This window comes from Paenibacillus sp. JT31N11 (assembly GCF_056269285.1).
In genome coordinates this window covers 1-57,671 of record NZ_JBWDNQ010000009.1, presented here as the reverse complement: position 1 = coordinate 57,671, position 57,671 = coordinate 1, and the positions used below count along the sequence as shown (strand labels likewise).

Annotated in this window: 48 protein-coding genes and 3 pseudogenes (1 of these 51 running past the window's edge); 43 read left to right on the top strand and 8 right to left on the bottom strand. The window is 46.2% G+C overall.

The window, feature by feature from the left end:
• The 9 genes from AC0YNV_RS26430 to AC0YNV_RS26390 all read left to right on the top strand — a co-directional run.
• Positions 1-1,486: the 3' portion of a DUF6259 domain-containing protein gene (locus AC0YNV_RS26430; RefSeq protein ID WP_475770702.1), read on the top strand. The gene continues 746 nt to the left of window position 1, outside the view; 1,486 of the gene's 2,232 nt are visible here — the last part of the coding sequence; the start codon falls outside the window, past its left edge; its stop codon occupies positions 1,484-1,486.
• A gap of 88 nt (positions 1,487-1,574) precedes the next feature.
• Entirely contained in the window at positions 1,575-2,570 is a 996-nt protein-coding gene (locus AC0YNV_RS26425; RefSeq protein ID WP_475770701.1) for a zinc-dependent alcohol dehydrogenase family protein, read from the top strand.
• Between the two features lie 171 nt (positions 2,571-2,741).
• Positions 2,742-4,763: a hypothetical protein gene (locus tag AC0YNV_RS26420; RefSeq protein WP_475770700.1), complete on the top strand. Its 2,022-nt coding sequence runs from the start codon at positions 2,742-2,744 to the stop codon at positions 4,761-4,763.
• Positions 4,764-4,857: 94 nt separating this feature from the next.
• The gene (locus AC0YNV_RS26415; RefSeq protein ID WP_475770699.1) at positions 4,858-5,874 is read left to right on the top strand and encodes a LacI family DNA-binding transcriptional regulator; all 1,017 of its coding nucleotides are present in this window, start codon (positions 4,858-4,860) and stop codon (positions 5,872-5,874) included.
• 618 nt (positions 5,875-6,492) lie between these two features.
• Positions 6,493-7,215, top strand: a complete 723-nt coding sequence (locus AC0YNV_RS26410) for a response regulator transcription factor (protein ID WP_475770885.1) — start codon at positions 6,493-6,495, stop codon at positions 7,213-7,215.
• On the top strand, positions 7,212-8,273 hold the full coding sequence (locus AC0YNV_RS26405; RefSeq protein WP_475770698.1) for a sensor histidine kinase: 1,062 nt from the start codon (positions 7,212-7,214) through the stop codon (positions 8,271-8,273). Before AC0YNV_RS26410 ends, AC0YNV_RS26405 begins: the two co-directional genes overlap by 4 nt.
• A gap of 125 nt (positions 8,274-8,398) precedes the next feature.
• Positions 8,399-9,463 (top strand): hypothetical protein, encoded by a 1,065-nt coding sequence (locus AC0YNV_RS26400; RefSeq protein ID WP_475770697.1) that lies wholly within the window; start codon positions 8,399-8,401, stop codon positions 9,461-9,463.
• A gap of 659 nt (positions 9,464-10,122) precedes the next feature.
• Positions 10,123-10,386 (top strand): hypothetical protein, encoded by a 264-nt coding sequence (locus tag AC0YNV_RS26395; RefSeq protein ID WP_475770696.1) that lies wholly within the window; start codon positions 10,123-10,125, stop codon positions 10,384-10,386.
• 269 nt (positions 10,387-10,655) lie between these two features.
• Complete coding sequence (locus AC0YNV_RS26390; RefSeq protein ID WP_475770695.1) at positions 10,656-11,279, top strand: hypothetical protein; 624 nt, start codon at positions 10,656-10,658, stop codon at positions 11,277-11,279.
• 411 nt (positions 11,280-11,690) lie between these two features.
• On the opposite strand, the pseudogene AC0YNV_RS26385 reads toward AC0YNV_RS26390, so the two are convergent.
• Both AC0YNV_RS26385 and AC0YNV_RS26380 read right to left on the bottom strand, forming a co-directional pair.
• A pseudogene (locus AC0YNV_RS26385) lies at positions 11,691-11,951 on the bottom strand (DUF1054 family protein); the annotation flags it as partial.
• Between the two features lie 94 nt (positions 11,952-12,045).
• Positions 12,046-12,168 (bottom strand): annotated as a pseudogene (locus AC0YNV_RS26380) (LuxR C-terminal-related transcriptional regulator); the annotation flags it as partial.
• 140 nt (positions 12,169-12,308) lie between these two features.
• Here AC0YNV_RS26380 and AC0YNV_RS26375 point away from each other — a divergent pair.
• The 4 genes from AC0YNV_RS26375 (at position 12,309) to AC0YNV_RS26360 (ending at position 14,385) form a co-directional block, all read left to right on the top strand.
• Complete coding sequence (locus tag AC0YNV_RS26375) at positions 12,309-12,731, top strand: ATP-binding cassette domain-containing protein (protein ID WP_475770694.1); 423 nt, start codon at positions 12,309-12,311, stop codon at positions 12,729-12,731.
• A 75-nt stretch (positions 12,732-12,806) separates the two neighbouring features.
• Entirely contained in the window at positions 12,807-12,917 is a 111-nt protein-coding gene (locus AC0YNV_RS26370) for a carotenoid oxygenase family protein (protein WP_475770693.1), read from the top strand.
• A 5-nt stretch (positions 12,918-12,922) separates the two neighbouring features.
• The gene (locus AC0YNV_RS26365; RefSeq protein WP_475770692.1) at positions 12,923-13,528 is read left to right on the top strand and encodes a VC0807 family protein; all 606 of its coding nucleotides are present in this window, start codon (positions 12,923-12,925) and stop codon (positions 13,526-13,528) included.
• Between the two features lie 242 nt (positions 13,529-13,770).
• Positions 13,771-14,385 carry a DJ-1/PfpI family protein gene (locus tag AC0YNV_RS26360; protein ID WP_475770691.1) on the top strand — a complete coding sequence of 205 codons (615 nt, stop codon included), beginning with the start codon at positions 13,771-13,773 and terminating at the stop codon, positions 14,383-14,385.
• A 328-nt stretch (positions 14,386-14,713) separates the two neighbouring features.
• Here AC0YNV_RS26360 and AC0YNV_RS26355 read toward each other — a convergent pair whose 3' ends face one another.
• Positions 14,714-15,544 carry a hypothetical protein gene (locus AC0YNV_RS26355; RefSeq protein WP_475770690.1) on the bottom strand — a complete coding sequence of 277 codons (831 nt, stop codon included), beginning with the start codon at positions 15,542-15,544 and terminating at the stop codon, positions 14,714-14,716.
• Between the two features lie 403 nt (positions 15,545-15,947).
• Here AC0YNV_RS26355 and AC0YNV_RS26350 point away from each other — a divergent pair, with 403 nt between their 5' ends.
• The 3 genes from AC0YNV_RS26350 to AC0YNV_RS26340 all read left to right on the top strand — a co-directional run bounded on the left by AC0YNV_RS26350 (position 15,948) and on the right by AC0YNV_RS26340 (position 19,054).
• On the top strand, positions 15,948-16,784 hold the full coding sequence (locus tag AC0YNV_RS26350) for an alpha/beta fold hydrolase (protein WP_475770689.1): 837 nt from the start codon (positions 15,948-15,950) through the stop codon (positions 16,782-16,784).
• A gap of 479 nt (positions 16,785-17,263) precedes the next feature.
• Positions 17,264-18,040 (top strand): MerR family transcriptional regulator, encoded by a 777-nt coding sequence (locus tag AC0YNV_RS26345; protein WP_475770688.1) that lies wholly within the window; start codon positions 17,264-17,266, stop codon positions 18,038-18,040.
• A 96-nt stretch (positions 18,041-18,136) separates the two neighbouring features.
• Complete coding sequence (locus AC0YNV_RS26340; protein WP_475770687.1) at positions 18,137-19,054, top strand: lysostaphin resistance A-like protein; 918 nt, start codon at positions 18,137-18,139, stop codon at positions 19,052-19,054.
• A 53-nt stretch (positions 19,055-19,107) separates the two neighbouring features.
• Here the strand turns inward: AC0YNV_RS26340 and AC0YNV_RS26335 are convergent, their stop codons facing one another.
• The 3 genes from AC0YNV_RS26335 to AC0YNV_RS26325 form a co-directional block, all read right to left on the bottom strand.
• Positions 19,108-19,209, bottom strand: a complete 102-nt coding sequence (locus tag AC0YNV_RS26335) for a hypothetical protein (RefSeq protein ID WP_475770686.1) — start codon at positions 19,207-19,209, stop codon at positions 19,108-19,110.
• 179 nt (positions 19,210-19,388) lie between these two features.
• Positions 19,389-20,990, bottom strand: coding sequence for a hypothetical protein (locus AC0YNV_RS26330; RefSeq protein ID WP_475770685.1), 1,602 nt, complete (start codon positions 20,988-20,990; stop codon positions 19,389-19,391).
• Positions 20,977-21,693, bottom strand: a complete 717-nt coding sequence (locus AC0YNV_RS26325) for an ABC transporter ATP-binding protein (RefSeq protein ID WP_475770684.1) — start codon at positions 21,691-21,693, stop codon at positions 20,977-20,979. Before AC0YNV_RS26325 ends, AC0YNV_RS26330 begins: the two co-directional genes overlap by 14 nt.
• 318 nt (positions 21,694-22,011) lie before the next feature.
• Here AC0YNV_RS26325 and AC0YNV_RS26320 point away from each other — a divergent pair, with 318 nt between their 5' ends.
• Positions 22,012-22,467: a DinB family protein gene (locus tag AC0YNV_RS26320; RefSeq protein ID WP_475770683.1), complete on the top strand. Its 456-nt coding sequence runs from the start codon at positions 22,012-22,014 to the stop codon at positions 22,465-22,467.
• A 316-nt stretch (positions 22,468-22,783) separates the two neighbouring features.
• Here AC0YNV_RS26320 and AC0YNV_RS26315 read toward each other — a convergent pair whose 3' ends face one another.
• On the bottom strand, positions 22,784-24,049 hold the full coding sequence (locus AC0YNV_RS26315; protein ID WP_475770682.1) for an FAD-dependent oxidoreductase: 1,266 nt from the start codon (positions 24,047-24,049) through the stop codon (positions 22,784-22,786).
• Between the two features lie 113 nt (positions 24,050-24,162).
• Between AC0YNV_RS26315 and AC0YNV_RS26310 the strand changes: the two genes are divergently transcribed.
• The 26 genes and pseudogenes from AC0YNV_RS26310 (at position 24,163) to AC0YNV_RS26185 (ending at position 56,514) form a co-directional block, all read left to right on the top strand.
• Positions 24,163-24,618 carry a MarR family transcriptional regulator gene (locus AC0YNV_RS26310; protein ID WP_475770681.1) on the top strand — a complete coding sequence of 152 codons (456 nt, stop codon included), beginning with the start codon at positions 24,163-24,165 and terminating at the stop codon, positions 24,616-24,618.
• Between the two features lie 38 nt (positions 24,619-24,656).
• Positions 24,657-24,974, top strand: a complete 318-nt coding sequence (locus AC0YNV_RS26305) for a YhjD family protein (RefSeq protein WP_475770680.1) — start codon at positions 24,657-24,659, stop codon at positions 24,972-24,974.
• Between the two features lie 24 nt (positions 24,975-24,998).
• A complete protein-coding gene (locus tag AC0YNV_RS26300) occupies positions 24,999-25,172 on the top strand; it encodes a hypothetical protein (protein WP_475770679.1) in 174 nt (57 codons plus the stop codon).
• Between the two features lie 227 nt (positions 25,173-25,399).
• Entirely contained in the window at positions 25,400-27,658 is a 2,259-nt protein-coding gene (locus tag AC0YNV_RS26295) for a helix-turn-helix domain-containing protein (protein WP_475770678.1), read from the top strand.
• Positions 27,659-27,886: 228 nt separating this feature from the next.
• Positions 27,887-28,819, top strand: a complete 933-nt coding sequence (locus AC0YNV_RS26290; protein WP_475770677.1) for an ABC transporter permease — start codon at positions 27,887-27,889, stop codon at positions 28,817-28,819.
• Positions 28,820-28,841: 22 nt separating this feature from the next.
• The gene (locus AC0YNV_RS26285; RefSeq protein ID WP_475770676.1) at positions 28,842-29,717 is read left to right on the top strand and encodes a carbohydrate ABC transporter permease; all 876 of its coding nucleotides are present in this window, start codon (positions 28,842-28,844) and stop codon (positions 29,715-29,717) included.
• Between the two features lie 104 nt (positions 29,718-29,821).
• Positions 29,822-31,465: an extracellular solute-binding protein gene (locus AC0YNV_RS26280; protein ID WP_475770675.1), complete on the top strand. Its 1,644-nt coding sequence runs from the start codon at positions 29,822-29,824 to the stop codon at positions 31,463-31,465.
• Positions 31,466-31,492: 27 nt separating this feature from the next.
• Positions 31,493-32,782, top strand: a complete 1,290-nt coding sequence (locus tag AC0YNV_RS26275; RefSeq protein WP_475770674.1) for a hypothetical protein — start codon at positions 31,493-31,495, stop codon at positions 32,780-32,782.
• A gap of 11 nt (positions 32,783-32,793) precedes the next feature.
• Positions 32,794-33,813 (top strand): Ldh family oxidoreductase, encoded by a 1,020-nt coding sequence (locus tag AC0YNV_RS26270; protein ID WP_475770673.1) that lies wholly within the window; start codon positions 32,794-32,796, stop codon positions 33,811-33,813.
• Between the two features lie 435 nt (positions 33,814-34,248).
• On the top strand, positions 34,249-35,460 hold the full coding sequence (locus tag AC0YNV_RS26265; RefSeq protein ID WP_475770672.1) for an ROK family transcriptional regulator: 1,212 nt from the start codon (positions 34,249-34,251) through the stop codon (positions 35,458-35,460).
• Positions 35,441-36,577 carry an extracellular solute-binding protein gene (locus AC0YNV_RS26260; RefSeq protein ID WP_475770884.1) on the top strand — a complete coding sequence of 379 codons (1,137 nt, stop codon included), beginning with the start codon at positions 35,441-35,443 and terminating at the stop codon, positions 36,575-36,577. Before AC0YNV_RS26265 ends, AC0YNV_RS26260 begins: the two co-directional genes overlap by 20 nt.
• Before the next feature lie 61 nt (positions 36,578-36,638).
• On the top strand, positions 36,639-37,721 hold the full coding sequence (locus AC0YNV_RS26255) for an ABC transporter ATP-binding protein (RefSeq protein ID WP_475770671.1): 1,083 nt from the start codon (positions 36,639-36,641) through the stop codon (positions 37,719-37,721).
• A 15-nt stretch (positions 37,722-37,736) separates the two neighbouring features.
• Entirely contained in the window at positions 37,737-39,467 is a 1,731-nt protein-coding gene (locus AC0YNV_RS26250; RefSeq protein ID WP_475770670.1) for an ABC transporter permease, read from the top strand.
• A 113-nt stretch (positions 39,468-39,580) separates the two neighbouring features.
• On the top strand, positions 39,581-42,106 hold the full coding sequence (locus AC0YNV_RS26245) for an NEW3 domain-containing protein (RefSeq protein ID WP_475770669.1): 2,526 nt from the start codon (positions 39,581-39,583) through the stop codon (positions 42,104-42,106).
• Positions 42,107-42,168: 62 nt separating this feature from the next.
• Positions 42,169-42,936, top strand: a pseudogene (locus AC0YNV_RS26240) (creatininase family protein).
• Positions 42,937-42,940: 4 nt separating this feature from the next.
• Entirely contained in the window at positions 42,941-44,449 is a 1,509-nt protein-coding gene (gene argH / locus AC0YNV_RS26235) for an argininosuccinate lyase (RefSeq protein ID WP_475770668.1), read from the top strand.
• Positions 44,449-45,441: an N-acetylglucosamine kinase gene (locus AC0YNV_RS26230; RefSeq protein ID WP_475770667.1), complete on the top strand. Its 993-nt coding sequence runs from the start codon at positions 44,449-44,451 to the stop codon at positions 45,439-45,441. The genes argH and AC0YNV_RS26230 overlap by 1 nt, the downstream gene beginning before the upstream one ends.
• Positions 45,442-45,477: 36 nt before the next feature.
• Positions 45,478-46,224 carry a PIG-L deacetylase family protein gene (locus tag AC0YNV_RS26225; protein WP_475770666.1) on the top strand — a complete coding sequence of 249 codons (747 nt, stop codon included), beginning with the start codon at positions 45,478-45,480 and terminating at the stop codon, positions 46,222-46,224.
• Positions 46,225-46,528: 304 nt separating this feature from the next.
• Complete coding sequence (locus AC0YNV_RS26220) at positions 46,529-48,391, top strand: sensor histidine kinase (protein ID WP_475770665.1); 1,863 nt, start codon at positions 46,529-46,531, stop codon at positions 48,389-48,391.
• Entirely contained in the window at positions 48,366-49,994 is a 1,629-nt protein-coding gene (locus AC0YNV_RS26215) for a response regulator transcription factor (RefSeq protein ID WP_475770664.1), read from the top strand. The genes AC0YNV_RS26220 and AC0YNV_RS26215 overlap by 26 nt, the downstream gene beginning before the upstream one ends.
• Positions 49,995-50,139: 145 nt before the next feature.
• The gene (locus AC0YNV_RS26210; RefSeq protein WP_475770663.1) at positions 50,140-51,456 is read left to right on the top strand and encodes an ABC transporter substrate-binding protein; all 1,317 of its coding nucleotides are present in this window, start codon (positions 50,140-50,142) and stop codon (positions 51,454-51,456) included.
• A gap of 89 nt (positions 51,457-51,545) precedes the next feature.
• A complete protein-coding gene (locus AC0YNV_RS26205; RefSeq protein WP_475770883.1) occupies positions 51,546-52,481 on the top strand; it encodes a carbohydrate ABC transporter permease in 936 nt (311 codons plus the stop codon).
• 29 nt (positions 52,482-52,510) lie between these two features.
• Positions 52,511-53,329 carry a carbohydrate ABC transporter permease gene (locus AC0YNV_RS26200; RefSeq protein ID WP_475770662.1) on the top strand — a complete coding sequence of 273 codons (819 nt, stop codon included), beginning with the start codon at positions 52,511-52,513 and terminating at the stop codon, positions 53,327-53,329.
• 54 nt (positions 53,330-53,383) lie between these two features.
• Positions 53,384-54,913, top strand: a complete 1,530-nt coding sequence (locus AC0YNV_RS26195; protein ID WP_475770661.1) for an alpha-N-arabinofuranosidase — start codon at positions 53,384-53,386, stop codon at positions 54,911-54,913.
• Between the two features lie 14 nt (positions 54,914-54,927).
• Positions 54,928-55,191 carry a DUF6171 family protein gene (locus AC0YNV_RS26190; RefSeq protein ID WP_475770660.1) on the top strand — a complete coding sequence of 88 codons (264 nt, stop codon included), beginning with the start codon at positions 54,928-54,930 and terminating at the stop codon, positions 55,189-55,191.
• A 351-nt stretch (positions 55,192-55,542) separates the two neighbouring features.
• Positions 55,543-56,514: an aldo/keto reductase gene (locus AC0YNV_RS26185; protein ID WP_475770659.1), complete on the top strand. Its 972-nt coding sequence runs from the start codon at positions 55,543-55,545 to the stop codon at positions 56,512-56,514.
• A gap of 259 nt (positions 56,515-56,773) precedes the next feature.
• Here AC0YNV_RS26185 and AC0YNV_RS26180 read toward each other — a convergent pair whose 3' ends face one another.
• Positions 56,774-57,652, bottom strand: coding sequence for a carbohydrate ABC transporter permease (locus tag AC0YNV_RS26180; RefSeq protein WP_475770882.1), 879 nt, complete (start codon positions 57,650-57,652; stop codon positions 56,774-56,776).
• Between the last annotated feature and the right edge of the window lie 19 nt (positions 57,653-57,671).

Here is a 57,671-nt window from a genome sequence, read left to right as displayed (position 1 = left end):
AGGCTGGGCCCAAGCCCAGCGATGGTGCGCCAATGGCAAGCTGGCCGATCGCACTGAAGAAGAAGCCGGCAGCTGGCTGTATAAGAAAATGGGTGTCTCAACATTCGGCATTAACGCTGGCTTCGACAGGACGCCCTGGTTCCATGCCTACCACGAGCATATTCGTACACCGATGTTTCATGTGCTCGGTCCAGACTGGACGAATGCTCCGCAAACCTTCTACAAAGGTGTCCCAGGCGGCTTCGACGACTGGTTTCCGACACGGTTCAATCAAGAAAATCTGGACTGCATGAAAGAATACGGAGACAAGTACGCGCCTTTCGAATTCGACTACCTCTATCATTTCGAGGGAGCGGACGGCGAACTGGGCAAAGCGGCAGCCCAGAAGTTCCCCGAGAATAAGAAAAGTATCGATGCTTACAAGTTTCCATTTATTTGTCCCGCTCATCCCTATACGCATGATTTTCATGTTCGGCGAGACGTGGAGCTTCAGCGGTCGAACGATGTGGATGCGATCTACTACGATATATCGGCCAATAATATTCTTAAAATCTGCATGGATGACTCGCACGGCCATCCGGTCGGCGCCGGCCGTTTGATCGAAGAGGCATACCGCCGCAACTATGCCGACACCAAAGAAGCAATGGCGGCCGCAGCCGGCCGGTACGTGCCGATGGGCACTGAAATGATGAACGAGACAATGATTGGCCTGATCGATTTCTATCAAGCGAGGGCGGGAGGGCAGCCGGCGTCTCCGCTGGAAATCTGGCCCCTTCGCGCGCTGCTCAAATCAGGAGAAGCGGAACTTATTCCGCTGTTTACTTATGTTTATCATGAATACGGCGTTGTCCGGATGGATGGCTGGGGTAAGCTGGTTCAGGAGATCGGCAAACTGTACTTTTACACGGTGGCCCGCACGTATTTGTGGGGAGGCTTGTATGAGCTGAATTATGAATACAGCCCAATGGAGGCATTGCAAGGAGCGGAGAATGCGGCAGAAGAGCATTATTATCCGTTCGAGCCGCGGGGATATGCGTTCTCTGACGAACGCGCGGATTATCTCGGAGCATACGCGGAGCTGCGGGTAGGTGCTGCCAACAAGTATTGGGCTTACGGCCGGATGTTGCGGCCCCTCGAATTCGAAAGCTCGCAAATCCGGATGGAATGGTTCCACTATAATCACGGCAAGGATTCGCCGGAGTACAATGATACCGGCGAACTAACGGTTGATGCGGTAATCCATTCCGCATGGGCATTCAAAGAGGAAAGCATCGGGTTGTTCTTCGCAAATGTCAGCGACGGCAAACGGGAAGTCACAATGAAGCTCAACGGCTCATCATTGCCGGTCCGGGTGTGGGGCAGCATCACGATCCAGTTTTTCGGGGCGGGAGAACATTCCGAAAAGCTCAACCTCTCCGTCAATGATTCTGGAGAGGCCAAGATTCAGCTTTCGGCCAGATGCGTCGCGATGGTCGAGCTCGCTTAGGATCGCCAAACGGCGATAAAGAGGGGACCGTTTCAAACGGGGTCTCCACAAGCATCTTAAAGAATACCAAGGGAAAGAGGTATCCGATATGAAAGCATTGGTCATGGAGAAGCCGCACCAGGCGGTAATACAGGAGGTTCCGTATCCGGCTCCGCAGCACGGCGAGGTCGTTATCGAGGTCGTCCAGGTCGGCATTTGCGGTACGGACTTTCACATCTTCGAAGGCGAGTTTCTTTCCCCGTATCCGATCATTCCGGGGCATGAATTTTCAGGGGTCATTCACGAGATCGGTGATGGTGTAGACGGTTTTCGCCCGGGGGACCGGGTTACTGCCGATCCGTCCCTTTTCTGTGGCTGCTGCAGGTACTGTCTGACCAACCGGGGTAATCAATGCGAGAATTGGGGAGCGCTAGGTAACACGGTGAACGGGAGCATGGCGGAATATGTGTCGGTACCGGCACGGAATGTGGTGAAGATCCCCGAATCGATGTCATTCGAAACAGCCGCCTTCATTGAACCGATGGCTTGCGTCGTCCATGCGATGAACCGCCTCCAGCTGCAGGCAGGCCAATCGGTACTGCTGTTCGGAGCCGGCGCGATGGGCTTACAGCTGATACAATCGCTCTCACGGCTCGGAGCATCCGGCTTAACGGTAGTCGACGTTTCTGACCGCAAGCTGGAACTCGCCCTCAGCCTGGGAGCGACCGAAGCCGTTCATGCAAAGGATAAATCCCGGCTGGCAGGACGGACCTTCGATACGGTCGTGGATGCCACCGGCATTCCCGCCGTTATCGAGGGCGCATTCGCTTATATGGGGAAAACCGGAAAATATCTTCAGTTTGGCGTTACCCCTAAAGAAGCGGCAATAAAGGTCAATCCGTTTGATCTCTATCATAAGGATTGGACTATACTGGGTTCAATGGCCATAAACTATACTTTCCTGACCGCCTTCGACTGGGTCAAGGAGGGTCGGATCGCGCTTGAGCCGTTGATATCCGATGTGATCACGCTGGAAGAAACGCCCGAATTTCTGGCCCGCCCTAAACATCCGGAGCTGCTCAAGGTGCAAATCAAAATCCGCTGAACGCGGATGGAGCAAGAGGCGCCTTCATAACCACAATCAAGTACAGTATCGAATCGGTATTTCAGGCGATCTGATCAAGGGCAGACGGGAAATTGTACTTGCGGTATGCAGCCTGATCTAGCTAAAGAACTGAGTAAGAAGGATAGAAAAAGGATGTCGGGAGGAATCGTATTGACAGATTTTCCGGAGCATTTCGTGCGCGCGGCGGAATTCGACCGAATCGGAACTTGTGATCCGAAGGTGGACATCCGGCGACGAAACGCGGACACACTGCACTATTCACTTACCTTTGATTTGGAAGCAGAAGTTCGGCAGAACGACTGGCAGCTCCGCCTAACGCCTGCCTTTGAGCCTGATTTTCATTGGGCGCCGCATCTTTCGCCAACGGACCGGCACATTATGGATCAGCATTGTTTCAGATCCCCTGCCCTGATCGTTCAAGACTCGCGGAGAACGCTGATTCTTATTCCAGACTTGGAGCTATTGTCTGAAGGATCACCAGTGAGATGGTATATGGATCTGGATGCTGGCCGCAACCGGATGACGCTGGGCATGAGCCGATACCAGGTGAAGGATCATGTGCTGTTTGAAAGAGCGCCGGGGGCGATATATCCTAAGGGAACGGTTAAGATCGGCTTTTATCTGATGACATTTGAGCATCAGGATATATCTTTCAATCCTTGGCGTCCCGTCCTGGATTTTCTATGGACAAACTGGGGATCGGAAGCGTTCCGAAACGGAGCTCCTCATACAGCTCCGCTGGAGCGGTATGTCCGGCATACGTACAACTGGGCCTTTCACTATTGGAAAGACTCGGTATGGCAGCAGTTCATTCTGGAAGGCCGCGAGGTGGGAGCTCCCGTATTTATCGTTGATGTAAGCCAGAGCCCCAACTATCCCGGCATCCCGAGCGAGCGGGAGAGTCGGTCCATATGGAATCAGGCATGGTTCAGTTCCCTGCGTTCTGCCCAAGGGCTGTACCGCTACGGCAGCTCAATTGGAGACGGAGAATTGATCCGCAGGGCGCTGCTGTCGAAGGAATTGGCCCTTGCAGCTCCTCAGCGGAGCGGTTTTTTTCCGTCGGTTATCGCGACGAAGATGGAACGCGTCGTGATGGAGGGGCAGACGGTTAACCGTTCCAGGAGCTGGGATGAGTGCTTCTGGGGCAATTCAAACCGCAATCCCCTCTATCCCTGGACGTCGGGAGGAACGTTCGAGCCTGCACCGTACCATGTGCTGGATATGAGCTGGACAGCACTTCTGATGCTCAGGTGGTATGAGGAGCTGGAGCAGGACGAACGATTGAAGGCGTATGCCGTCTCCTATGCCGAAGCGTTGCTGGCGCTTCAGGACGACAAAGGCTATTTCCCTGCCTGGTTGGAAAAGGAAACGTTGAAACCGATCGCCGAGCTGGCCGAATCGCCGGAAACCTCATTGTCTGTTACATTCCTGCTGAAGCTGTATGAAAGCCAGCCGGATCCGAATTACTTGAAAGCCGCGTTAAAAGCAATGAACATCGTACTGCAAGAGATCGTGCCGGCCGGCCGCTGGGAGGATTTCGAAACCTACTGGTCCTGCTGCCCTTATGGTCTTGACGAATTTCAGGGCGTCAAAATTCCGCGAAATAATATGTACAAGCAATGCAACTTCTCCATTTTTTGGACGGCGGAGGCTTTATTTCAATGCTATAAGGCTACACAGGACAAAAGCTACTTGTCCGCGGGCGAGAGATGCCTGGATGAATTGCTGATGACGCAGGCTTCCTGGCAGCCTCCTTATATTTATATAGAAGCACTCGGTGGATTCGGCGTCATGAACTGTGATGGGGAGTGGAACGATGCCCGCCAAAGCCTGTTCGCGGAGTTGATTCTCCAATACGGGATGGAGCTCGACAGGGCGGAGTATATTGAAAGGGGGATCGCGGCTCTGCGTGCGTCTTTCGTCATGATGTATTGTCCCGAGAACGGGAAAACCAGAGCGCAGTGGGAGAAGGTTTATCCGTTCTTCGGCGAGCAGGACTATGGCTTTATGATGGAAAACTACGGACACGGCGGCGAGACGAGCCCGGAAGGCGGCGGGATCGGCACGTTTACCATCTATGATTGGGGCAACGGTGCAGCTGCAGAGGCATATCTCCGAATAAGGGAGCATCTGGGCGAGCGGCTAGGAAGCCGCTATGGAATTGAATTGTAAGAATTCGGAATTATTTATTGATAGCTGGACAATGAGGTGATACATTGGTTCAATAGAATCAATTGGACCATGTTTTATGATGGAGGGCAAAAAAGTGGACAACAATACCATATACCACATCGCAGAGCGGGTCGGCGTTTCCCCCTCGACCGTATCAAGGGCGCTGTCCGGGAGAGGCTATTGTGGTCAGAAGACGAAGAATAAAATTCTCGCTGTAGCCAAGGAAATGAATTACGCACCCGACAGCGCGGCGCAAATGCTTAAGATGCGGCTAACAAAGAAAATTATTTTTGCCGTCCCCGATATTTGCAACCCTTTCTATTTCGATATGATCAACGGAATCAACGAGGTCCTGGAAGTGCACGGCTATTTGCTGATCCTGATTTATACGAAGCACAGCCTGAAGGAAGAGCTGAGAGCGATCCAAAACCTGAAGGAGAAGGTAGCCGATGGGATGATTATGGTGTCCTTCAACTTCACCGAAGAGAATATCGGCGCCATTAATGCCGTGCAGGCACCGGTCGTTCTAACCAATAAATATGTGTCGCCACAGGGCAGAGACAGGTTTGATTATGTTTATGTCGATACCTATACCGGGATTAAATTGGGAGTGGAGCATTTGCTCGCACAAGGAATCGCCCGCATCGGCTATATCGGAGGGAGCACCGGCGAACAGACTGGCTACCAACGTTTTTGCGGATACCGTGACGCGTTGGAGAAGGCGGGTCTTCCGCTGTTAGATGACTACATCGCCGAATCCGACTATACAGAAAATGGGGGATATGTCACCGCAAAGTCATGGCTGAAGCGGATCGAACTTCCTGAAGCGATTGTGGCTTCAAACGATTTGATGGCGATCGGCGTGATGAAGGCCTGTGAGGAAGCAGGTCTGAGGATTCCCGAGGATATCGCTATCGTAGGTATGGACAACCTGGATCTTGCCTCAAGAGTTTACCCTAAGCTGACTTCCGTATCGCTCGCACAGGAGGAAATCGGGAGAAGATCGGCGCAGGTGCTGATGGACCGTTTGCAGGGAATTCCGCGGCAAGATGGCGAGATCAAGCTGCTTCCCAGACTGGTTGTCAGAAATTCCAGCTTAAAACAGCCTTAAGTCCGCATTTCAGTAATGACTTGTTTTCCCGGGCTGCTCTCATGAAACAGGCGAGCAACAATTACTCATCGATACAGTCTGTCTGTGAAGCTCGAAACAGGTACAACCGAGAGAAGACGAAGCTAATTATATATTTGTCATTAAGGATCCAACTAAGCTAATGGAAATAATTCAACAAATTAAAACAATCAGTGAAACAAGTGAATTATAATATTTTACATTAGCTGATTTAAATTAGTTTCGGGGCATTCGGCTCTGGTAGTTCAAATTTTCATTACGCTAACGGGTACGATAGTGGAGGAGCTTGCAAAATGGGAGCTCCTATTTCCATTAAAGTAACGGGCAGATTGCTCAACAAACCGGCACGTGTGGTACCCCGAGAGGGGCATGGGTGGTTAACTGGGCACGATAGTGCAATACCGATGGGCAGCCGCGCGGCTGCCCTTCACCAGACTAACAGGCAGGTTAGCGCAACAATTACTCTCCATTTACGTAAAAAATTAGGAAAACAGCTAACAGTCTGCGATCTCGTGCACGAGGCGATGGTACTACTACTGACGGCTAGGCACGTCGTAATGCGGCACACGTTTCTATTTCTATGCAAAGGAGATTTGCATGTTGAGAGAAGAGAGGATATTGCTGATCGATGACGAGGAAGGCCTTCTGGTTATGCTGGAGAGTTTGCTTCGCAAAGAGGGTTTTGCGTTTATCACCAAAGCAGTTACGGCGGCTGAAGCGCTACAGGCTGTTCGCCGTGCTCAATATAAACTAATCGTGCTGGATGTTATGCTCCCGGATATGGATGGTTTTGCCCTATGCACAGAGTTGCGCAAAATTACGCATGCTTCAATCCTATTTCTTACTGCCCGTTCAAGTGACCTGGATAAGCTGCAGGGCCTGTTCCTTGGCGGCGATGATTATTTAACGAAGCCATTCAACCCGATGGAGCTTGCAGCCCGTATACATGCTCAACTTCGAAGGATATCCGTTTATTCGCCAGCGGAGCCAAATAACGCTGTGGAGGTATACGTATACGATACCTTTACGATAAATCGAACAACCGGTGAGCTTATTGTGGATGGGATAGATGTGCCGTGTCCCGCCAAGGAATTCGAACTGCTGCAGTATTTCTGCAAGCATCCTAACCAAGTATTTACCGCGCAGCAGCTTTACGAGCATGTATGGGGCTCGATGGTGCAGGGGGATGAGAAGACGGTCGTTATCCACATCTCCAGATTGCGGAAGAAGATTGAAAAAGACCCATCGGAACCTCAAATCCTCGTGACGATTAGAGGGATCGGGTACAAGCTCGTTACCTCTGTTGATAGGAAAAAGCTATGAGTTTCATGATTCGAATTGCGCTGCTACTATTATTGGGATTTGTTATTTTTTCTCTAAGTGTACAGCTGGTCTTGATGGTGACGTTAGAATTTTTTTGGCCTAACGCTAAAAATTCTGTTGGTTTGGAATTGTATGGGCTAGTGGTAGCGGGCTTTTTCTTCCTGTTCACGTTACTACTTATCGGGTGGTACTTGGGAAAACCAATTTACGGTATGGTCGTTTGGATCAGGCAATTGGCTAACGGGAATTTTGAAGTATCCGAAAGCTGGAATGCAATCCAATCCAGGAAAAAGGACTCCCTTAAACGGCCATATGCGCTCTATAGAGAACTGTATGATCACCTGCTGTTACTTACAAATACACTTAAAGAAAACCATCAGGACAAACTCAAATCGGAGCAAGTGAAGCAAGAATGGATTCGGGGCATATCCCATGACTTGAAAACGCCGTTAACTTACATTTCCGGGTATTCCGCAATGCTGCTTAATCCGAGGTACCAGTGGAGTGAAGCGGAGCAGAAGGAGTTTCAGACTATTATCGGGCAGAAGGCCGCGCACCTTCAGGAGCTGGTCCAAGATCTGAATGAAAATGTCCATACGCAAATTCCTGTTAAGTTAACCGAGGTCGATCTGATTGAGCTTATGCGCAGAACATTGGCTGATGTCAGCAGTGCACCATGGGCGTCCGGCTATTCTGTTATGCTGGATTCGTCGGAGACATTAGGGCTTATGGTATCTTGTGACTCGAAGTTGATAATGAGAGCATTACGAAATCTGATTGTCAATGCGATTGTCCATAATCCGCAGGGAACCGAAATAGTGGTTCACATCAAGCGTGGTAGCGATCGGATCGCGGAAATTGAAGTGGTGGACAACGGTATTGGTATTCATGATACGCTGGCAGAAGGGGAAATCGCCTCATCGTCTCAAGGACGCTCGGGACTGGGATTATCCATCGCCGGACAGCTTATCGAAGCGCATGGTGGAAAATTGAGCGTGATGAGTCAGATCAACAAAGGAACCTCGATTTCGATTCAGCTGCCCTTGATGGAGAATTAAGTTAGAGTTGTGTTTCCGTTTACCTCCTGTTTACTTGCGATCCCTATAATGAAAGACATGAGGCCGATCTTTATCGGCTCATTCTTACAAGGGATCTGCAATGCTAAACAAGGGGGTTTTTTGTTTTGAATTCTACAACTCAACACCGGATTTCGATCAGATCCAACAGGGTGTCGCATTGGCCGCAGTGGATCGTATATGCAGCGGCTGTTTGGTCTCTACTTTATGGCCTGCTAGGTCTTTATTGGACTTTGGGAGGGGAAGGATTTCCGTTTGGCCACGGTCATGACCCAAATCCTGAGTACTCGGCACTCGGGTTTGTACACGTGGAGACAGCAGCTCCTGTTATCTCAATTATGGGACTATTGGGTGCAGTGGTTTGCTTAATGATGACTCTAACGCGCCGGAGACATGCAGGCAGTCTTCGACTGGCTCTTTCAGCTTATGCTTGGCTCTTAGCGATATTGCTTCTTCTGGTCGTCCCTGATTATCGTCCACTAGGCAGCGTTGCCTACGTCTTCCTTCTTAAATTCAGTATTATAAACGGCAGCATACTCCATCAGGTTCTTTGCATCATCGGGGGATTTCTATGGGTATTAACCGCCATTGCATACCAGAGGCGAGTCAATTTCGCTTGTGAAAATTGTGGAAGAACGGAAAAAGGCGTTGCCGGATGGACAGAGCCGGCAGCTGCAGCCAGGTGGGGCAGATGGTTCACACTGACTGCTGTCTACGTTCCCATGGTATATACAATGACAAGGATCGCTTGGGCATTTGATATTCCACTGCTGGTCAGCAGTGAATTTCTTCACAGTATGAATGAGGAATTCCCGGGAATTTGGTGGTTTGGAGCTAGTCTGGGTTTTATTGAAATAGGAGGCTCAGTTCTCACATACGGACTTATTCGGCGTTGGGGGGAAGTCTTTCCACGCTGGACGCTGGGCCTATCCGGCAAAAAAGTTCCACCTGCACTTGCCATCATTCCAGCTTTCATTATGTCTGTACTTACTATAGAGGCTGGTTTTATGATGTGGCGAGGATTTCTCTCGGGTGCTTTTGCTCCAGGAAACATCGGCACCTTTGCGCCATCCCTTCTTTGGCCATTGTGGGGGCTGGCATTGGGAGCAGCGACGCTCGCCTACTACTACCGTAGGCGCGGCCGCTGTAAGCATTGTGGTCAAGGTGGGTGATGAAGAGATGAATACTATAAGAGGACAACTTTCGCACAGTCCGCAAGGTTATAGTGCTGACACTGCAGACAAAAGCCAACGCTGGTGGGGGAGGTGGCCAGCTTGGGTTGCGTATGCCGCCGCCGCCTGGTCCTTGATGTATGGGGCGCTCGGATTGTTCTGGACGTTTGGGGGAGCTGGTTTTCCTTTGGGTGTTAATGATGCTAGGGCCATGGCCGGGGAAACGATGTCGATGCTAGCCGGAATAACACGAGAGAAAACCGCGCCAATTATTGCTTTTCTTGGATTGACAGGCGCGGCAGTTGCGCTGGCAATGGTGCAGTCATGGGGGAAGCGGATTTCCCGTTTCATACCTGTCACATTCGGTGCCCTAATGTGCATCATTCTACTATTTGTAATCCCCGACATTCGTTTGTTGCAAAATTTCGCTTATGCTTTCATGGTTTACTTTGGTTTAGTCGATTGGCAAGTATGGAACCAAGTCATCTGTCGGATCCTTCGATATCCAGCATCTTCTCGCAAACTGGGGAGCCTCGGGACCGGGATTTCTCTTTATTTTTTGGGGGGTTGGTTTAGCAGGTGCATCAATTGCTTACTACTACCGAAGACGCGACCGGTGCTTGCACTGCGGAGAACTCTAAATTGGAGGATCAAAGATTATGGACCAAATTGTGAGCAATAAGACTTCAATCGAACAAAGATTGAATGCCTTTGAACGCTTTACAAAGACATCAGTATGGCCGGGTTACGCTGGTTGCGTCTGGGCTGTCCTGTATGCGGTTTTCGTTCGGTTCTATCAAGCAGCAGGTGGATCGATAGGGATTCCAGGTCAGCCAATAAATCCTGAAACGCTTGCCATGGTAAGTTATATCGCTGGGCTTATCATCTTGGTCTGCGGATTTGTCTTGATCGCACTCGTCTAGCCTTGGGGAAGGGTCGTTCCCAATTGGATCCCGTTCGTTGGAGGGAGAAAGATCCACTGGTTCATTATTTTAATCATGGGTATTTTGGCGGGCTTAACGGCTGCTCATTATGCCCAGGCTTCCGGTGTTCCACTTTCTACTTTGAGAAGAAACACAGTCTTTTATTTGATTTTAGTTTTTCTTCTAACTACGCTTTTTGTGTCTTCTATCGTTTTTGATTTCGTTGATAAAATAAGTTTTTAATTACACAAAAAGGGAAGTGCATTCATATGGATAATGCTAAAAGCGTTACAGTGAACCCGTGGACGAAATGGATTGGATATGCGGCTTGTGCCTGGGGTTTGTTATTTGCTGATATCCATGTCTTCTTGTTCTTTGGAGGTGGCTCTTTCATTGTTCAACCTCAATTTGCCAACAATTACGGGATTTACTTGCTCAGTTGCACTATCTCGGTGCTCTTGTTCATTTCCGTTGCATTGTTGCCGCTAACGTTGGTCTGGCCGTTTTGTTGGATCAGTCAACGCCGCTTGCAAATCCTGACCCTTCTGTTGGCATACCTTGCGTTGAGCAGTTTTGCTATCTATGAGTGGGTCGTCGCTGCAGAACAAAGAACGGCTCTGCTCACCGCTCTAGTGTGTGCCATTAGCGTAGTGGTAGCCTTCGTGCGACCAAAGAGTCAGAGCGTTGCACGGTGGTTGGTGTTTATTGCCACCTGGGTATTTGGTGCGGGGATGGCCCTTTATGGCGGAGCCTATTTGATTCTTGCTTTCTTCCAGCCCACGTTTGATAAATTCCTTGGCTACCTCTTCCTCGGAGGAATAACCTTTTTTGTCGAGGGTTTCCTCTTTGTTGCAACAGGTTGGTTGGTGAGTCGCAAGCTAGTCTTCGCATGACACTTGTCGCAGCAAGTTTGATGAGTTTAAAAACGTACAGGTAGTTAGAGATCGAATAAAAAGCCTCATCAGAAAAAGGAGCTGTATAAATTTATGAAAATTGATAATCCAGCCTTCAGCTGCGAGAAGCATGGGCAGAATTACTTAGGATATAGACTGCTGATCCAAGAATAGTGGAATATGCTTACTCCACACAGGGGCCAGCCATTCATCAGGGTGAGCGAGAAGCTGATTGGGAATTCATTATGGATATTGCGGTTGAACTAGGTAAGTACGTACGGACAAACTTGGGTGTTTAATCTAGAATTGCAAAAAGCACCGATCCATTGGAGAGGTGCTTTTTGGCATATATGGAGAACAAGTACGATTTACGAAAAAATTTGGCCGCGGATTCCTCCATCTGGATTTTGTATGGTGATGGGCCTTGTAGCTGCGCTTGTTCGCTGCAAATGCGACCCATGTATCAATGGGCGGATTAATGGTTCGTCTGGCATGCTTGGCCACATGAGGGTAGATCGTCTCGCCGCACAGCCCGCTTAATACGGGGGAGAGGCGTTCGCCGAGCTGATGGAGCTTGGGCCTGACATGCTCGATTAGCGCCTCCATGCGGGCTTCCAGTCCCGGAATTTCGAATACGTCAAAATCTTCGGCTGTAAAGCCGTCAAAGGTCATAATCTGCTGCTCGGTCACGATTCATCGTCCCTTTCCTTATGCTTCAAGTGCAACCGTAAGACGAACCACGGCTTAACCTGCTGCCCCTACCACGTTACATCTTCAAGTAAAATATTGCAATCTGCGTGCGATCGCGCAGCTCCAGCTTGCCGAGAATAACGGAAATATAATTTTTGACAGTACCCTCGTTAAAAAACAATACGGCCGCTAAGACCTTGCGTCTAGTAGGCACAATCAGGCAGGGCGAACGGAAGAAAATGACTTTCGTCATCATGGTTTCATGACTTTATTGACCTGCTTCTTGAGCCAGCAGCCTTTACAATAAAGCCAAGAGGAATAATGGAGAGGGGATACACGATGAGCTTAGTCCATTTTAAGGAAGTCGTTAAGAAATATGATACGACGCTTTCTGTCAACCATTTGTCGCTTGCCATTCATGAAGGTGAAATCTTAGGGATGATTGGCCCCAACGGCGCCGGCAAAAGCACGTCGATCCATATGCTGTCGGGACTTCTGTCTGTTAATGGCGGAGATAGTACGGTTGAAGGCTACTTTGTCCGGAAGGCCCCGCTGGAAGTCAAACGGCAGATCGGTCTTGTACCGCAGGATCTGGCGATCTACGATTCTCTGACAGCTGCCGAGAATCTAGTTGTGCTGCCTCTGCGGACAGCTTCTGCTCTATGGCCGGATTCCCGGGCTGGACCTCTTTGCGCAGCAGACTCACCTAAGGCCGTCCGCCGCACAAGCTCAGAGAAATGGGCCGGAATCTCGATCCCGTAATCGGCCCAGCCACTTGCTTCTTATGTCTATGTTCATCTTGTGGTTTAGCGAAAGTTTTATCTTCTAATAATCTCATTGAATGCCGAGACGTTCGAAGAAATTGGAAGAGCGGAAGTTCCTCATCACATTCCTTATGGATTTCACGGTTTATATACGAAAAAATTATTTTTAGGGGAAGGAAAGTGAAACCTATGCAAAAGACGAAAACCGGAATTATTATCACGTTGTTGATCAATATTGTGTTGCCTTATGTGGCCTATCGCCTGCTGGTTCCACACACCGGCAGCCTGACAGCTCTCACCGTCGCCGCCGCGATTCCGTTATGCGACACATTGTTCAGCCTGGTTACATCGAAGAAAGTGGATACTTTCTCCAGCTTTATATTTATCGGCCTGATTATGGGCGTGATTGCCGTCCTCATCGGCGGAGACGAGAGGTTTATTTTACTGAGAGAGTCTTACGTTACCGGTATTTTGGGATGTCTGTTTTTAGGTTCCCTTTTCTTTTCCAAACCGTTAGTTTATCACTTCTCCATGCGGTTTACCGGGAACAATCCCCACATTGCCGACAAGTGGGAACGATTGCCCGAATTTTGTCATGCATTCCGCTTGATGACGCTTGTTTGGGGAATCATTTTAGTGCTGGAATGCGTCGTGAAAGTGCTGCTCGTTTATTCGTTTTCGGTATCGATGTTTCTGGCCGTCTCCCCGATCCTCAGTTACGGCATGATGGGATTGACTATTTTTTGGAACGTGAAATATAGCAAACAGACGAAGGAACGATTCTATAACCTGTAAAAAAACATCAGAGGTTACCATATGCAAGCAAAGACCATTCATCCGAGTCTTCAACTGATTTTGGACATTGCCAATAAGATGATTTTGGAAAAAGGGTGCCGCAACACCACTTTGCAAGAAATCGCCGATTAGAGCGGTTTAACTAAAAGCGCTATATACCATTACGTTAAGAGTAAAGACGAATTGTTCGCGATGATCCTGGAACTCGGGATGGAAGAAGCAAATGGGGAGAGATGAATTGTATGAATGAGACAAAGCAAGAAAGAAATGTAGCCATCTTGATTTTCGATCACGTCGAAGTATTGGATTTTGCAGGACCGTTCGAAGTCTTTATTGCCGGAAGCGACAGAGGAAAAGACTTCAAAGTGTACACAGTGGCAGAACGTGATCGCCCGATTCACGCGACAGGCTATCTTAGCGTCAATCCAACTTTTACTATTCATAACTGTCCCAAGCCGGACATTGTAATTATCCCCGGAGGGTGGGGAACAAGAAAAGAAATGCACAACGAAGCCATCACAAACTGGATTCGCGATGTATCGCACCATGCTGAACTCGTCTTGTCCGTTTGTACAGGAGCCTTGTTGTTAGCCAAAGCGAATTTGCTGGATGGATTGAGACTTACAACCAATCGCCTGGCTATCAACGAATTGAAAAAAGTTGCCCCGGCATCCGCTGAAATCATAGAGGATGCAAGGTACATTGACAACGGTAAATTCATCCTTTCCGCTGGCGTATCTGCGGGCATTGATATGTCTTTGTATGTAGTCGGCAAGCTGCTAGGGCATGAGAGAGCATGGAATACAGCCAAACTTATGGAGTATGATTGGAAAGTAGTAGATGACATGAGCAATTGATAAGAAATTGAAGCATTCACCGTTTTACCTCAAATTCCCCTGATGACAAGACGCAAATAAAAAAATTTAAAAGAATATGGTAAACATTCAAGCGGTACTTGCTCGTCACTATACTATGAAACGAGATTTTTCACAGCGGATGTACTCATTTGATAGTTCAATGCTAAAGGACTGCCAAGCGGCAGCCTTTTGCTATAAAAATGGAGCTTAAGGGTACAAGAGCTAGTGAGGCTGCCGCGGGATCGAGCGGCGGTCTCACCCCGCTAGCGGAGGAGTACGCAACAAATGTGAATGGAGTTAAGCGAGATGAGTGAGAGGCTAAACACCGTTATTCGATCCCCTGTTCAATACCAACAACACGTTCTTTTCGCCCGTTTAAAAACACTTTGATTTGAGTCGGATCCAAACCGTCATCACGGAAACTGACCAACACATTTTCTTTTTGTGAAGAAGAGCTTTCTATATAATTCACCTCTACATGGTTACCTTTATACCCGAGAGTAATCGTTGAAGGAAGCCTCCAGCCACGGATTTGAATGGTATGCACCTTTCCATTCATATGTGTTTCGATAGAGTTAATTGCTGTACCTTTTTCAAAAGCGATTCCACCGTAACGCCCCCCGCCAACTAGTATTGTGTAGGGAACTTCTTTGTCGCCCGACGAGGCGCCTCTGAACTCTGTAATAATACGAAGGCTGTTCATGGCATTTGTAAATTTCTCCTCCAGCTTTTCAGGCTTATTTATGTCACCTGAGCCCCAATATATAATCAGAACATTGCGTTTTTCATAAATTCGTGGGTGAAGCATGTCATATTTTTCAATCTGTTTGTGGAAGTCCGCTATTCCTTCTTCCCGGTGCAGCTCGGAATCAAAAATATAAATCGAAGCCTCCTCCTCAGGATCGGTTTGTTCACGCGTGCTGACAACAGCATATCCATGGGGCTTCACGCCTGCCAGGACCCAATCTTGCTGGGAAGGTTGGGATAAGAATTTTATTCCCTTGACTTCCATGGCATCCTCTACACTTGCTACATCGTAATTCAGCTTTACTCTTGTGTTTAAGCCATTTGCGGCAACAGGAGCGTTATTCGAATTAGTTGCACATGCAAATGTGACAGAAAACATTATTATAGCAAGGAGTGCTTTTACGATCTTCATGCCGAGGCCCCCTTAATTTTTTTAAGATACATTCTAAACGCAATAAATAAATCGAGGGTTGCATTTTATTATGAGATAATCCAAGTATAAAAAAACAATTTTAAATACGCCTATTTCGCTATCCCGGTGAAATAAATTGTGCGTGTGGCAACGCTTGTAGGAGAATTAATAGATATGCGACGGATGAACAGATGGGACTATTTGACGCTTACAAATGATCCGGTAACGTGTTATAGTAAACTGGAATTTTGGAGTTGAAGGGGGGAGACTGGTCGAATCGAGCCGCAATTTGCAGGACGACATTGACAAAATACGTCGCAATTGGGTTTCAACAGCTTGTGGAATATGCCTAATGTGACTTGCTACAGCCTAACCAAAACCAATTCGAAAGGAAGTATGAAACATGGCTAAATTAACAGTCGGAACAGAAAACGGTCAACCCATTGAATTGTATTTTGAGGATCTTGGCGCAGGCAAACCTGTAGTTTTGATCCATGGCTGGCCGCTGAGCGGGCGCTCGTGGGAGAGTCAAGTTCCAGTGCTCATTGATGCAGGTTACCGCGTGATTACATATGACCGCCGCGGATTCGGACAATCCTCCCAACCGTGGAACGGTTACGACTATGATACGTTTGCGACGGATCTCCATAAGCTGATCGAACATCTGGACCTTAAGGACGTGACACTGATCGGATTTTCGATGGGTGGCGGAGAGGTTGCCCGTTACATTGGCACATACGGTACAAGCCGTGTCAAAAAAGCCGTGTTGGCTGCTGCGGTTCCGCCGTTCTTCTACAAATCCGCCGAGCATCCGGAAGGCGGTCTGGATGAAGCTACCATTCAGGGCTTCCAAGACGGTTTGAAAAAAGACCGCATCGCCTTCCTTGACGGCTTCACTCAGAATTTCTTTAAAGCAGGGGATAGAACCGACCTTGTCAGCGAGTCCTTCCGTGTTTACAACCTTGATATTGCTTCTTACGCTTCGCCAAAGGGGACGCTGGATTGCGTTGATGCCTTCGGCCGGACGGATTTTCGTGGCGATTTGGCGAAATTTGATATCCCATTGCTGGTTATCCATGGCGATTCCGATGCGATTGTGCCGCTTGAGGTAAGCGGTCAACTTTCCCACGAAGCTGTTGCAGACAGTCAACTCGTCGTAATTGAAGGTGGACCGCATGGTTTGAACGCGACTCACCCTGAACAATTCAATACCGCTTTAATTAACTTCCTTAAAAACTAAATTATCATCAGAAACTTGAATAATCTAAGTCACGAGTTGAATCGCGCAGGAAGAATAGCTACTGCAGAACTGACCGACAAGATTGACAAAGATGAACGAGGAATCTTGATACTGCAGCACAACCGCCAGTCCCTTCTGGCGGTTTTTATTTTGCCATCGTATTTAGGGCAAAGAAGAGTAACTAGGACCTTCCGACCGGGATAAGCAAACCAGCACAACCGAAAAACGATTTCTTACGGACGTGACAAGCTGCCGAGACGCTGCGAAAACGCTCCAAAATTACCACTTGACTTAAACGTTAACGTGAATGATTTAATGTTGGTAAATCTTATGAATGAGTGGAGGAGTGATGTGGGTTGTCATAATCGGATTAATATGGCTTGATAGTGTAAGTATTGCGTCGCTTATACAGCCCGGACTTTATGACCGCCGAAGCGGTGAATGTATTTTTGGCACATAGGAGATGAGGCTCTATCTACTTGATTGGGGATATTCTTAACAAAGTAAAAGTCAGTCGAAGAACGCTGCATTATTATGACCAAATCGATTTACTGAAGCCGACCGTCTCCAAAGAGAATGGCTACCGTTATTACGATGATAAAGCATTATTAAAACTGCAAACGATTCTTTCCCTAAAGTCCATGGATTATTCTCTAGAGCAAATAAAAGATTTCTTTGACACGAAAGTACCGTCGAATATAGCACAGGAAGATCCATGGATCCCGCTGTTACAGGAGCAAATCAACTATGCCGCATTGAAAATCGAGAACTTAAGAAGAAAACAATTTATTTTGAGGAGTGTGCTTCATACGATCGGGCTGTCGGGCAAGCGAAATGAAGAGCATGTACTTCAATTGATCGAAAGAATGGAAAGCCAGGATTTTCAGGACGGAGAGATACCGGCGTCGTTTCCATCTGAATACTTCAATGAGGGGGAAATGGAAGTTCTTAAGCAGCTGCCTTTGCTCGGAAGTGAAGACTCCCGGATTGAGCAGGCTCTTATGCTCCTAAAGAAAACCCGAGCCATTATGAGTTCTGCTTTCGATGAGTCTGCTGAGCGGGAGATCGTTGAAAGGTGGAGAGACTGCATAGCCGGCTGGTTCAAGGGGGATATCGAACTTCAGGAAAAATATTTTGCGTTTATCGATTCGACGAACATGCAGAAACCGGCAATTTGGGGATTGGATGAAAAGCTAATTCGGTATATCGACTCCTTAATAGAGAAGTATTTAAAAGAGGGGGGCGGCAATGAATGAACTTTAAAAAAATAGGCGCGAGATAGGATAAGACCTGACATTTTGAGGAACGCTTAGCTCGTCTTTGTATTTTTTCAACCACAGGAGCGTGAATGAATGGATTCCCATCAATTTGCACCTCATCCGAAATGGAGCCGGATCATAGGAATCACTAGTTTCATTATCATCATTACTGCTGCATCTTGGCTGCTGTGGAGTGGACACTCCGATATTCGATATACAGCCGATCACAGTGGTACAATCCCGATTTGGAACAAATGGGCGCCTGCTCTGGTTAGTATATTACTCATTCGTCTCATTCCTTTTCGTCTGGTTGGCTTTAATCCACTTTTTGGTCTGTCTCAGCGACTCATTATTATCCAATCATGGGTCTTTATTCTGGGAGCAGTCTTCTTCACAACTACTCTTCTTCTTGTTATGAATAAAGGACTTGAATTTCAACTGTGGTTTATTGGACTCAAACTTGGTTTTTTACTATTCATTCCCTGGATGCTATTGCGTATCATTCCATCTCACCAAACAAAACGTTCTACACCTGCGCCATCTCATTTATTTACACGAAGGAATTGGCTTGGTCCACTCATTATCATGAGTGTTTGGGTCTATCTGAACTATTTTTCTGTATTTGCTTCAACGCATTTTCCAAGTAATATCACAGATCCAGCTACAATGATTGTTACTTTACTATTCGGTTTTCTCATCAATAGTTTACTGGAAGAAATTTTTTACAGAGTTTGGTTACAAACCCGTTTGGAAATGTTGCTTGGCACATGGCCAGCTATTCTTCTTACTTCCATCCTTTGGGCTAGCTGGCATATTGCGATACAGAGCACTGGACGATTGAATGTTGATATCGCGACAGTGATAGCTAACCAAGGTGTAACCGGTTTATTCCTCGGCTATCTTTGGGCTCGATATCGTAACGTTTGGAGTCTAATAATTATACATGGCTTAATAAATGCTTCTCCCTACCTGCTTTATGAATTGTTGAATATCAAATACTCCACTCCTTGAGATCAGATGCGGGCAACTAACCTGGAGCTAGGACCTAAACATACGACAAGAGATCAGTAGCGAATCCGACCACGGCATAAACGGCTCCAGCGGAGCGGATCATGGACATCCGGGATCTGCTCGAACAAGTAGCACAGATAGCTTAACAGGTCCAACCCATTTTCCTCGGCCGTCTCAATGATACTATAGATCGTCGCACTCGGCTGTGCACCTTACGGTGTATTGCGAACAGTCAATTCCTGAGGAAACTATTCAGCTAACGGGTACGATAATTATTATAGTTCAATACCGAAAGGGCTGCCACGCGGCAGCCCTTTGTTCCGGCTGTATCAACTCATTTTACTCTAAATGTGCGTTGGCCAAATTTGTGAACAAGAATCAGCGCAGCAGCCAAGTAAACAAGGGTTAGAATCAATAGGTTTAACGTGAAAATAAAGCCTGGCGCTTTTACGATAATACAGAGTCCGCAGGCGGATGACACCGCGATGTTTACAAAATAGAAGAACGGGTTTTTCACATTCAATTCGGTAGAATAAGGCTGGAAAATATAGTACATTAACAGGTGATGAACTGAGAAAAAGACAGATAGTGTCAGCACGCATACCCACATCAGAAGCAGCTCACGGACAGGAGCCCCGCCTGCAGCCAGGACGATTATCGTGAACGCTGTTCCGAATGCAGCGGCGATCGTCAGATTAAGTCCTGTGATTCGGTATAGCCGGATGCGAAAGTGGCTGCTCGCTGCGTTTCGATAAAAGCTGTAGCGCAGTAGGCTGAGATCGCAGTTGTAGAAGATGGCGCGGCACGTTGTTTCTCCTATAGACAGAAAGCTCAGAGTCAATGCCAAAAAGGGTAGGGTTCCCTCCGGATTTGAAGTCACAAAAGAGATCCATTGGCTCTCCGTAATGGCAAGAACCAAGCCAACAGCGCCTACAACACCGATGATCGTGAGTCTTTTGTACACTGGTTGTATGATCAGACTGCGATGTCTTGCGAAAAAAAGTGCATTCAAATAAGAATAGCCTTCCTTGTTTTTAAACTTGCCGGTTTGTTGCGCTGTTAATGCAGAGTCGCTGGCTTTGGACCGAACAGAGGTTTGCTTGGCTTCTGACACCATGCGTCCGAGATCAAGCAGCGGATCATCCCGTTTCGTAGCTGCGTCGACCACTGTTCGGTAATCAGGATATCGATACAGCTGTATGGCTGCATAAATGCCCAATACTGCAATGACGAGTACAATGGGCAAACGAAGCAACAGCGTCCCGCTTGCGGGGATCCAATTCAGAAAAAGCGGAGCATAGGCGACCGAGTAGCCGAGTCCAATCGTCAACCAGACAATCAAGTTCTGCTTGATTAGAACTATACCGGTTTTCTCAAACCATTTCAGATGCAGATATTCGCAAAATATTCGCCACAGCGTGACCGAAACTGCAATTGACAGCGCTTGAAAGAAGGTGGCTCCCAGCCATGAAGTGAAGATCAGCAGGGCAGGGATATAATAGACCAAATAAGTGGAGTAGCGGTAGCTGAGAGAAGCGCGCATATATCTGGTCGGCTGCAGCCTCATCAGTTTTACAGCAATGTACTTTTCCCGTTTCGGTTCCAATATGGTACCAACGGTAACACCCCCCACCACAAAGCTAAGCAGCAGAAATAGATGCAAAAAGAGCTGAAGTTGTTCTTCCTGGCTCGTCCCATCACTTAATGCAACGGTTGGAAAGTAAACGAGCAGTCCCGTGTAAGCCAGCTTGGAAACCAGTCCCCACAGCACATTCAGTATCAGCGCTATGAGGGAAATGACTCTTTTGCCACCACGTTTGGCATAGGTAGTGTCTTTTATTCGCTTTCCAATCAACGGCAGCTTCTGGGCAAAATAGATGAAGCGGTTGGCAGTGGAGAACATACGGACTTTAAGTACGATACTAAGAGTCCTCATGTTGGTTTTCATCCTTTAGCAAGTGGATAATGCTCTGTTCAAATTCCGGACTGTGCAGCAGCTCGGAAGGCACGCCAGACAGACGCCCGTTGTTCAGCACGACAAGCTCATCGCACAAGTCGGCAGCCAGCTGTAAAATATGGGTAGAAAAAATAAGGATATGATCATGCTTCATTTCACGCAGCAGATTCTTCATCTCATGCGCCACTATGACGTCGAAGGACGTGAGCGGCTCGTCAAGCAAAATGATCGGCGGTTTCGTAATTAGAAACAGCAGCATCTGAATCTTGTTTTTCATCCCATGGGAATAGTTTTTGATTAGCCGGTGTCGGTCTTCCTCCGACATGCTCATCATATCAAAATAGTTATCAATGCTTTGGCTAGATACAATTTTGTCGCGATTAATATCCATGTGAAATTTTACAAATTCATAGCCGGTCAGAAACTCAGGCAAGATAGGTAGCGAGTAGACAAACCCGACATCTTCTTCGAGTAGTTCTCTGACGGCCCCGTTTTCCTCAATCAGAACTTCTCCGTCGTCCATCTTTGTTTCACCGCTCAAGCAATTAAACAACGTCGTTTTTCCTGCTCCGTTACGTCCAAGCAATCCATAGATCTTGCCTTTGTGAAAGGTGTATTCGGCGCTTTGAAGCACCTTTTTATCATCAAATTTCTTAATGATGTTGTTAAGGCTCAGCTGCAAGTGTTCTCCTCCATTTCATTAATAAAAATGTGGCAAATATTCTCTTAATACGCTGTTTATGGTCAGATGGTCGCACTGTATTCCTTTGGGTGCTCCAATATGGCTGTCATGTTAATTGCGAAACTTGCTAAAGATAACAGAATCATTACTTAAAGAAGATAAAGCAACTAATACCTTTGAAAATGCACGTTTCTCCTTGGAAGTGTTACAGTAACAAGGAATTCACTCAAAAAAGGTTGTTTTCGTTCATTCAGTTGATTAAACTAACGGATAACAGTAAGTTCAAGTAATGGATGAGACGAAGAGGGGGAAACCGAAATGAAGACTATCAAGCGCATGATGGACCACCTGTACTGGGCGGACGGACGCATATTGGACGCGTTCGAGGAGAGTGAGACGAACAACAAGGACCTTCTGAAGCTGGTTCGGCACGTCGCGGTCGCGGAACGAGTCTGGCTGTCCCGATTGCAGGGCAAGGGCAGCGCGCAATATTCGTTGTGGGAGGAAGCGGAAGACCTGACGCCTATCCGGACGATGTTCGAAGAAAACGCCGAGCAATATCGCGTCTATATCGAAGGGCTCGAGGAATCCGAGTTGGACGAGATGGTCGACTATGCGAACCAGAGCGGGGTTCCGTTCCGAACGTCCGTCCGGGACATCCTGTCGCAGGTCCTTTTACATGGGCAATATCACCGGGGACAGATCAACCGGGCACTTCGGATCGAATCGGCAGAGCCTGTCCAAGTCGATTACATCACGTTCGCGAGGCTCTAACAGGGCCTAATAATCACCATCACTCGGAATGGGATTGGCATTGACCTGACGGGTACGATAGTTCAATAAAATAGCAAAAGTCTAGGACTACTCAAGGCAGTAAAGTGTAAAGTAGTGATGAACGATATCCTTGTTAAAAGGCAAAAGACAAAAAAGGATGTTGCCTATGGGCTGCATCCTTTTTTTGTCTTTGGTCCAATAAGCTGTACGAAGAAAATAAAGTTGTGGACTGGCGCGGCGGCAGCCGGTTCGAGCAACTGCGGCTCTTACTTCGGGTGCTTCCGGGTGGGGGCCGACTTTGCGCATCTTGTATAAGTCATTCAATTGTTAGCGATTTATTTGTAATTGAACGCATCCATGGTATCGCGCGTAACATGATCCAACTCATGAGCGGATTCTTGATTGACAATCGTTTCATCATCGTTTTTGATGCTTCAACCTCACGAAAGGCATACTTGCTCATACCCTCTTGATAGGAAAGGATTGCCCTCTCAAGCGTTTCGCCTTGTATCGCCATAGCTTCCAATTGATCCGCGAGAAGTGCCGCATCACGCAATGCTGTGTTACCTCCATGCGCTCCGGTAGGGGGCATGACGTGGATCGCATCTCCCATAAATACAACTCGGGAGACTGGCCACATATCCGGTTTTTTGGCCACTTTAAATCTTACCGGCATGGTATAGTCGACATCAGCCCGCTCTACAAAACGTTGGACAACCGGATGAAAGTCGCGTACGGCCTCTTGTGCAAGGCGTTGCAGCACCTTGGTGTCAAGTTTCTCTTGATGTTCCGGAAACTGCTCTTTCGGCAGCAGAATTCCCCACATCACGTAATCATCATTGATTGGCGGTGCTTGGTTCACGCCAAGACGTGCAAAAGCCGTTTGCGGTGCCTCACCAAAGCGCATTCCGGTAAAGAAGAATCCGCGGCCGGCTTGACCCATAGCGAATACTCCACTGGTTTCCAGAGGACGAGGAATGAGCGAGCGGCCTTTATGAAAAAGGAGCGAGCGGCCATAAATTCCCCAGCTGCTGGTATCATCCGGCTCACAGTCGGGCAGAAACTGCTTGCGAAGGGCCGAGTTAACACCATCCGCACCAACTACGAGTGAAACACGGATACAACTTCCATCTGAGAAGTAAAGTGTTGCCCCATCCGATGTTGTCTCAACACGCATTGCCTCTTTGCCGTAATACACCCTATCTTGAAGCCCCTCGAGCATAATGGCGCGGAGTGTTTGGCGATCCACCTGCCGTGGCGTTCGCAAGTCAGCACCGCTCGGATCGCCTTTAAAAGTGAGTCTGAATACCTCGCCAAGATCTTGGTTAGTTACGCGAAAGTAGCTCGCTTTGTCCGTAGGGGAAGCGGTGGCAAGAAACAGCTGAAATAAATGAGGCGGCAGGCATCGCTTAAGAGCTGCGATACCGTGCTCGTCAACACTGATTCGATATCCTTGGCGACGGGTATGCGGCGCAGGATCACGTTCATAAATTTGCACATCAAAACCGGCGCGAAGCAACGAATGTGCCAGGCACAAGCCACTTAACCCGGCACCGGCTATGGCCACTGAAATTTCGGACATATTAGCAATCCCCTTTTATGTTTGATTGTTAATCGATTAATTGATAAAATAAGACTTGACCATAATTAATTTATCTCATGAGATAAGATAATTTTAAACGGAGGATGACCTGAATGTCAAGAAATCAAATCATAGACACCCTTGCGGAAGAATTACGAAATAACAGTACGGTGACGATCATGTTTCACCAAGCGATCGGTACAAAACTGGGATTAAATGCGACGGATCACAAATGTTTAGATGTCATATTGAACAATCAACCCATTACTGCCGGTCGTCTTTCCGATTTAACCGGGTTAACAACGGGTGCGATCACGGGTGTATTAGACAGGTTGGAGAAAGTGGGATATGTTTTCCGAGTCAAAGATCCGAAAGACAAACGGTCGGTCTTGATCTCTGTCGATAGGGAAAAGGCGGAAAAGGATATTTTGCCTCTCTTTCATTCATTCGGTCAACAACTGAATCAAATATTATCGAGCTATAATGATAACGAACTTCAAAAGGTACTCGATTTTATAAGACAATGTAATTGCTTGTTAAAGGATTTTACAGAAAAAATGATTAAATGATCTCCAGAAAATAGCTCCTCCGCCTTCAGGAACGCATCATGATCCGAGATTATATCCTATTGCCGCATATGGATAAGATGATTCAGAAAAGCATATCCGATATCGAGAATTCATCTAATGTTTTGAAACGACTCTACCTGGCCGCTGGGCAGAAAGTCTTAACTACGGTAGCCGAAGACTATTACAGATTACGAAGCGAGTTGAAGAAACGGAATATTCGCGTCATCCCTGAGGAACAAGAGGACATGGTCATTTATCATAAGTGTTTTTATCGGGGTTACGAAGAACGATTCGGAATGACACGTGATGTCATGCGATCGGAGATAGGAGTTCGACTAACACGACGGAGCTTATAGCGCGGCTGAAGGCGAAAGTGTGAGTTGGCCGCAACAGCGACGCTGGCTCCGGATACCGGGTACACGGACGGCGGCAATAACATCGATCACGCGATCCGTCTGTGCGAAGCTTACCGTGACGCAGGCGTGGATGTATTCCATCTCAATGCAGACCAATATTCCGAAACAATACGAGCAAATGTATCTGTAATTGAGTGAGTGATGTTGGACGACAAGAACATTGACACATTAAAAGTCACGTAGATCGTGGCTTTTTTGTTGTCTGGAGACAAGATCATATCCATTAACCCATTGTAAAACAAAGCCTCCAGCTGATCTGGAAAATTAGGGAATTGGAAGAAAAATCAGCAGGTATAACGCGATGATATCGCGAATTGTAGGGTGAAAGCGCACTCAATGAATAATCGATTGGGGGAGTTTCTACTATGATTGCAACGATTCGAAACAATTGGTTTTATCGGCAACTATTTACACATATTCCCATTTTTATGATTATGTCGTCGACGCTTATCTTTTTTATTTTTTTGTCTACCAGTCAAATTATTAAGGGCGATGTTACGAAAGCGGACAACGTCTATCTCCAGCACGCTATTCAATCGATCGATTACGCACTGGAAAATATCGATCAGCAGATGGTCAAAGAAATTTTGATGAATATGAATTTGCAAAATTTTGCAAGTGGTTCCGCCCTTGAAAATTCTCCGCTCATCGATTACAAGTTATCGGGCGATTTGCGCGAACTCATGCTGGTCAACCCGTTAATCGACTCTGTCTATTTTTACCGTCAAACGGACCGGACCATCTTAACGACCAACCAATTGATATCGCTGGACAATTTTACCGACCGGGACTTTCTTCTTCAACTCAAGGGCGATCCCCAGCAGTATTTATGGTCAGGCATCAGGAGATACCGAGAGTTTCAGAACAAGCCGGAGTCCGTGCAGGTCGTTTCCTTGGTAAGAAAGCTCCTTTCGGGGGAGCAGGGCTATCTGGTTGTCAACGTAAAGACGGATTCGATTAAAAACAACATTGATAATATGTCGACATCAAAGGTCACGTTTATCGATATTTTCGATCAAACCGGCAGATTGCTGTGGGGCAATCCGGACGAGCAGGGCGGCCTGCATGAGCAAACGACGGGAACGGAGCTGCAGCGGTCCAAATCGAACTATACCCTCTGGACCTATCACAGCGGACTGATGGGTGACAATGCGTATGGGGTAGCATCATCGGTGATATCGTATTTCTGGATTGCCGGTGGCCTGTTTATTGCGCTGCTTGGAGGTTTGTTGATTTTCTATGTCATTCGTTGGAACTACAAGCCGATTGAAACGATTCTGGCGCGTGCCCGCTCGTATTCGGCGCCTGGAATTGTCGGGGCCGAAGCGAAGGCGGATAATAACGATGTCCGATTTATTGGAGTGGTGTTTGACGATCTCGTCAAACAGTCCACCAGCTTTTTAAAGCGGCATGAAGAAAATCTAATTTATCGGAAAATGCATTTTTTTCGCAAATTGATGAGCGAGCATCAAAAAATAAATGTGGCCGAATGGGACTTTGAAGTGGGAACCTTGGGACTCAACAATGAATTCGAGCAATTGAATGTCGTTGTCATCGAGATTGATCAATATTTTGCTTTCAAAAACAAGTATTCGAACAAAGACCATTCTTTGTTGAAATTTATACTCGGCAATGTCGTCATGGAAATAGCCCAGGATCACTCGATCAATATTTGGTCCGAGTGGCTGGAAAAGCATCAGCTCAGCGTGCTGTTTCAAATTACCGAGAAAAATGTGAACACACAGGAAATCGTTTTTGACATCTGCGAGCAAATGCGGTCATGGGTCGTGCAAAATCTGAAATTCACAGTAACGATCGGGATCGGCAGCTCGACTAAACAAATATCGATGATTCCGCATTCGTATCAGGAGTCGCTGGACAGCATCAAATACAAGACAGCACTCGGAAGCAACCGGATTATCGGGTATTGGGAAATTGTGGCGAAGGAGTACGGGGAAAGCTTTCGTCATTTACATTTCATTCGTTCCATGTCGCAGCATCTCCGCCTGGGTGAGCAGGAATGGGAGGTTCAATTCCGGCAGTTCATGGATGAGCTCAGGAAAGGTTTTTTTTCAAGAGACGAAATCCTCTCCCAACTGAACTATTTAATTTATTATTTGTACAAGGATCTGATGGAGCTGCCTGCTGAATTTCAAGATATATGGAAGCATACGGCATTGCCGCAGCTGAATAAGCTGATCGACCGCTTCGATACGGTTGATGAGGTAGAGGACGAGTTTTTTGACATCCTGGCGGAGGCTAGGGAGCGGATGAATGTGCTGCGCGAGGTGAAGCATAATCATTCCCAGATGCAGGAAGTGAAGATGTATATCGAGCGGCATTTTGCCAATCAGGACATTTCGCTGAACAGCTTGAGCGATGAGTTCGGAATCAGTCCGAAGTATCTCAGCAGATTGTTCAAGGATGAATTTGGAGTGAAATTCGTCGATTATTTGGTGTCCATTCGCATGGAGCATGCGAAACGAATGTTAAGCGAAACGACTCAATCCATCCACGAGATCGCAGCGAGGGTAGGCTATACGCATTCGCTTTCCTTCATTCGCGTATTTAAAAAAATTGTTGGGCTTACGCCGGGCGATTACCGCAAGGTTACGGTTAATTAAATGGCCGGTGAATAAAGAGCAGAGCGAATAGAAACGTCTTAGAGAAGCTCCAAGCTTTCTGACAACAGCGATTGGAAAGAGGATCTGTTCGCGCAGCGGGCTGCCCATAAACGGGCGGCTTTTTATATGGATTTGTACCAATAGTATACGTTGAGAATCATGTATGTTGACCGGAACAGCGTCCGGATTTACTCTGAGAGTAACAATTGAAGGGAAAGGAGGTTGAATATGACAATTCAAACGCAATCCAGATCCGCATGGATCCAGGGACGCAAAAAATTGAGGCAAAACCAGGCGATGCTTCTTCTATTCCTACCGCCTGCGTTGTACTTCATTATTTTCAAATATACCCCTATGCTCGGATTGATCATCGCGTTTAAGGAGTACAACTTTGTGGACGGGATATTCGGGAGCCCTTGGGTGGGCTTAAGCAACTTTAAAACCTTGTTCAGCTCGGTCCAAACGTTGGATATTATTCGCAACACCTTGATACTGAGCGTTTTAAGTGTATTCGTCGGCTTTCCGTTTCCGATTATACTGGCGATTTTATTAAGTGAAGCTCGCAAGCTTTGGTTCCGGAAATCGGTGCAAACCCTGGTATTTTTGCCGCATTTTATTTCATGGGTCGTGATTGGAGGGATGATTTTAAGCATTTTTTCGCAGGAATCCGGCATCGTGAATTATTGGATCAATCATTGGACCGGAAGCGCCTATCCGTTTCTTTACAAAGAATATCCTTGGATCGCGATATTTGTCGGTTCCGGCATATGGAAAACGGCAGGATGGACGGCGATCATTTATATGGCGGCGCTTACAACGATCGATCCTAGCTTATACGAATCGGCCAGTCTGGATGGAGCGGGCAAACTGAGAAAAATATGGCATATTACGCTGCCGGGAATCGGCCCGACGATTGTGCTTATGTTTATTCTCTCCATGGGACAGATCATGGAGGTCGGTTTTGACCAAATATTCGTGCTGCAAAATTCAGTCGTCTCCAATATTTCAGAGGTGATCAGCACGTATGTTTATAAGATTGGTCTACTCGGCATGCAGTTCAGTCTGACCACGGCCATTGGACTATTTGAAGCGGTCATCAGCTTAATTATGGTGTTAACGGCAAATCAAATAGCCAGAAAATTCGGCAGGGGACTATGGTAAATTCAATCGGAGGTGAGAGACATTGAGAGAAAGCGCAGGCGAAAAATGGTTTTATGCCGTTAATTATACGCTGCTGGGTCTCGCCGGATTAAGCTGCATCCTTCCGTTTTTACATTTGTTCGCATTATCCTTCAGCGACGCCACGGCGATAGCGTCAGGTTATGTCATCTTTTGGCCCATCGATTGGACGACTGCGGGCTATGCCACCTTGATTGACGGAACCAGCATTGTAAAAGCTTTTCTGAACAGTGTGACGATTACGGTTGTAGGCGTCCTGTTAAGCATGGTATTTACCATTATGGCTGCTTATCCGCTGTCCCGGCCGAATTTTTATTACCGGCGGTTCTTCACATTGGCGATCGTCTTTACGATGATTTTTACCGGCGGCCTGGTGCCCACCTTTCTCGTCATTAAAAGCCTGGGGCTGGTCAATTCTTACGGCGCGATCTGGGCTTCCGGCCTGATCAGCGGGTTTAATATGCTGGTGATGAAGAGCTTTTTTGAAAGCATCCCGGTCGAGATGGAAGAGGCCGCCCGGATCGACGGCTGCAACGAAATGTGGCTGCTCTTTAAAGTGATCCTGCCGTTATCGGTTCCCGTATTGGCCGCATTGACTCTATTTTACGGAGTTAGTTATTGGAATGCGTTCATGAGCGTCCTGATTTATATTAACGACACCTTGAAATTGAATTTGACGGTCATGGTGCAGCAAATGGTTCGCAGTCAATCGTTGATGCAGGAGTTGAACATGCTGCAGCCGGAAGATATGAAGGCCATGACGCCGGACTCGATCAAAGCGGCCGCCGTTTTGATCATGGTTGCCCCGATGCTGATCGTCTATCCGTTTATTCAAAAATATTTCATCAAAGGCATTATGCTCGGCGCGATTAAAGGATAAGACCGACTGTTCAAAGGAGGTGAGCACACATGTAAAACGGGGATGCCCGAACGGAGGCACAAACTGCTGCAGGCAAGTACATCCTTTATTGGAGGGGATTTTCAATGAACAAGCTGTTTTCATTACAACGGCTGCATATCGTTGCGCTTGGCATTTTGGCTGGCATGCTCGTCGTTTCGGGATGCTCTCTGGGAGGCGGCGCGGCATCCGACGCCACGGATAAGACGGAAAAAGCGGACGCGCAGCCACAGAAGAAACCGAAAATAACGGTCGGCGTATACGACCGGGGAGCTGTCCCCGCAGCGGAAGGAACCTTGGAAAACAATCGCTGGACCAAATGGATTAACGAAAACGGTCCTGTCGAGGTCACGTTCGTTCCTATTCCCCGCTGGGAATCCGTGCAAAAATTCAATACGCTGTTTGCGGCCGGAAACGCACCCGATCTGATTATGGAATATTTGGCCGATTATAAGAACGAATTGTATTCCAAAAAGCTGGTTATGCCTCTTGACGATCTAATCGAAAAGCACAGCACTATATATAAGGATTTACTAAAAAAATACCCGACGCTCGATAAATTGGGAAGAAAGCCGGACGGCAAGCTTTATGAGGTCGGCACGGTATCGACTCAGGTGACGCCAAATCACGCCTATTATATACGGGTCGACTGGCTGAAGAAGCTGAATCTGGAAGTGCCGAAAACGACGGAGGAGCTGTATAAAGTCGCCAAAGCCTTCACCGACCTGGACCCGGACGGCAATGGAAAGAACGACACGTACGGCATGAGCTTAAGCTTCGTCAGTGGGCAGGTTCTTGACAACATGTTTCAAAATGTCGGATGGGTCGTTGAAAACGGGCAGCTGATCCGGGATTGGGACAGACTCAAAGCGGCAACGGAATTTAAAAAGCGGCTTTACGACGAAGGCATCGTTGATAAAGATTTCCTGGTAGATACGGCCGGCGCCAAAGGAGAGCAGGACTGGGTAACGGGGAAATTGGGCATTTGGGGAGCCAATAACGGGACCACGAAGCTGGGCTATCAGTCGTATGTGACGCTGAAGAAAAATAATCCCGATGCGGAAATTACTCCGATCGAGCTGCCAAAGAGTCCGTTCGGCCAGTTCAGCTCCTGGATCGGCGTTCCCGCCCGGACGCTCGGCATGATCAACGCGTCGGCCAAGGACCCGGTTGCGGTCATGAAATTTATCGATTTTATGAACTCCGAGCCTTATATCCATGCGCTTAACTACGGGCTTGAAGGCGTCCAGTCCAAGACCGGGCCTGACGGCTGCCCAAAATTCATCAGCGACGACCTTGCCAAGCAGGTCGCGTATGCATCGGATTTTAATATGATCAGTTCTTCCAGTCTTTATTATGACAAATGCATCGATTTTAAAAATACGCTTGATCCGAGTAAGCCGATCGATAAAGATTTTATCAACTTTATCGATATTGCCCAGAAAGAATATGTATCAAAGGACCGGCCCGAGCCCGGCTTTACGCATCGCTCAACCCTGCCGGCCACGCCTACGGATATCCAATTGATTGAAACGAATACAGGCAAGGAAATCTCGGATATTTTGGCCAAAGCGATCGTGTCGGGACCTTCGTTTACCGTTGACGATGCGATTGAGCAAGCTAAGGCTACTTGGAAAAATGCGGGCGGCGAAAAGGTCGAAAAGTGGTATAAGGACTGGTATGCAACCAACAAGGATACGGCATTTTTAACCAAAGATCTTTACCAATAAATTGAACATAGAGAAGGAGAATGAAACATGTATATCAAAGAAGTGGCATCAAGCTTGTATCCGTGGGATTTGGCGGATGAAGGCGTCGAAACCTGCGTTGACAATGTGATGGAGCACAGCCTGGTAAACAGCGTCTATTTGGTGGGAATCATGCATAAGGAAAAAAGGCCCTTAACCAGCCTGTTCTACACCCACAACCCGAAGCGGAAGTTTTATTTGCCTGAAGACAGCCGAGTCTATTACAGAATGGATGAGAGCAATTTTACTAACACGCCGCTTAAACCGCTGTATTCGACAAGAGATTTTCTGAAGGATAAGGATTGGCTCGACGAGTTAACCGTATACGGAAGAAAAAAGAATCTGAAAACGGGAGCGGAAATTTCCCACAGCTTTTTTGATTGCGAAGTAGCGAAGGCCGAGTTCCCGGATGTGCTGCAAAAAAATATACACGGCAATATCATTGAAGATCATTTTTGCTGCAATAATGATCATGTCAGAGAATATATGAAAGCCATTTACTACGATACCGTAAAAAATCATGACATCGACTTTATTCAAACCTGCATGAGGCTGTTTGCGACTGGCGAACCCGTAAAAGCGCCGTGGTTTATGGAGAATGATCCCGAGAACAAGGTCGGAGCCCTGCTTGGCGTAGTGAAAGGCGGATGCTTCTGCAGCCATTGCAGAGAAAAAGCGATCTCGATGGGCTATGACTGGGACAAAATCATTAGCGATCTTCAATATTTGGAGCATCTGGTTCATGCCTCAGCTTCAAGAAATCTGGAGACAGTCATGGATAATCATGTACTGATGGGAAGCGATTTGCTTGAAACAGGGCTGCTGCTGGAATATCCGTCCTTGTATCAGTTCCTGGAATTCAGGATGAAGTCGGTGACCAGCCTGCTCAAGGATGTTCATGCGTCCATTAAGGCTGCCAATCCGAATGCCGATTTCCGCTACAACAATTATGTGAAATATCCCGAGTTGGTCGGCCTGGATTATATAGCGGTGAAGGATTATCTGGATTCGGTCAGAGATTCGGATTATACCGAGCAGTTAGGCGCTCCCGACCGATTTAAACGGAAGAAAAATACGATTCTGAAAATACGCCGGGGAATCGGATACGACAAGGACCTGATCGCAGCTTTTGCGCCAAGACCTAACGCAACGCCGGAACTGGTGCGCGAAAGCATCAAAATCCTAAGTACATTGGGCGTTGACGGCTTGTCGCTGGGGCATTACGACGGGGCGACCTTCGCACTTCTGGATGCGGTTAAGCAGGGGATACAGGAAGCCGGAATCGAAATCAGAAGATAGGAGGGGCCTGAATGCGAGTACAACTATCCGAACTGGAACGGGTGATCGGCCAATTGCTGCAGGCGGCTGGCTTAAATCCGGACAATGCGGCTGTGGCTACCGGAGTCTTCATGCGGGCAACGCTGAGAGGCGTGGGCCACCACGACGTGTACGATCTTCCCGGCAGAATCGAGAGCTTGACCACGGGTAGGATCAAAGCGAATCCCGATACCGCATTGATCCACAAATTCGCCGCATTGGAAAATTATGAAGGTGATAACGGCTTAGGAGAAATAGGCGGGATGTTTATCATGAACCGGGCCCGGCAGTTGGCGGACGAGCATGGGATAGGGCTTTGCGCCATCCGCAATTCCAACCATCTGCTGTCCTCGGCGCCTTACTTGGAGCATGCTGCTGCGGACGGGTATATCAGCTATATTATTACTCGCGGGGCGCCGACGATGGGCGCTCCCGCCCGAAAGGAAAAGGTCATCGGCACAAGTCCGATGGGCTACGCCGTTCCGACCAACCGCGAATATCCGATCATGTTCGACGCTTGCCTGGCCTATGCCTCCAACGGGGTATTGGCGGAGAAAGCGAAAGCAGGGGAGGAGGTGCCCGACTATTGGGGGCTCGATGCCGACGGCAAGCCAACTAAGGATCCAGCCGCCATTTCCAAGGGCACCCGGTTGCCGATGGGCAGCCACAAAGGCTTCGGGTTAACGTTATTTGGCGAAATTATTTCCGGCGTATTGTCAGAAGGTCAAATTATCGACGCGCCTCAGCCGGGCACCGGTTTGGTGGGCATGCCGTCCCATACCGCCATTTGCATTAACGCAGGCGGCTTGCTCGGACAGCAGCCGTTTCGAGACAAAACGACCGAGATGCTGGACCGAATGGAAGCGAGAGCCGCGAACCTGCAAATTCCGGGCCAGCAGTCTTACCAAAGAAAAACCCGGCTGTTGAGTGAAGAGGCCATTGAGCTGAAAAGCAGTTTAGTAGACAAGCTGAACGAATGGTCACGGAAATTCGGCCTTAAGATTTTGGAGTAACGGTAAAAAGTCAATTTTGGCAGTTTGCCCCCTCAGGACAGGACTGTGCTAGCGCAAAGAAAAAGGAACTTCGATTTGTTCAATTGATTAAAATAAAATGACATGCCAAGAAAAGGTGGCATGTCATTTTATTTTATCCAAGTGAATACCCTTAAATTTGTGTCGTTTATGTCTGCACATTTAATCATTACATCATTCCGATCAGCAGCCAACATCAAGTTCTATTCAACGGATAACAAAACCTTTGATACACAAGGGACACAGACGAAATCTGGACAGGACTATTTTAAGGTAAGAACAAGGCTCAGTCTGCAGGCCAGGAAACGCACTTTTAAATCGTTTTTTTTGAAGTTGTACTTAAATCGGAAAAATCATAATAAGATTCGTACTAGATAACTTTGTTAGTCATTTTAACTATCAAAGGGGGTGAACAGGGTGCTTGGTCGCAGTCAAACAGGAAACAGCAAGTATATGAAACAAATCAATCGGCAAGAAATTCTGCGTAAGCTCCGGGAGAATAAACGGGCTTCCAGAGCGGATTTGTCTAAGCTTACAGAACTAAGCCGGCCATGCGTATCTTCATTGGTCGATGAAATGATAAAGGAAGGACTTATTTATGAGGTCGGTATAGGTGAGTCCAAGGGCGGTAGAAAGCCGATCCTGCTCGAATATAATTTTCAGGCCTACGGTGTTGTCGGGGCTATTTTTGAGGGCAGTACATTGTATATGTCCATCGCTGATCTAAGTGGAGATTTGTTGGTTGATTACAGCTTTCGATTGCCGCAGCCTACAAATGGTGAAATGGCCATTCGTTATCTGGAATTGGGTCTCTCAACCTTGCTTGGTAAAAGTGGGTTTGAAAAATCCCGATTGCTTGGAATAGGCTTAGGTTTGCCCGGGATTACACAGCGTAACAATGGAACAGTAAGTTATGCGCCAAGCACAGGGTGGATGGGTTTGCCGGTTAAGCAGGAGATAGAAGAACGGTTAGGCTTACCGGTTATGATCGATAATGACGTAAATTTGATGGCTTTAGGGGAGTTTCATAAGGGCGTCGGGAATGGCATTCTGAATCAAATTTATATGTATGTGGGCACGGGAATTGGCGCAGGCATTATTATAGACGGCCAATTATACAGGGGTTCCCGAGAAGCATCCGGCGAGATCGGTTATATGATGGTGGGGCAGGTTGAGAAGCTTCGCCGGGGTGAATATGGGGTTTTCGAAAGAAATTACTCTGCACCCGTCATTTATGAAAAGGCAAAAAAAGTTTTGCCTTCTCTCGAAGTGGAGTCTGGCGTGATTCAGCAGCTGATACAGCATGCTGAAGATGGCCATGAAGCGGCAAGCCGATTATTACATGATATTTACAGGCATTGGGCTTACGGAATCGCAAATATGGTGAGCATACTGGACCCGGAATTGTTGATTTTAAGCGGGGAGATGATTGAGATCGGAGATAGCGGTTTAGAGAAAATCCAAAACATGTTGACGGAGTGGGTTCCCTATGTGCCTCAAATCAAGCTGGCGACTCTTGATACCAGAGCGGGAATTATAGGGGCGATTCACAGTGTTTTGGAAGCTTTCCCTGTAGTGAAATCCAACAAAATACACCCTTCGGGAGGTTATACATATGACAACAAATAAAGGAAATGTATACAGATTGTTCTTGGGTATTTTTGTCGGCGCCATGATGGTCGTGATTACAGCTTGCGGAGGCTCCACGCCGAGCGGCGTAAAAAATAGCGAGCCGCCCCCCTCGGCGCCCTCTGATATTCCGGCTGCTGCGGAGGCGCCTAAATCGGCAGAGAAGCAAAAGCTGGTCATCTATACGGCGAGAGATAAAAGTGTCGTCGATGAAATCATTCCAAAATTTAATGCAGAGCATCCGGAAGTAGAAGTCGAGGTATTAACGATGGGAGCGCAGCAAATTCTAGAGCGCGTCCGGGGAGAGAAAGCCAATCCTCAAGCCGATTTCTGGTGGGGCGGAACGCAATCCGCTTTGATGACTGCTGCCGATGAAGATCTCCTGGAAAGCTTCAAGCCCAGCTTCGCAGACAGCATACCGGCTTTGTACAAAGATGAAAAGGATCGCTGGTATGGCGAAATGCTGCTGCCAGAGGTGATCATGTATAATTCCAAAGCGCTTAAACCAGAAGACGCTCCCAAGGATTGGGATGATCTGCTTGATCCGAAATACAAAGATAAAGTCATCATCCGGGGTGTTCTTGCATCTGGAACGATGAGAACCATCTATTCCGCCATGATTTTTAAGGAAGGTGCTGCTGAACCTGAAAAAGGCTATGATTGGCTCAAGAAGCTGGATGCGAATACGAAAGAATATGCGCAGGATCCAACTAACCTTTACTTGAAATTAGCCCGAGAAGAAGGAACGTTATCGTTGTGGAACTTACAGGACATTATGATTCTGAAGAATTTGAAAAATCAGCCGTTTGATTTTATTTATCCGGCAAGCGGAGCGCCTATTCTTGTAGACGGAGTTGGCATGGTGAAGAATGCCAAAAACAAAGAGGCCGCTGAGAAATTTTATGAGTTCTTATTCGACTCCAAACTTCGAGTTGAATTGGCTGAAACATTATTCCAGATTCCTACTCGCACAGATATTAGCAAAGATACGCTTCCAGCTTGGCTAAACGGTATTGAGTTGAAGCCAATGAATATTGATTGGAAGGTAATGGCCGATAAAGAAATGGAATGGATGCAGTATTGGGATGAAAACATTAAAGGAAAAGGATCAAAGTAATTCCGCTTAGTGGCGGGATGCGCAGATCCTCTTCCTGAACTTTGTAAGGGAGGCACCGTACGTGATCGAAGTCGCTCTGGAACATGTAACCAAGCAGTTTGGAAAAGTGTCGGGCGTTCAGAACGTGAACATTCGAATTCAGCCCGGCGAGTTCTTCACGTTCCTTGGTCCAAGCGGATGCGGTAAGACGACAACGCTCAGAATGATCGCAGGCTTTTACTATCCAACCTCCGGCCGCATTATATTCGGCAATCAGGATGTAACGACTTTGCCGCCCCATAAACGGAATACCGGGATGGTGTTTCAGAATTATGCCTTATTTCCTCATATGACGGTATTTGAGAATGTAGCCTTTGGCCTCCAGGTTAGAAAGCGGCCGAAAGACGAACGGCTCCAAAGAGTAGAACGCGCCCTACGGCAGGTACACTTGCAGGGATACGGCAATCGCCGTATTGATCAATTATCCGGTGGTCAACAACAGCGTGTTGCTCTTGCAAGAGCGCTGGTAATTGAGCCGAATATTTTGCTCCTGGATGAGCCCTTATCGAATTTGGATGCCAAATTGAGAGAAGAGACGCGTTTGGAGATAAAAAGACTGCAGCTTGAATCCGGTATTACAACCATTTATGTGACGCATGATCAAGCTGAGGCAATGGCGATGTCAGATCGGATTATGGTCATGCAAGGCGGCGTTGTGCAGCAGGTTGGAAAGCCGGATGAAATCTACAACCGGCCGCTCAACCGATTTGTCGCTTCCTTTATAGGTGAGTCTAACCTGTGGGAAGGAGTCGTGGAGCGAATCGAGGGTGACCAGTTCTATGTCCGGGTTTCGCCTGATCTGGTCCTGTGCGGGTTCATAAAGAATAGTGACTCTCGTAGCCATCTTGCAGTGGGAGCACAAGCCACCATTTCTATTCGTCCTGAGGCTATCCGAGAGGCTCAGCCAGAGTCTTATCATTCGGAGAACACATTCTTGGCAAAAGTAGTCATTTCCGAATTCACCGGTGTGAATGTCCATTACTTGACGGAGGCCGCGGATAGGACGTTTAAAGCGATGTTCGTCAACCAGGGACACCAAGTCCGTCAGCGTGATGATATGCTTGCGATACACATTCCTAGAGAAAGTATTTATCTCTTAGAATAGGTGGAGGATGAAACCATGTTGTTCAAAAATACAAGATCTGCTCAGCCTGACAACAGACATCGTTCCCTCACTGCATCCCCTTACTTCGTGTATATATTAATCGCTCCCTTGTTTCTGGTGCTGCTTGCCTATGTGCTTTTCCCGCTGTATCAGACTTTTATTCAGAGCATCCGCATGGAAAGCAGTCTTTCTTTGAAAAACTATGCGCGGTTTTTCAGCCTAGAGCATACCGCCAATTTGGAGGCGCTCTGGACGAGTGTTTATATTTCCGTTCTAAGTGTAATAACCTGCGCGATAGTAGGAGTAGCCATGGCCTTTCTATTGGAACGCTATGAGTTTCCCGGCAGGAAGGTGCTGATGATTCTCGCCATGGTGCCGATGGCACTGCCTCCGCTTGTAGGCGTGCTCTCGTTCACTTTTCTATATGGAGAAAGCGGTATTATTCCCCGGACTCTCAAGCTGTGGTTAGAGATGGACCACGTACCATTTTCACTAAAAGGCGTTTGGGGCGTTCTCGTGGTTCACACCTTTACGATGTACACCTATTTCTATATGACCGCTTCAGCCGCGATCAAAGGGCTGGATCCGTCATTGGAGGAAGCGGCCGCAAGTCTTGGAGCAGGACGAATCTACATATGGCGGCGCATCATACTGCCTATGCTCACTCCAGCTATCGTCGCATCCTCCTTGCTTGTATTTATGATTGCCATGGCCTCCTATACGGCACCACTCATCTTTGGAATCGATAGAACGATGACGATGCAAATTTATTTGTCGCGCACCAACGGAAATTTGGATATGGCGGCTACACAGTCTACCTTATTATCCATTGTTTCCGTCCTGTTTCTCATTATCATGCGCTGGTATCAAGGCTTACGTAGCTACCAGAATTCGAGTAAAGGTGTCAGTGTACACCGGACAGAGGTCAAGAGTGCATGGGGAAAATACATAGCCATGTTACTCTCTGTGATAGGTGTCATCATTCTGCTCCTGCCCATACTGGTGCTGATTCTCATCTCCTTTTCTACCGATGGTACCTGGACGACACAAATACTGCCGCCTGAGTACACCTTCAGGCATTATGTGGAATTGTTCACTGACGGAAAAACATGGCGTCCTATTGCAAATAGTTTCAAAATGAGTTTTGTTGCTACGGTTGGCAATGTGATATTCGGGGTTGCTGCCGCCTATGCGATGGTTCGTCTCAAATTTAAAGGAAAAACATTGCTGGATGTATTCATCATGCTCCCGTGGGCTTTACCCGGGACAGTTGTAGGGATTAATCTGATTACGGCTTTCAGCACACCGTCGGCATTTAGTTTTGGGCAAGTTTTAGTGGGGACGTTCTGGATTCTGCCACTAGCCTACTTTGTTCGTCATTTACCGCTTGTATTCCGTTCAACGTCAGCTACGCTTATGCAGATGGATCCTTCCATCGAAGAGGCTGCCCGTAACTTGGGAGCGTCATGGTGGTATAGCTTCCGCCGTATCGTATTTCCCCTGTCACTTAGCGGGATTCTGGCGGGTACCTTATTAGCCTTCGTTACAGGCATCGGTGAATTCGTCTCGTCAATTCTCTTGTTTACATCAAGTACAGCTCCGATATCAGTAGAAATTTTCCAAAGAATGTATTCCTTTGAATTTGGAACCGCCTGCGCTTATGGCGTGCTGCAAATCATCCTCATCATTATCGTTCTCTTTCTCTCTAAAAAATTGACCGGCGACAAAGCGGGGGCAGCTGTATAAAAGGTTGATCATTCCGCGGGGATCATAAGGCTCACAACCGCTGCATGATAGAACAAGCCGGAAATTCACGATTTCCGGCTCAGCACTCAGAGGAGAAACAAGGAGGAGACAAAGTGATGAAGCGTACATGGTTGAAGGTGTTCACCAGTATTACTAGTGTTGCTGTATTAGGAAGCATGCTGCTTCCTGGTATGGCGCAGCCTGCCAGCGCCGATAGAGGTGTTGTTGATCTCTGGAAATCCATTAAACCTCTTACCACGATTGCCAGCGCCATGAATACGGGAGCCCACCCGGACGACGAGCATAGTGCAATGCTTGCCTATCTTTCATTGGGAAGAGGCGTCAATACGTTAAGTGTTATTGCCAACCGCGGAGAAGGGGGCCAGAATGAGATTGGCAGTGAGCTCGGCAACGCACTGGGCATTATTCGTACACGCGAGCTGCAGGAAGCTTCCAAAATCACCAATGTCACCTTGGGCATATTAAGCGAGCAGATCAATGACCCTATATTTGACTTCGGATTTTCCAAAAGTCCGGATGAGACGCTGCAAAAGTGGGGAGATTCCGTTGTCTATGAAAGACTTATTCGGAAAATAAGGGAACTGCGTCCCGATGTTGTCATTCCCTCTTTTCTCAATGAAGAATCTACACACGGCCATCACCGCGCTATTAACGTAATCACGGTTCGTGCCTTTAAGGATGCTGCTAACCCTGAGGTGTTCCCGGAACATTTGAAAAAAGGGCTCCAGCCTTGGCAGATCAAGAAGTTGTATCTTCCCGCCGATGAGAAGGACTATAATGTTGCCGTTCCTGTGGGGGATTATGACGAAATCTACGGCGCATCTTATGTTCAATTAGGCGAAGAATCCCGCTTCATGCATAAAAGTCAGGGGATGGGTAGACATGTAGAAGAAGGACCGGGCTACAACTATTATAAGTTAAATTCATCACCTAATTCGGGGAAAGAGAAGGATTTCTTTGACGGTATTGCCTTCTCCTTCGAGGATTTGGCAAATGAGGTGGAAGCAAAGGGCAAAGATCAGAAAGTGATCAAGGATTTACGTACCCTGAACGAGGATGCGGACGAAGTTATAAAAGCATATCCTGTTTTCACTGACGTAGCACGGGAAGTTCAGGAAATGAGAGCGGATGTCGAAACTGCCATAATGGATATTAAGGCTTCGACGCTGGACGCAAGCGTCAAGACGGATCTGCTGTATCGTCTTCAGGTGAAAGAAGATCAATTGAACAAAGCAGGTATGGAAGCAACGTCAATGGTGGTGAAGGTAAACCCGGAAACTAGTGAAATCGTTGCAGGCCAAACCGTTAAGATGACGGTTACTGCATACAATGGTGGCAGAAGCGACCTGGGTAATATTCAGCTGCAGCTGAATGTGCCAGAGGGCTGGACAACAAAAGCAGTTGGAACCACGAAGTTTGACCAATTAAACTACAATCAGACGGTAACCGCTACTTATGAAGTTCAAGTTCCGCTGAATGCAGCAGAATTTCAAGTCTATCAGCCCTCTGTCGTAAGTGCTGATGTCAGGTATCAGTTAGATGGCGTTTCGGGGAAAATACATGTTGCCCCATCCACGCAAGTGGCGGTACTGCCGGCATTTGCCCTGTCGTTAAGTCCTAGCGCAACGGTGCTAAACACGTTGAAGATAGAAGAGTCTCTCCCGGTCAAGGTTACCGTTCACAACTACTCGCCAGGCGCAGCCAATACTGCTGTTGCCTTGAACGTGCCTAAGGGCTGGACGGTAACACCTGCATCCCAGGAAGTGAGCTTCGCAGCCAAGGGTGAGACGAAGCCTCTAACGTTCCAGATCAAAGCGCCAGCAGGAACGGCCGTTGGCAAATATACCGTAACCGCGACGGCAACAAGTGGAAAGGTCACAAGCAAGGAGAACGTACAGGTAATCGAGTATTCTCATATTGGCAGAAATTACTTGATCCAGCCAGCCGAATTGAAGATTCAGGCTTTTGATTTGAAAGTGCCGGCAGATCTGAAAGTTGGATATGTATCCAGCGGGTTCGACAATATCGATCAATACTTAACGCAATTTGGTGTGAACGTTACACAGCTCGATGAGAAAGCGATCCAATCGGCTGACCTGTCTCAATACGATACGATTGTATTGGGTATTCGCGCATATGGTTTCCGTCCAGAGCTGCTGTCAAGCAATCAGAGACTGCTCTCTTATGTGGAGCATGGAGGAAATTTGGTCGTTCAATATCATAAGCCGGAGGATAACTGGAAGCCTGACCTTGCCCCTTATCCAATTCAAATCGGCGAGCCATTAATTAAATGGCGCGTAACGGATGAAAACTCCAAGGTAACAATGCTAGCGCCTGAGCATCCGATCTTTACTACTCCTAATAAAATTACACAAGAGGATTGGAGCAATTGGGTTCAAGACCGTTCGGCCTATAATCCTTCCGAGTGGGGCAAAGAGTACACGCAGCTGATCTCGAACGGAGACCCGGGAGAGAAGGAATTCACCGGAACATTCTTAACTGCCAAATACGGAAAAGGAACCTACACCTATAGTTCACTTGTATGGTACCGTGAAATTCCTGAACTGGTTCCTGGCACGATTCGCCTCTTTGTGAACATGATCAGCTTGAAACAATAGCCTTAAGGACAGAGGGAGGCCCTGGAATGGGCCTCCTTCACCAAACGGGGGAATGATTAATAATGGATATTATCGATGTTCATGGTCGGGATATAGAGTCCATTCTTAAAGAGATTCATTTTGCGGTGGTACCGCTCGGATCTATCGAATATCACGGGCCTCATTCTCCACTGGGTACGGATGTCATTCTGGCGAATGAATTCGCCAAGGGTCTCCATCCTTCTTAAAACCGCTCATTTATCCTGTTGTTTCTTACACTTCGTGTCCTGGAAAAACCCATCGTTTTCCGGGGACGATCTCAATTAGTCCCTCTGTTATAACCAATTATCTATTATCTATATGAAATTATTGACTCGATCTGCCAACTGGGCATCCGGAATATATTGTTGTTAAATGCACATGACGGGAATATGGGTGTGTCGAGAACGGCAGCCGAAGCGATAACGGCTACCTATAAGGACGCAAATATTCTATTGGTCAACTGGTGGCAAATGGTGCCAGCACAAAGTGCGGAAGAAGCTGGAATTTTCACGGGCACACAGGGTAGAGGACATGGAGGTCCATATGAAATGTCAGTTGTCAAAGCATTTCGACAGGATTTGGTCCACGTAAGGGATTGCGATGAGCAATTAACGGCAATTCCTTCAATATCGGATCTGCCTTATATATTGGTGGAAGGCAGTCCCGATGGGTGGGATGGGTATACGGGGCACATTCAACAGATATCCATACAAGCCGGAAATTGGATCATAGAGAAGGCAAGTGCCAATTTACATCAATTAATCGAAAATTGGCTGCACAAGCCGGTGAAAAATGACGGAGGTGAGTAACAATATGGGAAATCGTGAGGACATTCTGACAAAAGAAGGTCAAGTATTCCCGGGCAAAACATATACCGAAGCCGTACTTGAACCATCTTATAATGAAGCCAAGCAGCATCTGTTGGAGGCCATGATGGCTGTCAATAAGGCTCATTTGATCATGCTGAAGGAGCAGCAATTAATAACACAAGAAGAGGCTTACGAGATTGCGAAGTCTATCGTAAATCTTGATCTTGATGGTCTCCGCCATTCCAGTTATTCGGGCCAGTATGAGGACTTATTCTTTCAGGTGGAAAGTCAGCTTCATCAGCTTGCAGGCGATGTTGCGGGAAATTTGCATCTGGCCAAGAGCCGTAACGATATGGGCGTCACCATCTATCGCATAGTACTTCGGGAAAAGCTGCTCATCACGATGCAATCCGCATTACAGTTGCGCGAGCAGCTTCTTCACTTCGCAGAAGAGCATGTCCAAACCGTGATGATTGGCTACACACACACCCAGCACGCGCAGCCTACGACTATGGCGCACTATATCATGGCTGTTGTGGACTCCCTTACTAGAGACCTACGGCGGTTGACGGCCGCTTTTAATAATTGTAACCACAGCAGCATGGGAGCGGCTGCACTCACAACGACGGGCTTTTCTATCGATCGGCACCGTGTGAAAGAGCTTCTTGCTTTTGACGATCTTGTAGAAAATTCCTATGATGCTATTGGCGGGGCGGATTATCTGGGTGAGGTGGCAAACACAATAAAACTTGCAGCTGTCAACCTGGGGAGGGTAGTTCAGGATTTACTGCTCTGGTGCACACAGGAATTTGCTGTTATCAAAGTAGCCGCTCCTTATGTGCAGATCAGTTCCATTATGCCGCAGAAACGGAATCCTGTTTCTCTGGAACATATGCGTGCCTTACTTTCCAGCTGTGTGGGCAATGCGGACTCCGTCCTTACGATGATGCATAATACGCCATTCGGCGATATTGTCGATACCGAAGACGACATGCAGCCATATGCATGGAAGTCTCTTGAACTTATGGACAAGATCTATCGATTGCTAGCCGTTGTAGTGGGGACTATGGACGTCAATAAAGAAGTCCTCCGCAAACGGACAACAAGCAGTTTCGCTACCGTTACAGAGCTGGCGGATACCTTGGTTCGAACGGACAATCTCTCCTTTCGAACCTCTCACCATATCGTTAGTTCATTGGTAAAAAGAGCGATGTCGGAAGGTTTATCTCCTAAAGAAATGACACTGGAATTAGTTAATGAAGTAGCTGGTGAAATCATAGGACGTGATCTAACAATCGATACAAACACCTTGAAGCAGTCCTTGGATCCAATGAATTTTATTCACATACGCTCTTTGCCAGGAGGACCAAATCCTCAAGAAATGAACCGCATGATTCAAGATCGTGGGCATCAGCAGCTGGCTCTCGCTAAATGGCTTGCCGAGTCGAATCATAAAAGTCAAACCGCCCTGCAGTTTCTGGATGAAGTTATGATGGAGTGGGGTAACCCATAATGTCTTCACATCAAATTCCCCTCCTTGCCTTAGATGGAGGCGGTACAAAAAGCCTATGCAACTTCTTCGATGAGTATGGCCAAATTCTAGGTCAGGGCAGGTCTGGTTCCTGTAATTATCAGGGAGTCGGAAAGGAAGCTGCCGTGAGAGAGCTCATCCTTGCCATTCGCAATGCCTTGGAGGACTGCAAGTTCATGGGAGAATGGGTGATTGGTGAAGAGGAATTAGTAACGGATTGTGCTGCGCTCGGGTTAGCCGGCTTGGATACGGATTATGACCGCAGGATTATCGAAGAGATTGTCAAAGATGCCCTCCAGCATTTACGCATTAGTGCAAAACATTTGATCATCGAAAACGATGGCTTCGCTACGCTAATGGGAGCCACCAATGGTCAACCCGGAGTTCTTATGATTGCCGGGACTGGATCAATTGTCTATGGTATGAATGATCAAGGAGTGGTTGTCAGAGCAGGAGGGTGGGGTCATCGGGTTGGGGATGAGGGAAGCGGGTATTGGATCGGTAAACAAGCCATTATTCACATTTTGAGAACAAGGGATGGAAGGATGGCTCCGAACAAGTTGGCCCATTATATTTTTCCTTATTTGGGGCTCAAGGATCACGAAGAATTGTTTAATTGGATTTATAGTACCAGCTTTTCGGTGGAAAAAGTAGGCGAGCTGTCCAGGATTGTCTCACAAGCGCATATACAAGGCGATCCATTGGCTTTTTCCATCATGAAGCAAGCTGCAAAGGAGTTATTTGCATGTGCTATGGCAGTCATCGATCAAATAAATTTATATAAAAAGCCGTTTCAAATCATATTGCAAGGCGGGGTCTTACACAATAATGAGTTTGTGAGAGAATATGTAACAAATCAATTCATGAAACATACACCCTTTGGTCAAATAGAAAGCGGGGCGAAGGAGCCTATTTATGGAATGATGGTCTTGGCCTTAGATCACTACTATCAAAGAAAGAATAAGAATAAATGAATAAATGATGGACCATGAATCTTTGGGAGGAGTTAGATGAAAAAAAGGCTGTTGTTCGTTTTTGCCCATCCCGACGATGAGTCATTCGCTTGCGCGGGAACAATGGCAAAATATCGAGAAGCCGGTCATGATATCTATCTGATATGCGCAACTTCCGGTTGCGGGGGAAAGTCCGGTGAGTACCTTGTAACCTGTAAGCAGGAACTTGCCTCAGTCCGGGAGCGGGAGCTGACTCACGCTTGCGACATTTTAGGCGTATCGAATTTGCATCTGCTCCGTTATCAGGATGGAAGTTTAGCCAATCAAGACATAGTCGAGGTAGCCGCAAAGATCGAATCCTATATCCTGCAGCTGAAGCCGCATGTTATCGTAACGTTTCCTCCCAACGGAGTTACCGGACATCAGGATCACATTGCAATATCTCAGGCTACGGTACAAGCGATTCTTCAGTCCGAGAAGAAACTGGATCCAACCCAGTTATGTTCCTTTTACTTTACATCGATTCCCCATTATTACGACTATTGTTCAGACTCAGCACCATCCAGCGCAGTTCCTATAACCGGGAAAGTGAACATTATTCAACATCGCGAAGCAAAGGGGAGGGCGCTTCAATCGCATAGAAGCCAAATTTACTCTGTAAATCGAGTTTATCCAGGCGTCATGCAAGGCGTCTTTCGTGTTATCGGTCAGTTTGAATATTATACGAAGGTAAGGGCAGACGGGAAGTTTACATATATACAAGAATCCTTCATAGGAATTCCGGAGGTAGAGCTTTGTTATTGAACATGTAAACATTATACGATGGGGATCACGCGCAAATGGATCATGTTCAAAGTTGGAGGCAAATGCTATTGTAGTTCAGTCATCTCGAGCAGTGAAAATCACGTAAAATCCCTATACGGCCGGCTGCTGAAATTTCGGCTGCCGGTTTTATTTATTCTCGTAACTCATCGGAAGCGACTGGTCGGGTAAGCCATCTAATCTGTTCCTTAACGAATTTTTATGCGCGAGTCTAAGCATATGCGGGTTTTTATATAATAAATATGAGAGTAGTGAAAAAGAGAGTACTAGAGGGTGAAATGCAAGAATGAAGATGGATCGCCTTATTAGGCAGATAAAGATTCAAAACAGACTGGTCGTCTCCTTCGCTGTTCTATCATTGGTTCCATTACTAATCACCGGACTTTTTACGTACTATAAATCAAGTGAAGCCATGAAGACCAAGATAAGCACTTATTCGATCCAGGTGATGAATCAGGTGAGTGAAAATATTCAAAATGAACTTGTCCGAATTGAAAATGACAGCATTGATATTGCCTTCCTGGATGTCGTTCAAAATACGCTGCTTTCCTTTCATACGCTCAACGAATGGGAAAAAAATCATATAGAGTTAAAAATGCAAGATGTTCTGGTCAAAAGATTTACCTTTTATCGCAGCATTTCGGATGTGCTTCTGTATACAAGGAACAAAGAGAAAATCATTGCTTTTGGGGATTTTAATTTTAAATTAAAACTGCAGCCTGACTATTTGAACCGTATTCTTGAAGAGACATTGTTCAATAACGGTATTCCCGTATGGACAATTGAGGATAGAAATAATGAAGAAGTTTCTTGGAATTCGGACTATAGAATAAATAATTACGGTAAGTACGGTATCCTGCTATCGAGAAGCATTAAGTCACTGCGGCAGGGAATACCCCTTGGGTATATTATGATCAGAGTGAATGAGAAATATATTTTAAAAAAATATCAGGATATAGACATTGGAGACGGTGCCGATGTTTTTATATTGGATGGAAAAGGTACGGTTATTTCCAGCCGGAGCCCTGAAATGCAAGTTGCCAAGACGTATCTTGACAGCTCTCTTATTGAGAAGATTAAACAAAATAAAGAGAGAGATATATATTCATTTAATAGTACAGTCTCGGGAAAACGGAATTTAATTGCCTATAACTATATACCAAGCGCCGACTGGTATGTAGTTAGTACGATACCGTTTTCCTATCTGAACGAGGAGTCCATTCGCATAGGTATGTATATTACTATTTTGGGAATTGTATGTTTTCTACTTGCGCTCCTTCTTTCCCTTATCGTATCCAAAAGTATCTCAATGCCTTTAAAACAGCTGGTCGATTCCATGAATAACGTAAAAACAGGCGAATTTTTAGTTCAGATTGAGGACAATAGCCGTGATGAGCTAGGGGTAGTAACGACCAGATTCAATACTATGGTGAGGGAACTTCAATTCCTAATTGATGAAGTCAAAAGAAAAGAAAATTTGAAAAGGCTTGCAGAGCTGAAAACCCTTCAGGCGCAAATAAACCCGCATTTTCTTTCTAATACTCTGAATACCATAAGGTGGCTTGCTAATAAACAGAAGGCGGACAATATAGCAAGCATTATTACCTCACTTATCGAACTGCTGCACGCAAGCATGGGAAAAGGAAATGAACTAATCAGCTTAAGGGAAGAGATCGAATATGTAAAAAGCTACTTAAATATAATGACATACAGATATTATGATAAGTTCAAGGTTCATTTTGAGATGGAGGAAGGCGTTCTGGACTGCCAAATATTAAAATTTATATTGCAGCCGATCGTGGAAAATTCACTGCTGCACGGGCTTGAGCCTGCGGAGGGGCAGGGCTTGATCATCATCAAAGGCTACAGGGTGGAGAACGAATTGAAAATATCTATCACCGATAACGGGGTCGGGGTGGCTAGCGAGGTTATGAACCATTTATTGCGGGGGAACCTGCCAATTAAGGAAAGAAGCCTGAGCGGTATTGGCATTCGTAATGTTGATGAAAGAATCAAGCTGTATTTCGGGGAGCAATACGGGATTTCCATCCAAAGCGCTTCGAACCTGTTTACTACTGTAGAGATTACCATTCCTGCCGCAGGAGAGAAGGAGGTCGACCAATATGCTGAAGGTACTTATAGTGGATGATAATGCCTTTTCACGGACAGACTTGAAAACTATGATCGACTGGGAATGCAATGGATTTTATATTTCGGGGGAAGCCAATAACGGAACAAACGCAATCCATTTACTACAGCATGAACTGCCTGATATCGTTATCACCGACATGAACATGCCTGTAGTGAATGGCATAGTACTGATCGAACATATAGAAAAACACTGTCCGCAAGTCAGGATTATTGCTATAAGCGCATTCGACGATTTCGATTATGTTAGGCAGAGTATGAAAAAAGGGGCCATCGATTATGTGCTGAAGCACCGGCTGGATGCTGTCGTTTTGCTGGATATACTTGAGGCAGCCAGAGGCTCCATAATGCATTATAAAAATGAACGCGACAGACAGAGTGAGTTTAACAAAGAGCTTTTAAATGGGAGGGTGGTTCTGCGTCATGAGTTTTTTCACAAGCTCATAGAGGGAAGCCTGTCAGATATCCATGAGATTAAGAACAAATTAGACTCCCTGGAGATAAAAATCGATACGCAGAGCTTGGCTGTAACTGTTATTGAGATTGATGACTTTCGCTTAATTGAAGAAAAGTTCTCCCCCAAAGAAATAGATATTTTGTTGAAAACCTGTATGGATATATCTAAGGAGATACTCGCCGATTGGGAGAAATCAGTCATTTTCCAGGAAATAAAAGGGAGATTTATTGTGATTTTCTCTTTAGGCAAGAACATCAGCATGATGTATATATATAATAAACTTTATACTATTTTAAACAGAATAAGGTCGGAGATTACCAGATATTTGAACATAACGGCATGTTTTGGTGTAAGTAATGATTGCAAGGGAATACTCGATCTACATCAAGCGTATAGCGAAGCAAATTCCAGATTGAAGGACAAGTTTTATAAGGGGAAAAACGAAATTTTTTTCGAAAATGCAAGCGAAAAGCATGAGGAGGGCTTCTTTTGCCTGGATATCAAGGATGAAAAGGCTATATATACGGCTCTTAGAAATTTGGAATACGAGAGCACGGAGAGACTGATTGAGAAAACCTTTAATAAAATCGCAACTTTACGATTAAGCAGTAAATCAACTCAAATAATATGTGTGGAATTAATCAATATTGTCAATAAAGTTTCCAAAGATACCGGTATTGAGATGTCTAAGCTTTATGCCAGTGAGGATAATCCCTACAATATGATCCAGAAATATGAGACCCTCGAGGAAATTAAGAACTGGGTTCTGAGCCTTAACCGTAAATTGATTGCTATGCTGGAGCGGATAAAAATAGACAACCGACTAAGCAGAATTACTAAGAAGGCTGTCGAATTTATTCATCGTAATTTCGGAAAGGATCTTTCTTTAATTGATGCGGCCGACTTCGCTGGGGTAAGCAGTTCTTATCTCAGCAGGCTTTTTAAAGAGGAGTGCCGGATGGGCTTTGCCGAATACTTGAACCATGTCAGGGTCGAAAATGCCAAACTACATATAGAAAATGGTGAACTAAAGCTAAAAGAAATCGTAAGTCAGGTGGGTTTTAACAATTATAACTACTTTTTTAAGGTATTTAAAGAGGTATCGGGCATGACGCCCCTTGAATATGAGCTTGCCTACCGCAGGTAAACGGAGACTGCCCAATGCCATGCCACATCAAAAAGTTAGAGTAGAGTACAAATAATTGGAGTTCGAAATAGGTGGATGGGTTTTTATAATTAGATATAGGCGGGTAGCCATATTCGCTGCATTCATTTATATGAGGGGGAAGCATATGAAAAGGGTTTCCATTATTGCCGTATCTATTCTGTTCTTACTTTCATCCATTTTGTCAGCGTGCAGCGACAGCGGCGGAGAGGCACAATCATCCCAAAGTGGGACTAATCAATCTCAGAAACCGACTAAGTTGTCATTGTGGACATTTCAGGAGCAGCACAAAAGATACTATGAAAAGACGGTTGAACTTTGGAATAAAAGCAATCCCAACGAGCCTGTTGAATTATCCATTGATACTTACCCCAACGCAGAAATGCACAACAAGCTTTTGATTGCCTTGCAATCGGGAGTTGGCGCACCGGATATTGCCGATATAAACATCAATTTCTTCCAAAACTTTCTGAAAGGTGATATTCAATTATTAGAATTGAATAACATCATCGAACCCGAGTTAGATAAGTTCATTCAATCCCGATTCGATATTTACAGTAAAGATGGAAAATATTACGGTATTGACTTCCATGTAGGTGCTACAGTGGTTTATTACAACAAGGAAATTCTGGATAAAGCCGGTGTGAGTGCGGATAACATTAAGACCTGGAGTGACTATATCGAAGCGGGGAAAAAGGTTTTGGCAGCCACAGGTAAGCCTATGACGGCTTTCGAGGTTACCGACCAGAGGCCGTTCTGGCCAATGATTGTTCAGCAGAACTCTGACTATCTTGATAAAGACGGCGGGGTTATTCTTGACAACGCAATCAATATAAAGACTCTGCAATCTATGCAGGATATGATCTATAAGGATAAAATTGCCATCCCCATGCCAGGAGGCGCTACAGGCTCCGAGGAATTCTTTACCTATATGAATAAAGGCGGAATGGCTTCACTGATTATGCCAATGTGGTACATGAGCAGGTTTTTAGACTATATGCCTGATTTAAAAGGTAAAATTGTTGTCCGTCCGATGCCAATCTGGGAGGAAGGCAACGCGAGGTCTGCCGGAATGGGGGGGACGGGGACAGCTGTTACCAAGCAGAGCAAGAATCAGGAAATTGCCGTTAAATTCCTCGCTTATGCCAAACTCTCCAAAGAGTCGAATATCAGGATATGGCAGGAACTGAAGTTTGACCCAATAAGATGGGACGTATGGGATTCTCCAGAGCTTCAGAATCCTGATGCGTACTTCAGTAATGAAAAAGTATTCAATGTGCTTATTAACATGAAAGAAGAGATTAAATCCCCTAATATGGGAGAATTGAGCTCCGCTTCCCAGGACATTGTAAAGTCGAATGTCTTGTTCAAGTCGCTGAAAGAACAGAGCCAAACCCCGGAACAGGCATTAAAGACTGCTGCCGATGAGCTGCGCAAGCAGTAAAAATAATGAAACCGGTTAAATGCATGTGAAGCTAAAAGTTTCTATTTGCAGCTGAGCTACAGTAAGGAGGTGGAAGTTTGTTAAGAGGTATGAACAATTCCGGTTTCAGCCAAAGAATGATGAAGAAACGGTTCAATTTTAGAAGCATTTTTTATTCGGGAAAATGGACACCGTACATCTTTGTCTCACCTTTTATTCTGTCTTTTCTCATATTTTTTTTATATCCTACGATTTCAACCTTCAAGATGAGCTTTCAGGAGGTGTTGGGGCTCAATAATGCAAGGTTTATAGGATTTGATAACTATTCGAGACTGTTCAATGAGCATTTTTATAACGCCTTGCTAACGACTACTATTTATACAATTTTATCGATTATAGTGTTGATTCCGATCCCCATCGTATTTGCCGTGCTGCTGAATTCACAGCTGACAAAGGGCAAAACGTTGTTCAAATCGGTTATCTTTTTGCCGGCTTTGACTTCGGTTATTGTTGCAGGCGTTTCCTTCAGGTTAATGTTTGGCGAGCTTGATACTGCCTTAATTAACTCTCTGTTGATCAAATTGGGGTTTTCTCCACAAAAATGGATGTTGAACTATAGTACCGGGATGATGCTGATGGTGATCTTGACCGTTTGGCGACATGCAGGGATCAATATGGTGTACTATCTTGCCGGCCTTCAGAGCATCCCGAAGGAATTGTACGAGTCTGCGGAAATAGACGGAGCCAGTGCATTTACCAGGTTATATACAATCACTTTACCGCTTTTGAAACCTATTATCATCTATACTTTGACAATTGGTATTTTTGAAGGATACAGGATGTTCGGGGAAAGCTTTGTATTCTGGAATGAAGGAATGCCGGGGGATATTGGACTTACCATTGTAAGGTATATTTACCAGCAGGCTTTCCAGCGCAATGATATGGGTATGGGATCGGCTATAGGAATTACACTGCTTATGATTGTGCTTACCATTAACCTGGTGCAGTTGAAGTGGTTCGGACTCTTCAAAAAGGATGGCGACTGAGTGTGAATATTAAACTTAGAAGGAAGTGCATGACCTTATTGAATACTGTTTTCTTCATGATCGTCAGCTTTATCATCTTGTTTCCACTATATTACATGCTTATGGCTTCGTTCAAGAGCTCTACGGAGCTGTTCAGAAACGGGATGGATTTCAGAATTATACCGAGCTTGATGAGTCTTGATAACTATAAGCTGCTTTTCACCGGCAAAGGCGATACTTATTTGTACTGGTACAGGAACAGCCTTCTTATTACCGCCTTTCATACCGTGAGCTCACTGTTTCTTTCTTCATTAGTGGGCTATGGTCTAGGAGCCTATTACTTTAAGGGAAGGAACATTATTTTTACCTTGGTGCTATTTGTCATGATGGTACCGCTTGAAATTCTTATTCTTCCTTTATACAAGCTGATTGTCGGTATGGGCATCATCAATACGTATTATGGAGTGATTCTTCCCTTTATGGTGTCGCCCATGGCGATATTTTTCTTCCGACAATATGTGGGGGGAATTTCTAAAGATTTTATGGATGCCGGGAGGGTGGATGGCTGCACCGAGTTCGGTATATTTTTTAGAATCATGGCGCCTCTAATGCAGCCAGCCTTTGGAGCTATGGGGATACTACTTGCCATGCAGAACTGGAACAGTTTCATATGGCCTTTGATCGTGCTGCGCACAAACACCATGTTTACGATCCCAATAGGTCTTGCCTCCCTAATGTCGCCTTACGGGAACAATTACGACATGTTGATATCAGGAGCTGTCCTGGCCATTATACCAATTATTATCTTATTTCTGTTGAATCAAAAGGCTTTTATTTCAGGATTGGCAGCTGGTGGAGTTAAAGGTTAAGACGTATACTTGATTATTTTAATCTTGAAATTTAGAACTCAGGAGGCTGATAAAATGAATACGTTAAAAATCAACACGAACACAGGAGTCCATAAGGTCGACAGGAACATTTACGGACATTTTGTCGAACATTTGGGACGATGTATTTATGAGGGTGTTTGGGTAGGAGAGGATTCCGATATTCCCAATATTCGAGGAATGAGAAGCGATGTTGTCCATGCATTGAAAGAGATGAATATTCCTATCCTGCGATGGCCGGGAGGATGCTTCGCCGATGAATACCATTGGAAGGATGGCATAGGGCCCAAGGAAGAAAGAGCGCATATGATTAATACGCATTGGGGTGGCGTGGTAGAGAATAATCATTTTGGAACCCATGAATTCTATGATTTGTGCGAATTGCTGGATACCGAACCTTACATTTGCGGAAATGTAGGAAGTGGAACGGTTCATGAGATGCAGCAATGGGTCGAATATATGACCTTTGATGGTGAATCGCCTATGGCAGACCTGCGGAAAGCTAATGGTAGAAAGAAGCCGTGGAAGCTAACCTATTTTGGAGTAGGAAATGAAAACTGGGGCTGCGGTGGTAGAATGCGAGCGGAGTATTATGCTGATCTATACAGACAATACAGCTTATATGTTCGGGATTATGGAGACAATTCCATCTATAAAATCGCTGTCGGTCCCCGTGGGGACAATTATCACTGGACAGAAGTTCTGATGAGGGAAGCGGGCATCTTTATGGATGGGCTGGCGCTCCACTATTATACGAGAGTAAGAGACCACAGCATCGTCATAGAGGGGGAGGACGGAAACAAGATTTACGTAAAAGACTCTAAAGCGGTGCGAGGCCAGGCGGTTGACTTCGATGAGAGCGAATGGTTTGGCATTATGAAAGCCGCTTACTACACGGAAGAGCTTGTTGAGAAGCACTCGGCGATTATGGACAAATATGACCCCGACAAGAAGGTAGCATTGATCGTTGATGAATGGGGAACCTGGTTTGATGTCGAACCGGGGACCAATCCGGGCTTTCTGTTTCAGCAAAATACATTGAGGGATGCTGTTTCTGCAGGGATCAGCCTGAATATATTCAACAACCACTGCGACCGTGTAAGAATGGCTAACATTGCACAAACGATTAATGTCTTGCAAGCCGTTATTTTGACGGAAGGCGATCAGATGATACTTACACCAACTTATCATGTTTTCGAAATGTTCAAGGTGCACCAGGATGCCATATTGCAGCCGATTGAGCTTAATTCAAGTAGATACAATTTTGGAGAGGAGGATGTTCCTCAGCTTAGTGTATCGGCTTCTATCGATACTGTCGGCAGGCTGAATATCACCCTGTGCAATACAGACCCTCATAATAACGCTCAAGTGGAATGCGATACCGGAGGATTTGCAGCCAAGCAAGTATCTGGCAGGATATTAACGTCGTCCTCAATGAACAGTCATAATACGTTCGATCAACCGGAACAGGTCAAGCCCGCGGTGTTTAACAAAATGCAGCTGAATGAGGGAGGGTTGAGTGCTGATATTCCGCCTATGTCCGTTGTTGTACTGACGTTGGTTTGACTGGAGGGGACAAAATGACAACACAAAATCCATGCAGAAACTGCTCCGAAAATATTGAAGTAACTCAGGATAAAATAGAGGAAATGCTGCGGCAATTGGTACAAGCGAGACATATTCTGTTTGTGGATGAGGAAACGAGTAATAGAAGGCTTTCTCTATGTATGAGCTGCACTGCTTATGCACACGGAGGCACTTGTAAATATTGTGGTTGTCTCGTGCAAATCAGAACGAAAATTGACGGGAGACACTGCCCCTATCCTTTGCAGCCCAAATGGTAAATTAACACCAATCAACCATAGGGGGGTGCATCCTGCAAGGGAATTGATCCGTATAACCAGGCGCTACGACGATAAGGCAGATTATGGTGAACTGTACCGCAGCTAAAAAGCTGCTCATTGAACATATATCCCATAGTGGAGGAGCTTGCTTCGGGCAGCTCCTCTTTCGGTTTTATTGTAGAATAGGGCGGGATGGCGTGGAGGCAAACAGCCAATCTCTCTACTAGGGGATTTTGTCAGGTCCTATCATAAAGTGCTTCTCGTACTATTGCTCAATATCGGACTTCTTGCTATTGTTTGTTTATTGAATCAGGTAAACTAAATATAATACAAAAATTGGAGATGATACGGATGGACTATCGGACAATCGGCAAAACAGGAATTCAAGTTTCAAGTTTGTGTTTCGGAACCATGTCTTTCGGGGGGAATGCAGATGAGGAAACATCCAAAAAAATGTTTAACCGCTGCCGTGAGGCAGGCATTAATTTTTTCGATACCGCAAATGCCTACGGCATGGGTGCTTCAGAGAAAATATTAGGTTCTTGTATAAAAGATTGCCGTGATGAAATAGTACTGACAACTAAAGTGTTTAACCCCATGGGAAAAGATATTAATGCAAAAGGACTCTCCCGTCGTCATATTATGCTAGAGGTCGAAAATAGTTTAAAACGTTTGAAAACAGACCGTATTGACTTTTATTTTGTTCATCAATTCGATCATTTAACACCCATGGAAGAAACGCTTCGTGCCCTTGATGACTTACAGGATCAAGGAAAAATCTTATATCCTGCTGTCAGCAACTGGGCTGCATGGCAAATCACCAAGGCATTGGGCATTTCGGCAAAGGAACAACTCGCTCGTTTTGAATTAATCCAACCTATGTACAACTTGGTGAAACGTCAATCCGAGGTGGAAATACTGCCTCTTGCTGAGTCTGAACAAATCGGGGTCATTTCCTATAGCCCTCTGGGCGGCGGGCTTCTAACGGGTAAGTACGGGGTCAATCGCAAACCAGAGCAAGGGCGTTTAATCGAGCAAAAAATGTATACAGCCCGGTATGCGGATCAGATGAACTTTGAAGTGGCAGACCGTTTCAGCGCCTATGCCAAAGAACAAGGGATTCATCCAGCGACTCTTGCTGTTTCATGGGTTATGTCACACCCGGCAATTACGGCGCCGATTATCGGGGCAAGAAACTTGGAACAGCTGGAATACTCTCTCTCAGCACTTGAAATTAACATGACTCCGGAGTGGAGAAATGAAATATCGGCCATATCCATCACTCCTCCGCCGGCAACCGATCGTTCGGAAGAAGTCATGTAGTAAAAGTGCCTAAAGATTTATTACGCCTGCTTAGCTTTGGCTTGATGATCGGGGCAATCCCAACTATATGTGATGTTCATTACAATGTTGTAAACGGTCTTAAGATTGCTGCATAATTGCATAATAGAATAACCTCCGTCAATGCGATAAAGTGAAAAGAGGGCCAATTGCGGCTCTCTTTTCACTTTTGCTCTCATAAACGGATAAAAGCAAGCTTATTTGAAATTACGAGTATCAAGGTCATTTAATAATCGCTGCACTACTCTTTTACGGCGCCCAGAACTATTCCCTTGACGAAAAACTTCTGAAGAAACGGATAGACAATCAGTATAGGCAGCATCGTGATGAAGATTTGCGCAGACTTGACACCGCGTTGGGAAAGGTTCTCCACATCGGATGGTGTCATCCCCAGCTTGTTAAAATCAATCGCTACCACAATGGTCTGCAGCAAGGTGGACAACGGCCATTTGTCCGGAGAATTGATAAACAGCATCCCCGTAAACCAGTCGTTCCAGTGGCCAACCATACTAAATAACGAAAGTGTGGCGATGGCCGGCATGGAGATCGGCACATAAACACGGAACAAAATGTTGAAAAAATGCGCGCCATCTACAAGAGCCGCCTCTTCAAGCTCCTTGGGTAAATTTCTGAAAAAATTCATCATCAAAATGACGTTCCAAACGTTCAGCATCCCGGGAATGATATATACCCAAAATGAGTTAAGCAGACCGATTTTCTGAATGAGAATGTAGTAAGGAACCAGACCGCCGCTAAAAATCATAATGAAAACGAAAAACCACACGTAAACGTTCCTCTTCCGAAATGCCGATTTCGACATCGATAACGGATAAGCCGTTAACAACGTTATCAGCATAGAAAGTACGGTACCGATCAGCGTCCGTTCGATGGAGATGAGAAATGATTTATAGAAAGCGGCGTTACCTAATGTTTTAGCATAATTGGTCCAAGTAAAATCGATCGGCCAAAAAGTGACCAGATTTGCGTTCGCCGCCGATCTTCCGCTTAGGGAAACCATCAAAATGTGTACCATCGGAAGCACGCAGGCGATACCGGAGATCATCAGAATCGCGACAATGAAATAATAAGAAATGCGATAGGCAGGATTTTTGTAATACATGATGGCACCCTCCTTCAGC

Coding starts and splice junctions, on each gene's coding strand:
- AC0YNV_RS26425 (WP_475770701.1), top strand. CDS start 1,575: ATGAAAGCATTGGTCATGGAGAAGCCGCACCAGGCGGTAATACAGGAG.
- AC0YNV_RS26405 (WP_475770698.1), top strand. CDS start 7,212: ATGAGTTTCATGATTCGAATTGCGCTGCTACTATTATTGGGATTTGTT.
- AC0YNV_RS26395 (WP_475770696.1), top strand. CDS start 10,123: ATGGACCAAATTGTGAGCAATAAGACTTCAATCGAACAAAGATTGAAT.
- AC0YNV_RS26390 (WP_475770695.1), top strand. CDS start 10,656: ATGGATAATGCTAAAAGCGTTACAGTGAACCCGTGGACGAAATGGATT.
- AC0YNV_RS26375 (WP_475770694.1), top strand. CDS start 12,309: ATGAGCTTAGTCCATTTTAAGGAAGTCGTTAAGAAATATGATACGACG.
- AC0YNV_RS26365 (WP_475770692.1), top strand. CDS start 12,923: ATGCAAAAGACGAAAACCGGAATTATTATCACGTTGTTGATCAATATT.
- AC0YNV_RS26360 (WP_475770691.1), top strand. CDS start 13,771: ATGAATGAGACAAAGCAAGAAAGAAATGTAGCCATCTTGATTTTCGAT.
- AC0YNV_RS26355 (WP_475770690.1), bottom strand. CDS start 15,544: ATGAAGATCGTAAAAGCACTCCTTGCTATAATAATGTTTTCTGTCACA.
- AC0YNV_RS26350 (WP_475770689.1), top strand. CDS start 15,948: ATGGCTAAATTAACAGTCGGAACAGAAAACGGTCAACCCATTGAATTG.
- AC0YNV_RS26340 (WP_475770687.1), top strand. CDS start 18,137: ATGGATTCCCATCAATTTGCACCTCATCCGAAATGGAGCCGGATCATA.
- AC0YNV_RS26330 (WP_475770685.1), bottom strand. CDS start 20,990: ATGAGGACTCTTAGTATCGTACTTAAAGTCCGTATGTTCTCCACTGCC.
- AC0YNV_RS26320 (WP_475770683.1), top strand. CDS start 22,012: ATGAAGACTATCAAGCGCATGATGGACCACCTGTACTGGGCGGACGGA.
- AC0YNV_RS26315 (WP_475770682.1), bottom strand. CDS start 24,049: ATGTCCGAAATTTCAGTGGCCATAGCCGGTGCCGGGTTAAGTGGCTTG.
- AC0YNV_RS26310 (WP_475770681.1), top strand. CDS start 24,163: ATGTCAAGAAATCAAATCATAGACACCCTTGCGGAAGAATTACGAAAT.
- AC0YNV_RS26305 (WP_475770680.1), top strand. CDS start 24,657: ATGATCCGAGATTATATCCTATTGCCGCATATGGATAAGATGATTCAG.
- AC0YNV_RS26295 (WP_475770678.1), top strand. CDS start 25,400: ATGATTGCAACGATTCGAAACAATTGGTTTTATCGGCAACTATTTACA.
- AC0YNV_RS26290 (WP_475770677.1), top strand. CDS start 27,887: ATGACAATTCAAACGCAATCCAGATCCGCATGGATCCAGGGACGCAAA.
- AC0YNV_RS26280 (WP_475770675.1), top strand. CDS start 29,822: ATGAACAAGCTGTTTTCATTACAACGGCTGCATATCGTTGCGCTTGGC.
- AC0YNV_RS26275 (WP_475770674.1), top strand. CDS start 31,493: ATGTATATCAAAGAAGTGGCATCAAGCTTGTATCCGTGGGATTTGGCG.
- AC0YNV_RS26270 (WP_475770673.1), top strand. CDS start 32,794: ATGCGAGTACAACTATCCGAACTGGAACGGGTGATCGGCCAATTGCTG.
- AC0YNV_RS26250 (WP_475770670.1), top strand. CDS start 37,737: ATGTTGTTCAAAAATACAAGATCTGCTCAGCCTGACAACAGACATCGT.
- argH (WP_475770668.1), top strand. CDS start 42,941: ATGGGAAATCGTGAGGACATTCTGACAAAAGAAGGTCAAGTATTCCCG.
- AC0YNV_RS26230 (WP_475770667.1), top strand. CDS start 44,449: ATGTCTTCACATCAAATTCCCCTCCTTGCCTTAGATGGAGGCGGTACA.
- AC0YNV_RS26225 (WP_475770666.1), top strand. CDS start 45,478: ATGAAAAAAAGGCTGTTGTTCGTTTTTGCCCATCCCGACGATGAGTCA.
- AC0YNV_RS26220 (WP_475770665.1), top strand. CDS start 46,529: ATGAAGATGGATCGCCTTATTAGGCAGATAAAGATTCAAAACAGACTG.
- AC0YNV_RS26215 (WP_475770664.1), top strand. CDS start 48,366: ATGCTGAAGGTACTTATAGTGGATGATAATGCCTTTTCACGGACAGAC.
- AC0YNV_RS26210 (WP_475770663.1), top strand. CDS start 50,140: ATGAAAAGGGTTTCCATTATTGCCGTATCTATTCTGTTCTTACTTTCA.
- AC0YNV_RS26205 (WP_475770883.1), top strand. CDS start 51,546: ATGAACAATTCCGGTTTCAGCCAAAGAATGATGAAGAAACGGTTCAAT.
- AC0YNV_RS26200 (WP_475770662.1), top strand. CDS start 52,511: ATGACCTTATTGAATACTGTTTTCTTCATGATCGTCAGCTTTATCATC.
- AC0YNV_RS26195 (WP_475770661.1), top strand. CDS start 53,384: ATGAATACGTTAAAAATCAACACGAACACAGGAGTCCATAAGGTCGAC.
- AC0YNV_RS26190 (WP_475770660.1), top strand. CDS start 54,928: ATGACAACACAAAATCCATGCAGAAACTGCTCCGAAAATATTGAAGTA.
- AC0YNV_RS26185 (WP_475770659.1), top strand. CDS start 55,543: ATGGACTATCGGACAATCGGCAAAACAGGAATTCAAGTTTCAAGTTTG.
- AC0YNV_RS26180 (WP_475770882.1), bottom strand. CDS start 57,652: ATGTATTACAAAAATCCTGCCTATCGCATTTCTTATTATTTCATTGTC.